The 57,054-nt window shown below is 72.5% G+C and carries 47 protein-coding genes and 1 pseudogene (2 of these 48 only partly in view); 24 read left to right on the top strand and 24 right to left on the bottom strand.

All coding sequences use genetic code 11. The annotated features are described in order from the left end of the window. Positions 1 to 1,117: the 3' portion of an aldehyde dehydrogenase family protein gene (locus ABS735_RS22660; protein WP_373900753.1), read on the top strand. The gene continues 614 nt to the left of window position 1, outside the view; 1,117 of the gene's 1,731 nt are visible here — the last part of the coding sequence; its start codon lies beyond the left edge, outside the window; its stop codon occupies positions 1,115 to 1,117. A gap of 1,210 nt (positions 1,118 to 2,327) precedes the next feature. Here ABS735_RS22660 and ABS735_RS22655 read toward each other — a convergent pair. Beyond that, a complete protein-coding gene (locus tag ABS735_RS22655; protein ID WP_373901291.1) occupies positions 2,328 to 2,459 on the bottom strand; it encodes a hypothetical protein in 132 nt (43 codons plus the stop codon). 199 nt (positions 2,460 to 2,658) lie between these two features. On the opposite strand from ABS735_RS22655, the gene ABS735_RS22650 reads away from it, so the two are divergent. Continuing rightward, positions 2,659 to 4,722 (top strand): phosphocholine-specific phospholipase C, encoded by a 2,064-nt coding sequence (locus tag ABS735_RS22650; protein WP_373900754.1) that lies wholly within the window; start codon positions 2,659 to 2,661, stop codon positions 4,720 to 4,722. Between the two features lie 20 nt (positions 4,723 to 4,742). Here ABS735_RS22650 and ABS735_RS22645 read toward each other — a convergent pair whose 3' ends face one another. Both ABS735_RS22645 and ABS735_RS22640 read right to left on the bottom strand, forming a co-directional pair. After that, positions 4,743 to 5,729, bottom strand: coding sequence for a DMT family protein (locus tag ABS735_RS22645; RefSeq protein WP_373900755.1), 987 nt, complete (start codon positions 5,727 to 5,729; stop codon positions 4,743 to 4,745). Beyond that, a complete protein-coding gene (locus ABS735_RS22640; protein ID WP_373900756.1) occupies positions 5,726 to 6,532 on the bottom strand; it encodes a phosphatase PAP2 family protein in 807 nt (268 codons plus the stop codon). The genes ABS735_RS22645 and ABS735_RS22640 overlap by 4 nt, the downstream gene beginning before the upstream one ends. A gap of 207 nt (positions 6,533 to 6,739) precedes the next feature. On the opposite strand from ABS735_RS22640, the gene ABS735_RS22635 reads away from it, so the two are divergent. Next, on the top strand, positions 6,740 to 7,354 hold the full coding sequence (locus ABS735_RS22635; protein WP_164381636.1) for a TetR/AcrR family transcriptional regulator: 615 nt from the start codon (positions 6,740 to 6,742) through the stop codon (positions 7,352 to 7,354). A 194-nt stretch (positions 7,355 to 7,548) separates the two neighbouring features. Here the strand turns inward: ABS735_RS22635 and ABS735_RS22630 are convergent, their stop codons facing one another. After that, complete coding sequence (locus tag ABS735_RS22630; protein ID WP_373900757.1) at positions 7,549 to 8,583, bottom strand: DUF2510 domain-containing protein; 1,035 nt, start codon at positions 8,581 to 8,583, stop codon at positions 7,549 to 7,551. Positions 8,584 to 8,846: 263 nt separating this feature from the next. On the opposite strand from ABS735_RS22630, the gene ABS735_RS22625 reads away from it, so the two are divergent. Next, the gene (locus ABS735_RS22625) at positions 8,847 to 11,525 is read left to right on the top strand and encodes an ATP-binding protein (RefSeq protein ID WP_373900758.1); all 2,679 of its coding nucleotides are present in this window, start codon (positions 8,847 to 8,849) and stop codon (positions 11,523 to 11,525) included. A gap of 27 nt (positions 11,526 to 11,552) precedes the next feature. Here ABS735_RS22625 and pcaDC read toward each other — a convergent pair whose 3' ends face one another. The 7 genes from pcaDC to ABS735_RS22590 are packed head-to-tail and all read right to left on the bottom strand — an operon-like array spanning position 11,553 to position 18,040. Beyond that, positions 11,553 to 12,671 carry a bifunctional 3-oxoadipate enol-lactonase/4-carboxymuconolactone decarboxylase PcaDC gene (pcaDC, locus tag ABS735_RS22620; protein ID WP_373900759.1) on the bottom strand — a complete coding sequence of 373 codons (1,119 nt, stop codon included), beginning with the start codon at positions 12,669 to 12,671 and terminating at the stop codon, positions 11,553 to 11,555. A 5-nt stretch (positions 12,672 to 12,676) separates the two neighbouring features. Beyond that, positions 12,677 to 14,041, bottom strand: coding sequence for a 3-carboxy-cis,cis-muconate cycloisomerase (gene pcaB / locus ABS735_RS22615; protein WP_373900761.1), 1,365 nt, complete (start codon positions 14,039 to 14,041; stop codon positions 12,677 to 12,679). Beyond that, positions 14,038 to 14,643: a protocatechuate 3,4-dioxygenase subunit alpha gene (gene pcaG / locus ABS735_RS22610; protein ID WP_373900762.1), complete on the bottom strand. Its 606-nt coding sequence runs from the start codon at positions 14,641 to 14,643 to the stop codon at positions 14,038 to 14,040. Before pcaG ends, pcaB begins: the two co-directional genes overlap by 4 nt. A gap of 6 nt (positions 14,644 to 14,649) precedes the next feature. Continuing rightward, positions 14,650 to 15,423, bottom strand: coding sequence for a protocatechuate 3,4-dioxygenase subunit beta (gene pcaH / locus ABS735_RS22605; protein ID WP_373900763.1), 774 nt, complete (start codon positions 15,421 to 15,423; stop codon positions 14,650 to 14,652). 18 nt (positions 15,424 to 15,441) lie between these two features. Beyond that, positions 15,442 to 16,644 (bottom strand): thiolase family protein, encoded by a 1,203-nt coding sequence (locus ABS735_RS22600; RefSeq protein ID WP_373900764.1) that lies wholly within the window; start codon positions 16,642 to 16,644, stop codon positions 15,442 to 15,444. Next, a complete protein-coding gene (locus ABS735_RS22595; RefSeq protein ID WP_373900765.1) occupies positions 16,641 to 17,285 on the bottom strand; it encodes a CoA transferase subunit B in 645 nt (214 codons plus the stop codon). The genes ABS735_RS22600 and ABS735_RS22595 overlap by 4 nt, the downstream gene beginning before the upstream one ends. After that, positions 17,285 to 18,040, bottom strand: coding sequence for a CoA transferase subunit A (locus tag ABS735_RS22590; RefSeq protein WP_373900766.1), 756 nt, complete (start codon positions 18,038 to 18,040; stop codon positions 17,285 to 17,287). Before ABS735_RS22590 ends, ABS735_RS22595 begins: the two co-directional genes overlap by 1 nt. Positions 18,041 to 18,289: 249 nt before the next feature. Between ABS735_RS22590 and ABS735_RS22585 the strand changes: the two genes are divergently transcribed. Then, complete coding sequence (locus tag ABS735_RS22585; protein ID WP_373900767.1) at positions 18,290 to 18,754, top strand: MarR family winged helix-turn-helix transcriptional regulator; 465 nt, start codon at positions 18,290 to 18,292, stop codon at positions 18,752 to 18,754. A gap of 62 nt (positions 18,755 to 18,816) precedes the next feature. Here ABS735_RS22585 and ABS735_RS22580 read toward each other — a convergent pair whose 3' ends face one another. Next, positions 18,817 to 19,782, bottom strand: a complete 966-nt coding sequence (locus ABS735_RS22580) for a DUF3048 domain-containing protein (RefSeq protein ID WP_373900768.1) — start codon at positions 19,780 to 19,782, stop codon at positions 18,817 to 18,819. Between the two features lie 212 nt (positions 19,783 to 19,994). Between ABS735_RS22580 and ABS735_RS22575 the strand changes: the two genes are divergently transcribed. After that, positions 19,995 to 21,185 (top strand): zinc-dependent alcohol dehydrogenase, encoded by a 1,191-nt coding sequence (locus ABS735_RS22575; protein ID WP_373900769.1) that lies wholly within the window; start codon positions 19,995 to 19,997, stop codon positions 21,183 to 21,185. A gap of 47 nt (positions 21,186 to 21,232) precedes the next feature. On the opposite strand, the gene ABS735_RS22570 is transcribed toward ABS735_RS22575, so the two are convergent. After that, complete coding sequence (locus tag ABS735_RS22570) at positions 21,233 to 22,300, bottom strand: ATP-dependent DNA ligase (RefSeq protein WP_373900771.1); 1,068 nt, start codon at positions 22,298 to 22,300, stop codon at positions 21,233 to 21,235. Positions 22,301 to 22,374: 74 nt separating this feature from the next. On the opposite strand from ABS735_RS22570, the gene ligD reads away from it, so the two are divergent. After that, on the top strand, positions 22,375 to 23,400 hold the full coding sequence (gene ligD, locus ABS735_RS22565; protein WP_373900773.1) for a non-homologous end-joining DNA ligase: 1,026 nt from the start codon (positions 22,375 to 22,377) through the stop codon (positions 23,398 to 23,400). Between the two features lie 18 nt (positions 23,401 to 23,418). Here ligD and ABS735_RS22560 read toward each other — a convergent pair whose 3' ends face one another. Next, positions 23,419 to 25,608 (bottom strand): OmpL47-type beta-barrel domain-containing protein, encoded by a 2,190-nt coding sequence (locus tag ABS735_RS22560; RefSeq protein ID WP_373900774.1) that lies wholly within the window; start codon positions 25,606 to 25,608, stop codon positions 23,419 to 23,421. A 14-nt stretch (positions 25,609 to 25,622) separates the two neighbouring features. Beyond that, positions 25,623 to 28,100, bottom strand: coding sequence for a ThuA domain-containing protein (locus ABS735_RS22555; RefSeq protein ID WP_373900775.1), 2,478 nt, complete (start codon positions 28,098 to 28,100; stop codon positions 25,623 to 25,625). A gap of 200 nt (positions 28,101 to 28,300) precedes the next feature. On the opposite strand from ABS735_RS22555, the gene ABS735_RS22550 reads away from it, so the two are divergent. Both ABS735_RS22550 and ABS735_RS22545 read left to right on the top strand, forming a co-directional pair. Further along, complete coding sequence (locus ABS735_RS22550) at positions 28,301 to 29,338, top strand: multicopper oxidase domain-containing protein (RefSeq protein WP_373900776.1); 1,038 nt, start codon at positions 28,301 to 28,303, stop codon at positions 29,336 to 29,338. A 209-nt stretch (positions 29,339 to 29,547) separates the two neighbouring features. Beyond that, positions 29,548 to 30,600, top strand: a complete 1,053-nt coding sequence (locus ABS735_RS22545) for a LacI family DNA-binding transcriptional regulator (protein WP_373900778.1) — start codon at positions 29,548 to 29,550, stop codon at positions 30,598 to 30,600. Positions 30,601 to 30,938: 338 nt separating this feature from the next. Here the strand turns inward: ABS735_RS22545 and ABS735_RS22540 are convergent, their stop codons facing one another. Next, the gene (locus ABS735_RS22540) at positions 30,939 to 31,724 is read right to left on the bottom strand and encodes a VOC family protein (RefSeq protein ID WP_373900779.1); all 786 of its coding nucleotides are present in this window, start codon (positions 31,722 to 31,724) and stop codon (positions 30,939 to 30,941) included. A 191-nt stretch (positions 31,725 to 31,915) separates the two neighbouring features. Here ABS735_RS22540 and ABS735_RS22535 point away from each other — a divergent pair, with 191 nt between their 5' ends. Beyond that, positions 31,916 to 32,161 carry a WhiB family transcriptional regulator gene (locus ABS735_RS22535; RefSeq protein WP_125635199.1) on the top strand — a complete coding sequence of 82 codons (246 nt, stop codon included), beginning with the start codon at positions 31,916 to 31,918 and terminating at the stop codon, positions 32,159 to 32,161. Between the two features lie 140 nt (positions 32,162 to 32,301). Continuing rightward, positions 32,302 to 32,748 (top strand): hypothetical protein, encoded by a 447-nt coding sequence (locus tag ABS735_RS22530; RefSeq protein WP_373900780.1) that lies wholly within the window; start codon positions 32,302 to 32,304, stop codon positions 32,746 to 32,748. 379 nt (positions 32,749 to 33,127) lie between these two features. Here the strand turns inward: ABS735_RS22530 and ABS735_RS22525 are convergent, their stop codons facing one another. From ABS735_RS22525 to ABS735_RS22515, 3 genes are all read right to left on the bottom strand, one after another. After that, positions 33,128 to 34,102 (bottom strand): acyl-ACP desaturase, encoded by a 975-nt coding sequence (locus ABS735_RS22525; RefSeq protein WP_373900781.1) that lies wholly within the window; start codon positions 34,100 to 34,102, stop codon positions 33,128 to 33,130. A gap of 207 nt (positions 34,103 to 34,309) precedes the next feature. Continuing rightward, on the bottom strand, positions 34,310 to 35,086 hold the full coding sequence (gene ddaH / locus ABS735_RS22520) for a dimethylargininase (RefSeq protein ID WP_373900782.1): 777 nt from the start codon (positions 35,084 to 35,086) through the stop codon (positions 34,310 to 34,312). A 215-nt stretch (positions 35,087 to 35,301) separates the two neighbouring features. After that, the gene (locus ABS735_RS22515; RefSeq protein WP_373900783.1) at positions 35,302 to 36,936 is read right to left on the bottom strand and encodes an ABC-F family ATP-binding cassette domain-containing protein; all 1,635 of its coding nucleotides are present in this window, start codon (positions 36,934 to 36,936) and stop codon (positions 35,302 to 35,304) included. A gap of 301 nt (positions 36,937 to 37,237) precedes the next feature. Here ABS735_RS22515 and ABS735_RS22510 point away from each other — a divergent pair, with 301 nt between their 5' ends. Next, positions 37,238 to 37,921, top strand: a complete 684-nt coding sequence (locus ABS735_RS22510) for a GOLPH3/VPS74 family protein (RefSeq protein WP_373900784.1) — start codon at positions 37,238 to 37,240, stop codon at positions 37,919 to 37,921. Positions 37,922 to 38,000: 79 nt separating this feature from the next. Here the strand turns inward: ABS735_RS22510 and ssgD are convergent, their stop codons facing one another. Next, entirely contained in the window at positions 38,001 to 38,417 is a 417-nt protein-coding gene (ssgD, locus tag ABS735_RS22505; protein WP_373900785.1) for a spore wall synthesis regulator SsgD, read from the bottom strand. A gap of 275 nt (positions 38,418 to 38,692) precedes the next feature. Between ssgD and ABS735_RS22500 the strand changes: the two genes are divergently transcribed. Further along, positions 38,693 to 39,790, top strand: coding sequence for a WD40/YVTN/BNR-like repeat-containing protein (locus ABS735_RS22500; protein ID WP_373900786.1), 1,098 nt, complete (start codon positions 38,693 to 38,695; stop codon positions 39,788 to 39,790). A 72-nt stretch (positions 39,791 to 39,862) separates the two neighbouring features. Beyond that, complete coding sequence (locus ABS735_RS22495; protein ID WP_373900787.1) at positions 39,863 to 40,192, top strand: plasmid stabilization protein; 330 nt, start codon at positions 39,863 to 39,865, stop codon at positions 40,190 to 40,192. 7 nt (positions 40,193 to 40,199) lie between these two features. Here ABS735_RS22495 and ABS735_RS22490 read toward each other — a convergent pair. Further along, positions 40,200 to 40,475, bottom strand: a pseudogene (locus tag ABS735_RS22490) (YciI family protein); the annotation flags it as partial. Between the two features lie 65 nt (positions 40,476 to 40,540). Here ABS735_RS22490 and ABS735_RS22485 point away from each other — a divergent pair. After that, positions 40,541 to 41,299, top strand: coding sequence for an endonuclease V (locus ABS735_RS22485; RefSeq protein ID WP_373900788.1), 759 nt, complete (start codon positions 40,541 to 40,543; stop codon positions 41,297 to 41,299). A gap of 48 nt (positions 41,300 to 41,347) precedes the next feature. Further along, positions 41,348 to 41,494 (top strand): morphogenic membrane protein MmpA, encoded by a 147-nt coding sequence (gene mmpA / locus ABS735_RS22480; RefSeq protein WP_373900789.1) that lies wholly within the window; start codon positions 41,348 to 41,350, stop codon positions 41,492 to 41,494. 115 nt (positions 41,495 to 41,609) lie between these two features. Here the strand turns inward: mmpA and ABS735_RS22475 are convergent, their stop codons facing one another. Next, the gene (locus ABS735_RS22475; RefSeq protein WP_373900790.1) at positions 41,610 to 42,788 is read right to left on the bottom strand and encodes a saccharopine dehydrogenase family protein; all 1,179 of its coding nucleotides are present in this window, start codon (positions 42,786 to 42,788) and stop codon (positions 41,610 to 41,612) included. 207 nt (positions 42,789 to 42,995) lie between these two features. On the opposite strand from ABS735_RS22475, the gene ABS735_RS22470 reads away from it, so the two are divergent. The 3 genes from ABS735_RS22470 to ABS735_RS22460 are packed head-to-tail and all read left to right on the top strand — an operon-like array spanning position 42,996 to position 47,645. Then, the gene (locus tag ABS735_RS22470) at positions 42,996 to 44,195 is read left to right on the top strand and encodes a CaiB/BaiF CoA transferase family protein (RefSeq protein ID WP_373900791.1); all 1,200 of its coding nucleotides are present in this window, start codon (positions 42,996 to 42,998) and stop codon (positions 44,193 to 44,195) included. An 11-nt stretch (positions 44,196 to 44,206) separates the two neighbouring features. Next, the gene (locus tag ABS735_RS22465) at positions 44,207 to 45,421 is read left to right on the top strand and encodes an acetyl-CoA C-acetyltransferase (protein ID WP_373900792.1); all 1,215 of its coding nucleotides are present in this window, start codon (positions 44,207 to 44,209) and stop codon (positions 45,419 to 45,421) included. Between the two features lie 43 nt (positions 45,422 to 45,464). Continuing rightward, complete coding sequence (locus tag ABS735_RS22460; protein WP_373900793.1) at positions 45,465 to 47,645, top strand: 3-hydroxyacyl-CoA dehydrogenase NAD-binding domain-containing protein; 2,181 nt, start codon at positions 45,465 to 45,467, stop codon at positions 47,643 to 47,645. 34 nt (positions 47,646 to 47,679) lie between these two features. On the opposite strand, the gene ABS735_RS22455 is transcribed toward ABS735_RS22460, so the two are convergent. Then, on the bottom strand, positions 47,680 to 48,402 hold the full coding sequence (locus tag ABS735_RS22455) for a MerR family transcriptional regulator (protein WP_373900794.1): 723 nt from the start codon (positions 48,400 to 48,402) through the stop codon (positions 47,680 to 47,682). A gap of 259 nt (positions 48,403 to 48,661) precedes the next feature. On the opposite strand from ABS735_RS22455, the gene ABS735_RS22450 reads away from it, so the two are divergent. From ABS735_RS22450 to ABS735_RS22435, 4 genes are all read left to right on the top strand, one after another. Further along, a complete protein-coding gene (locus ABS735_RS22450; RefSeq protein ID WP_373900795.1) occupies positions 48,662 to 50,128 on the top strand; it encodes an amino acid permease in 1,467 nt (488 codons plus the stop codon). 57 nt (positions 50,129 to 50,185) lie between these two features. Further along, positions 50,186 to 50,671: a macro domain-containing protein gene (locus tag ABS735_RS22445; protein ID WP_373900796.1), complete on the top strand. Its 486-nt coding sequence runs from the start codon at positions 50,186 to 50,188 to the stop codon at positions 50,669 to 50,671. 407 nt (positions 50,672 to 51,078) lie between these two features. Further along, positions 51,079 to 52,377 carry a M14 family metallopeptidase gene (locus ABS735_RS22440; protein WP_373900797.1) on the top strand — a complete coding sequence of 433 codons (1,299 nt, stop codon included), beginning with the start codon at positions 51,079 to 51,081 and terminating at the stop codon, positions 52,375 to 52,377. A gap of 80 nt (positions 52,378 to 52,457) precedes the next feature. Next, positions 52,458 to 54,194, top strand: a complete 1,737-nt coding sequence (locus ABS735_RS22435) for a BCCT family transporter (protein ID WP_373900798.1) — start codon at positions 52,458 to 52,460, stop codon at positions 54,192 to 54,194. A gap of 32 nt (positions 54,195 to 54,226) precedes the next feature. Here the strand turns inward: ABS735_RS22435 and ABS735_RS22430 are convergent, their stop codons facing one another. Continuing rightward, on the bottom strand, positions 54,227 to 55,189 hold the full coding sequence (locus tag ABS735_RS22430; RefSeq protein WP_373900799.1) for an FAD-dependent oxidoreductase: 963 nt from the start codon (positions 55,187 to 55,189) through the stop codon (positions 54,227 to 54,229). A gap of 294 nt (positions 55,190 to 55,483) precedes the next feature. On the opposite strand from ABS735_RS22430, the gene ABS735_RS22425 reads away from it, so the two are divergent. Further along, positions 55,484 to 57,054: the 5' portion of an ABC-F family ATP-binding cassette domain-containing protein gene (locus tag ABS735_RS22425; protein ID WP_373900800.1), read on the top strand. It continues 76 nt past the right edge of the window; only the first 1,571 of its 1,647 coding nucleotides appear in the window; the start codon lies at positions 55,484 to 55,486; the stop codon falls past the right edge of the window.

The following is a 57,054-nucleotide window of genomic DNA, read 5'->3' as shown; positions in this document are numbered from 1 at the left end:
CCCGCTGGCCGGCGTCTACCGGGCGGTCTTCAAGCCGCTCATCGACAGGGGCCTGGTCGATGTCGTTACCGGCGGCCCCGAGGTGGGAGGGGAGCTCGCGGAGCACCCCGGCATCGCGGCCGTCCACATGACCGGCAGCGAAGCCACCCACGACGCGGTGGTCTGGGGCACCGGAGAGGCCGCGACCGCCGCCAAGGCCGCCGGCACCCCCAAGTTGGCCAAGTCCATGACCAGTGAACTCGGCGGCGTCTCGCCGATCATCGTCCTGCCCGGCTCATGGTCCGACGCGGACCTGCGCTACCAGGCCGAACACGTCGCCACCATGCGCCTGCACAACAGTGGCTGCAACTGCGTCGCCGGCCAGATCCTCATCCTCAGCTCCGACTGGCCGCAGAAGAACGCCTTCCTCACCGCGCTCCGCCGGGCCCTCGCCACCACACCGGCCCGCCCCGCCTGGTACCCCGGCTGCGAAGCCCGCGTCCAGGACGCCCGAACCCTCCACCCGGGCGCGGAGAAGCCCGGAGGCACCCCGGAGCGCACGCTTCTCACCGGCCTGGACCTCTCGAACCCCAACGAGTCCGCCTTCACGACCGAGTACTTCGGGCCGGTCCTCGGGGTGGCCGAACTCCCCGGTACCGGTACGCAGTTCTTGAACGCCGCGGTCGCCGCTGCCAACGAGCAGCTCCACGGCACCCTCGGCGCCAACCTCATAGCCCACCCCGACACCCTCAAAGCCCTCGGCCGCCACCTCCACAGCGCCATCGCCGACCTGCGCTACGGCACCGTTGCCGTCAACGCCTGGACCGGCGTCGGCTACGCCACCTCCCGCGCTACCTGGGGCGCCTACCCCGGCCACACCCTGGACGACGTCCAGAGCGGCATCGGTACCGTTCACAATGCCCTCCTCCTGGACCACACCGAACGCACCGTCGTCACCGGTCCCTTCCGCCCCGCACCACACTTCGTGCTTCTCGGCAAGACGATCATCTCCCCGAGGCCCCCGTGGTTCGTCAGCAACACCAACGCCGCCAGCACCGGCCGCCGCCTCACCGAGTTCGCCGCACACCCCCGATGGCAGGATCTGCCCGCTCTCTTCGCCTCCGCCCTCCGCAGTTGACTTCCATGCCCTGGGGGGGGCATCGCCGAGCTCGCCCGAACCGAGCGACCGCCTCAGCCACAGCGGTCGCGATGCCCGATGAAGGGAGGTGGCCACCTGCCCCCTCTCGTGGCCGTCCCGCAGCCGCGAGTCGGCCACCCGGTCGAGCAGCAGAGCGGCCTTCGCGGTCCCGGCCCTGCCATGATCTACCTGACCGGCTGCCCTGTGGTCGGTGAAGCGCTGCCGGCGAACGGGTTCGAGCCGTGCCCGCGATGCCGACCCGACAGAGAACAGCATCGAACGTCGCTTGGAGCGCGTGCGGCGGTTGTCGGGCCTCGACAAGCACGTCGGACTGCGCACGAAATCGGTATCGGCCGCTCCAGCAGCGCAATCAGGTGGTCACTCGGAGCCGCGTGGAGACGCGCTCCGGTGGACGGCCGGTGGACAGACGCCTTCGGACGAACCAGCACGAGGCCGCACGGGAAGACCTGCCTCACATGGTCTGATCAGGGGAAACGTCACCAGGCAACATCACGCGACACCACCCGACATGAACGCTTTCGGTCTCGTAATGCGTAGGTTTCGCTACCTGGCTGTGCCCACTGCACTCATACCCTCAGACGGCAAGAGCGCTGGCTCGGTCCTGATGTCGGCCGTACCCAACCGCAAGCAGCGAAGTCCCCCGGGGACATCCCAGGGACTTTTCAGGGACTTTCACGTCTGGCCCAGGGAGGTTCCAGGGACTTTCCGCCGCGTAAACAGGGAAGGCCCTGACAGCGCCGAAAGATACGAACGCGCTGGTCAGGGCCCATCCGCCTAGCACTCGATGATGTTCACCGCGAGCCCGCCCCGCGCCGTCTCCTTGTACTTCACCAACAAGTGCTTGGGGGGATCCGAACACCCCACGTCCGCAAGGGCGTTCCGATCTCTTGGGTACTCGCTCACCTCTGAGGCCGTGCTGGTCCGGGATGTTCCAGGGGAGGGGGTGGGTAACTGCGTCGGCTCCTGTTGCACTTGGTGTCACTTCAGCGATCCAGGTCGCATCGCTGTGTTGGGTGGGCGGGGAGTCGCGCGGATCTTTCGCGCGAGGTGGAGTGACGGGTCGTCAGTAAAGTCAGCAACGGGTCAGCATGAATGTGGCCGACGAGGGCGAAAGCCTGCGACACCTGCACATGCGGCATCGCTCCCGCGGTCATCCTCACCTGGCTCTTTGCAGGTCAGGCCCAGTCTCCTAGACTGACGGTGTGCCCGTGTAAACGAACCAGTCGTACCACTCCACGGCGTTGCCCACCGAGGCGGCGAGGAGCTGGCGTACGGGCCGTCGGGCCGGAGGTGCTGGTGCGTCCGTGTCCATGCCTGTCATGATCGCGACCATCCCCGGACGGCGGGCCCGCCACACCTCGCGTACCGGTGACTTTCACACGAGCGCCACCGGACCCTTCCCTGACGTTTGCTGCTCCTGGAACACTCCTTTCGCGCGCATTCCGTCATCATCCGGCACCGTCATCATCCGGCACCGTCCGGCCGGTTGAATCCCCCCAAGGCGAGAGGTCCCTCACCCCATGGCCGAAGTCAACCGGCGCAGATTCCTCCAACTCGCGGGCGCCACCACGGCGTTCAGCGCCCTGTCCGCGAGCATCGACCGGGCGGCCGCGCTCCCGGCGAACCACCGCTCGGGGTCGGTCGAGGACGTCGAGCACATCGTCGTCCTGATGCAGGAGAACCGTTCGTTCGACCACTACTTCGGCAGCCTGCGCGGTGTCCGCGGCTTCGGCGACCCGCACCCGGTGACGCTGGACGGCGGCAGGTCGGTGTGGCACCAGCGCAAGGCCGACGGTACGGAGGTGCTGCCGTTCCGCCCGGAGGCCGACGACCTCGGCATGCAGTTCCTCGAAGGGCTCCCGCACGGCTGGTCCGACGGACAGGACGCCTACCACAACGCCAAGTACGACCGCTGGCTGCCCGCCAAGGGCACCACGACCATGGCGTACCTGACCCGCGAGGACATCCCCTTCCACTACGCGCTCGCCGACACCTTCACCGTCTGCGACGCCTACCACTGCTCCTTCATCGGCTCCACCGACCCCAACCGCTACTACCTGTGGTCGGGTCACACGGGCAACGACGGCGCAGGCGGCGGCCCGGTCCTCGGCAACGACGAACGCGGCTACGACTGGACGACGTACCCCGAGCGTCTCGAGGCGGCCGGGATCTCCTGGAAGATCTACCAGGACACCGGCGACGGCCTCGACGCGGCCGGCGGCTGGGGCTGGATCGACGACCCCTACCGCGGCAACTACGGCGACAACTCCCTGCTGTACTTCAACAAGTACCGGAACGCGAAGCCCGGCGACCCCCTGTACGACAAGGCCCGCACCGGCACCGACGCCAAGAGCGGCGAGGGCTACTTCGACCGGCTGCGCGCCGACGTCAAGGCGGACCGGCTGCCGAAGATCTCCTGGATAGCCTCCCCCGAGGCGTTCTCCGAGCACTCCAACTGGCCCTCGAACTACGGCGCCTGGTACATCTCCCAGGTTCTGGACGCGCTCACCTCCAACCCGGCGGTGTGGGCGAAGACGGCCCTGTTCATCACGTACGACGAGAACGACGGCTTCTTCGACCACGTGGTACCGCCGCTGCCGCCGAAGTCCGCCGCGCAGGGCCGGTCCACCGTCGACGTCTCCCTGGACGTCTTCGAGGGCAGCGGCACCCACCGCGAGGGCTTCTACGGGCTGGGTCCGCGCGTGCCCATGCTGGTCGTCTCGCCGTGGAGCAAGGGCGGCTTCGTCTGCTCCGAGACCTTCGACCACACCTCGGTCATCCGCTTCATGGAGCGCCGTTTCGGCGTCCGCGAACCGAACATCTCACCGTGGCGCCGTGCCATCTGCGGCGATCTGACCTCCGCCTTCGACTTCTCCCGCAAGGACAGCCGCCCGGCCCGCCTGCCGGACACCGACGCCTACGAGCCGCCGGACCGCGAACGCCACCCGGACTACCGGCCGACGCCGCCCGCGGACCCCGGCATGCCCCGGCAGGAACGCGGGACGCGTCCCTCCCGCCCGCTCCGGTACGACCCCTACGTGGACGGTGCCGTGGACGCGGCGGCCGGGAAGTTCACGCTGGCCTTCGCCTCCGGGGCCCGGGCCGGCGCCGCCTTCCTCGTCACCTCGGGCAACCGCACCGACGGCCCCTGGACGTACACCACCGAGGCAGGCAAGCACATCGCGGACACCTGGAACTCGGCGTACTCCGGCGGTTCCTACGACCTGACCGTGCACGGCCCGGCCGGCTTCCTGCGGGTCTTCCGGGGCCCCAACCAGGCCGCCGGACCCGTCGGACCCGAGGTCACCGCACGGCACCACGGCGACGACCTCCGGCTCACCCTCACCCACACCGGAACCGGCACGGTCCGGCTCCGGATCGCGAACGCCCACGACGGCCGCTCCCGGACCCTCGCCGTCCGCCCCGGCGCCACCGTGCACCACACCGTCGACCTCGCGCGCAGCCGGCGCTGGTACGACGTGACGGTGACCTCCGAGGCCGACCCCGCCTTCCTGCGGCGCTTCGCCGGTCATGTGGAGAACGGCCGGCCGGGGATCAGCGACCCGGCGATCATCACGGACTGAGGCGGGGGCCGGGCCCGGGGCTAGAGCCGCGTAAGGTGCCCCGGCCCCGGCCCCGGCTGCCGGGGCACCAGCACCGCCCCGACCTGCTTCGGCCCCTCCGGCTCCGGTTCGGGCGCCGGCACCCCGGGCGCCGGACGGACCGGCACCGATCCGGCGCGCACCGCGCCGGCGGGCTCGGGCCGTCCCGGGGCCGGGGTCGCCCGGCTGAGCTGGAGCACCCCCCAGGCGGCCAGCGCCGCACCGGTCAGCGCGAGGAGCACGCCGCCCGCGCCGCCCCTGAGCCGTTCCCCGAGCAGGGACAGCCCGATCACGGCGGCGGCCACGGGATTGGCCAGGGTCACCACCGCGAGCGGGGCGCCGAGACCGCCCCGGTACGCCGTCTGGGACAGCAGCAGCCCGCCCGCCGCGAAGGCGGCCACCAGCACGGCCACGCCGATCACCTGGACGCTCAGCAGCGGGCCCGACCGGTCGGTGACGGCGACCGTCACGGTCTGGGTGAGCGCCGAGGCGACGCCGGACGCGATGCCGGACGCCGTCGCGTGCCGCAGTCCCGGCCGGGCGCCGGGCCACGACAGCATGCCGATCAGTGCCGCCGTCGCGCCGGACACCGTCAGCGCCTCCGGCACGCTCAGTACGTCGTCCGGTACGGGACCGGACGCGGTGAGCAGCAGCGCGCCGAGACCCAGCAGCGTCAGCCCGGTGCCCCGCCATTCGATCGCGCTCACCCGGCGCCCCGCCAGCCGCGCCCCCAGGGGCACCGCCGCGACCAGGGTGAGGGCGCCGAGCGGCTGGACCACGGTCAGGGGACCGTACTTGAGCGCCACGACGTGCAGCAGCGCGGCCGAGGCGTTGAGCGCGACCGCCCACCACCAGGCGCCGGAGGCCAGCATCCGCAGCGGACCGGCGCCGGAGGCGCGCGAGGCCAGCCGCTCCTGGGCGACGGCCGCGGCGGCGTAGGCGCAGGCGGAGACGAGGGACAGCAGTACGGCGACGAGGGCGGCGTTCACCGGGCCGCCCCGACCAGCTCGGGACGCTCCGCCGACGACCGGCGCCGGACCTCGGGCCGCCGGTGGGGCAGGGTGCACCGCGGCCGGTGCGGCAGCCGCAGCACCGCGAGCGCGAGGCCGAGCAGGGCCCCGGCCACGACGACGTCGAGCCAGTAGTGGTTCGCGGTGCCCACGATCACCAGCAGCGTCACCAGCGGGTGCAGCAGCCACAGCCACCGCCGGCGCGACCGCGTCGCGACGATCAGACCGATCGCCAGCATCAGGGCCCAGCCGAAGTGCAGGGAGGGCATCGCCGCGAACTGGTTCGACAACGAGTCGGTGCGCGGCGGGCCGTAGACCGAGGGGCCGAAGACCCGGGCCGTGTCCATCAGGCCGGTGGCCCCCAGCATGCGCGGCGGGGCGAGCGGAAAGAGGAGGTGCAGCGCCAGCGCGGCGCCGGTCACGGCGGCCAGGACACGGCGGGCCCAGACGTAGTGCGCGGGCCGTCGCAGGTAGAGCCAGACCAGGAAGGCCAGGGTGGCCGGGAAGTGGACGGCGGCGTAGTACGTGTTCGCCACGTGGATCAGCGTGTCGCCGTGCAGGAGCAGCGACTGCACCGTGCCCTCGTCGGGCAGCCGGAGCCCGCGCTCCCAGTCCCACACGTGGTGGGCGTTGCGGAAGGCCTCGGCGGTGTGTCCCGTCGCCAGTCGGCGGCCGAACTTGTACACGAGGAAGAGTCCGGCCACGAGCAGGAGCTCGCGGACGAGTGGTGGGCGCGCGGGCGCGTCCGGCCCCGCTTGTGCAGGCTCGCTGCGGGCATTCATCCCCCGGCCCCTTCGCTGACGGTGGTGCGTGTGGCTCATCGGGTACGGGGCGTGTGACGGTTCTCATCGATACGGCCTCGTTCCGATACGCCAGTGTACCGATACGGTGGTGTACCGGTACACTGGCGTATCGATAGACATACGACACACTGGGTGCGGGGCCGGGCACGGCTTCCGTGTGCGAGCGAGCGAGAAGGAGCAGGGCCGATGACGTCGCAGGACGCGGACCGACCGGAAACGGTCGGCACCTCGCGCCGCTCCAAGATCACGCCGGAGCGTGAGCAGGAGTTCTTCGACGCCGTGCTCGACCAGCTCCGCTCCTGCGGCTACGACGCCGTGACCATGGAGGGCATCGCCGCCAGCACCCGGTGCAGCAAGTCGACGCTCTACCGGCAGTGGAAGACCAAGCCCCAGTTCGTGGCCGCCGCGCTGCGCTCCAACAGCCGGGTGCGGTTCGCCGACATCGACACCGGGTCGCTCGCCGAGGACCTGCGCCGGGCGGCCGCCGCCGCGGGCGAGGGGGCGGGCAAGGACACCGGGCTGCTCCAGGCGCTCGGCCACGCCGTCATGGAGGACCCGGAACTCAAGTGCGCGCTGCGCGAGGCGCTCGTCGAGCCGGAGATCGCCGCGCTCCGGGCGATCCTCGCGCGCGGCGTGGCACGGGGAGAGGTCCCGGCCGGCCATCCGGCGCTGGAGTACGTGCCCGCACAGCTCTTCGGCATGCTGCGGATGCGTCCCGTCCTGGAGGGCGAGCAGGCCGACGCGGCGTACCTCGTCCGGTTCGTGGAGGCCGTCGTGCTGCCGGCGCTCGGCCTCCCCTGAAGACCCAGGTCGCCGTCCACGGGATGACTGGACGGTGGCCTGCCCGCGCCGCACCGTGGGGACGGGGGCGGCGCGCACCCCCGGCCGGGTGGGGCACCCTTTGAGCGGAAGGGCGCCCCACCCGGCCGACCGTTTTCCGGCCGGGTCGGCCGGACCGTTTTCCGGCCGTACCTCCCGAGGTACGGCCGGGCCGGTCAGACGTCCTGGCCGCTGCCGCCGCCGGCGGTGTCCACCTCGATGCCCTTGGTGATCTCGTCGATGACCGTCTGCTTCTGGTCGACGTCGACACCGAAGCGGACGACGACGATCTGCGAGGCATCGGCGGGCGAGGGGAACGCCAGCGACTCGACGAAGCCGTCGGAGCCCTTTGCGGTGACCACCTTCCAGCGGACCAGGTAGCCCTTCTGCCCGGCGACCGTGACCGCCTTGGAGGCCAGTTCGTCGTGCGAGGTGATCTTGCCGTAGGACTCCTGGCCGTAGGACTCCTCGGCGTTCGCCGCGATGTCGGCCTTCGCGACCTCCTCCGCGGTGTTGCCCTCGGTCTCCAGCAGCATCGCCGGGGCCGAGTAGGCACCGCCCTTCGTGCAGGACTTGGAGGTGTCGCCGGGACACTTGTAGGCGTCGTCCGACGTCACCTGCGCGCCGACCTGCAACTCCTGCCCCGACCAGCCGTCCGGGACGGGCAGGCTGATCCCGCTCAACGCGTCCGTCACCGAACCGCTGTCGATCGTGGGCGGCTCCGACGGGTCCGGGGAGTCCGGCGAGGGCCACGGGCTGTCCTCGCCGCCGCCGTTGTCCCCGTTGTCGCCGCCCGAGTCGCCGAAGGGATCGTTGCGGTCGCCGGGGCCCGGCCGGTCCTGCTGCGAGCCGGCCGCCCTGTTGCCGCCCGAGCCGTCGTCGGTGAGCGCGTACACGCCGACCCCGATGCCGGCCAGCACCGCCACGGCCGCCGCGACGGCTATGCCGGTACGCAGCCGCCGCCGTCGCGCCGACGGCGGCTGGACCGGAAAGCCCGGATACCCCGGGTGCACGGGATACGGCCCGGGCGCGGTGTTCTGCACCGGTGGCTGAACAACCGGCGGTTGCGCGGGCGGGGCCCATGCGGCGGCCGCTCCCGCCGGGCGCACCTGGCCGGTCCACGCCGTGCCGTCCCACCAGCGCTCGGTGGCGGGACCGTCATTCTTCTGTCCGGGGTCCGGGTACCACCCGGGAGGAGTCGCCTGCGTCATGTGCCCACCGTATGAGGCGTCGGTGAAAGCCGGATGAGAGGGCCGGTCGTACCCCCGGTTCCGGCCGGTACGGCACCCCGCGCCGCGAGAGGTTGACGGGCGCCCGACCGCACCGCCGCTGATGACGGGCCCGGGGCGTCGTTCACGCTTTACCGCATGTCACCCGTCACGGCAACTGGTCGGCGGAGGGCCCACCACTTGCGCGATCGGAGGGCTAGGCTCAGGCTCTGTACGTCATTCGGGCGACTCGGGGAGGTAGCGGGATGACGGAGGTACGGCGGGCGGGCACCGCCTCGGCCTCCCTCTGGGAGCGCGACGAGGAAGTCGCCACCATCACGCGTGCGGTCGACACCCTGTGCGCGGACCGCTCGTCCCCCGGCACCCTGCTGGAGGCCCGCGGCGAGGCCGGGGTCGGCAAGACGGCACTGCTCGCGGAGACCCGCCGCATCGCCGAGGCCCGGGGCTGCACCGTCTGGTCGGCACGCGGCGGCGAGACCCTCAGGTCCGTCCCCTTCAACGTGGTGCGCCAACTGCTCCAGCCCGCCCTGGTGTCCATGCTCCCCGAGGAGGCCCGCGAGTACCTCGGCGACTGGTACGACATCGCGGGCCCCGCCCTCGGCATAGCGGACCCCGGTGAGCGGCAGGCCGACCCGCAGGGCGTCTGCGACGGCCTCGTCGCCGCCGTACGCCGGCTCGCCCGCCGGGAGTGGCCGCTGGTGCTGATGATCGACGACGCCCACTGGGTCGACCAGGAGACCCTGCGCTGGCTCGCCGCCCTCGCCGAACGGCTCGACGAGACCTCCGTCCTGGTCGTGATCGCCCGACGCCCCGGCGACGTCAGCGGTGACAGCGCCCGTCACCTGGAGGCGGCCAGCGCCATGGGCCGGCCCCTCGCCCCGCTGAACGCCCTCACCCCCGACGCGACGGCCGGACTCACCCGCGCCACCCTGGGCGGCCACGCCGAGGCCGCGTTCTGCCGCGAGGTGTGGGCCGTCACCGGCGGCAACCCCTACGAGACCGTCGAACTCCTCGCCAAGGTCCAGGACAGCGAACTGCAACCCATCGAGGCGGAAGCCGCCGAACTGCGTGCCCTGAACCGCTCCGCCCGCGGCGGCGGCCTCGTCGCCCGACTGGAGCAACTCGGCGTCGACTCCACCCGGTTCGCCTGGGCCGCGGCCATCCTCGGCGGCGGCATCACCGTCGACATGGTGGCCAGACTCGCCACCCTCGACCGCGCCGACGCCGCCCGCTGCGCGGAACTGCTCCGGGGCGCCCGGATCCTGTCCGTGCCGGAGACCGCCGCCGGGCAACCGGGAGCGGACGAGCTGGAGTTCGTCCACCCGCTGATCGCCACCGCCGTCTACAACTCCATCCCCGACGCCCTGCGCACCGCGATGCACGGCATAGCGGCCCAGCTGGTCACCGACTCCGGACTCGGCGCCGCGGCCGCCTCCCGTCATCTGCTCCAGGTGTATCCCGACGACGACCAGGAAGTCGTGGCCCAACTGCGCGAGGCAGCTCGCGAACACCTCGCTGTCGGAGCCCCCGACGCGGCCCGCCGCTGCCTCGAACGCGCGCTGCAGGAACCGCCGTTGCCCGAGTCCCACGCGCGCGTACTGTTCGAACTGGGCTGCGCCACGCTCCTCACCGCGCCCGCCACCACCATCGGCCACCTGCGCACCGCGCTCGCCATGCCCGGGCTGGACGGCGAGCAGCGCGTCGACGCCGTCTTCCGGCTCTCCCAGGCCCTGCTCCACAACGACCAGCTGGAGGAGGCCGTCCGCACCGTCGAGGCGGAGGCCGCACGCAACCCCGACCCCTCCGCGCGGCTGCGGCTTCAAGCCGCCCAGTACATGTGGGAGGGCATCCACGCGGGCGAGACCTCCTCACCCCACCGCTCCGCCCGCCTGGCCGAACTCGCCGCCACCTGCACCGGCCGCGACAACGCCGAGCGCGCCCTGCTCATCCTGCGCGGCTTCGACGCCATGACCCACGGAGAGAGCGCCGAAGAGGTCGTCGAACTGTGCGACCGCGCCCTCGTCAACGGCCGCCTCGCCCCCGGACTCGGCTGGACCGACACCGAGTGGGGCCTGGAACTGCCCATGATGCTGGCCAGTTCCTACGCCTACGCCGACCGGCTGGACCGCGCCGAGGCACTGTTCACGGAGGCCCTGCGCGCCTACGAGAGCGCAGGCTGGAGCGGCGGCCACCTCGCCCTCGCGCACGCCTACGTCGACCTCGGCCACCGCAGGAGGGGCCGCCTCAGGGAGGCCGAGCAGTCCCTGCGCGAGTCACTGCGCATCGCCGAACGCGTGGGCCGCGGGCTGCCGCTGTACTGGTCGGCCACCTGCAACCTGGTCGACACCCTGCTCGCCCGCGGCCATGTCGAGGAGGCCCGGACCGTCGCCGAACAGTACGGCTTCGCACCGCCGTACCCGTCGACGATCGTGCTGCCCGACCCCCGCCCGGTGCGCGGGCGCCTGCTGCTCGCCACCGGCCGCACCAAGGAGGGCATCAACGAACTGGAGGCCGCCGAGAAGGTGGCGGCCGCGCGTGGCCGGCACAACCCGGTGGTGGTCCCCTGGGCGACCGAACTGGCCCGGGCGCTGGCCGGCGAGGACCCCGGCCGCGCCGCCCGGCTGGCCACCGACGCCCGCCGCCAGGCCGAGCGCTTCGGCACGGACACGGCCATAGGAGAGGCCCTGCGCTGCGCCGCCGCACTGGAGACCGGCCAGCGCGCGGTCCGGCTCGCCGCCCAGGCCGTCACCTACCTGGAGGCCTCGCCCTGCCAGTACGAGCACGCCGCCGCCCGTGTGGAGTACGGCATCGCGGCCCGCTCGTCGGCCGAGCTGAACCGGGGTCTGGCGCTGGCCGATTCGTGCGGCGCCGACGGACTCGTGGCCCGCGCCCGCGAGGCCCTGGCAGTGGGGCACGCGGGCTGAGGGCCCGTCAGGGCGGGCCGAGGCGTTTCACTCCGCCGCGCCGTCCGCTTCCTCGGCCAGTACCCGCTGGGCCGTCGCGAACGCCGAGTTCGCGGCCGGCACCCCGCAGTACACGGCCGTCTGGAGCAGTACCGCGCCGATCTCGTCGGCCGTCAGCCCGTTGCGCCGCGCCGCCCGCACATGCATGGCCAGCTCCTCGTAGTGGCCGTGCGCGACCAGCGCCGTCAGCGTGACCATGCTGCGCTCGCGGCGCGACAGCGTCTCGTCGGTCCAGATCTCGCCCCACGCGTAGCGCGAGATGAAGTCCTGGAAGCGGGCGGTGAACGGCGTCTGCCGTCCCTGCGCCCGGTCCACGTGGGCGTCGCCCAGCACCTCGCGCCGCACCGCCATGCCCCGCTCGGCGCCGCCGTCGAAGTGCGCCCGCAGCGCCGTCAGCACCGCCTCAGGACGCTCGGCCGGCGCCAGGTGCGAGGCGCCCGGGATCTCGGTCAGCGTCGCGCCCGGCACCGCGTCGGCCAGCTCCCGCAGATGCGCGGGCGGCGTGGCCGGGTCCTCGCGCCCCGCGATCAGCAGCGTCGGCACGGAGATCTCCCCGACCCGGTCCCGCAGGTCGAGGGCGGCCAGGGCGTCGCAACAGGCCGCGTACGCGCCCGGGTCGGCGTCCCGGTGGTCCCGGACCAGCCGCGGCACGGTGAACCCCCGGGTGAACCACCGCGCGTCCGCGCTCTCAGCGAGCCGTGCCAAGCCCTCCTCGCGTACCTGCGCGGCCCGCTCCTCCCACGGCTTCGCGCCGTCGAAGTGCGCCGACGAGCAGACGACCGCCAGCGACGACACCCGCTCCGGACGGTGCACGGCCAGGTGCAGGCCCACCGCGCCGCCCAGGGACACCCCGGCGTAGGCGAAGCGCTCCACCCCGAGGGAGTCGGCGAGCGCGAGCACCAGATCGGCCAGGTCCGCGACCGTGGCGCCGGGCCCGATCAGGTCGGCCGGCGAGCCTCCGTGCCCCGGCAGGTCCCAGCGGATCACCCGGTGCCCGATGGACAGTTCGGGCGCCACCGCGTCCCACAGCGCGTACGAGGTGCCCAGCGAGGGTCCGAGCAGCAGCGGGGGAGCGGAGGCGGGGCCTTCGGACAGGTGGTTGAGCATGGTCGTCAACGTCGCTCCAGAGCACGGTCGGTGAGGGCGGCAGCGGCGCCCGTACAGCGGGCGGGATCGGTCAGGGCACCGAGGTCGAGATCCCGCAACTCCCCGACCTCTGCGAGGAGTTCGCCCAGGTCCCGGTCCTCGGCATACGTACGCGCCGCCAGCTCGGTGAGCAGCTCCTTGGCGCGGGCCCGTCCGAGCACCGGCGCCAGTTCGGCCGAGAGCCGCTCCGACACGATCAGCCCGTGCGTGAGGCCGAGGTGCGCGCGCATCACGTCCGGGCGCACCCGCAGCCCCTCGGCCAGCTCGGCGGCGTCACGCGCGGCGCCGCCGGTCAGCCGCAGCAGGTCCCGCAGCGGCTCCCACTCGGCGTGCCAGGCCCCGGCCGGCCGCTCGTCCTCCGCGGCCAGCGAGCCGTACAGCGTGGCGGCGAGCTGCGGCGCGCGCCGGGCGGCCGCCGCGATCAGCGTGGACCGCACCGGGTTGGCCTTGTGCGGCATCGCCGACGAGCCGCCGCCGCTGCCCTCGGCGACCTCGCCGATCTCGGTGCGGGACAGCGTCAGCACGTCCACGGCGATCTTCCCGAGCGCCCCGGCGGTGAAGGCGAGGGCGCCGGCCAGGTCGGCGACCGGAGCACGCAGGGTGTGCCACGGCAACGCGGGTGCCCGCAGCCCGAGTTCACGGGCGTACGCCGTCGGCAGCGCGGTCGGATCAGTCGCACCGTACGCCTCGAAGGCGGCCAGGGTGCCCGCCGCGCCGCCGAGTTGGGCGGGCAGCGCGTCACGCACCGCCGTGATCCGGTCCCGCGCGTCCAGCACCAGCGAGCGCCATCCGGCCGCCTTCAGCCCGAAGGCCGTCGGCACGGCGTGCTGCGTGAGGGTCCGGCCCGGCATCGGCGTGTCCCGGTGCTCGGCGGCCAGCCGGGCGAGCGCCCGTTCCGTACGGGCGAGGTCGGGCAGCAGCAGGTCCAGGGTGCGGGCGGCGACCAGCATCGTCGCCGTGTCCAGGATGTCCTGGCTGGTCGCGCCCCGGTGCACGTACGGCCCGTACGGCTCGCCGACCGCCTGGGTCAGGTCGGCCACCAGGGGGATGACCGGGTTGCCGCCGCCCCGGGCGCGCTCGGCCAGGGAACGTACGTCGAAGGCGGCCGGGTCGGCGGCGGCCGCGCTCACCGCTTCCGCCGCCTCGGCCGGGGCGAGCCCCAGCGCGGCCTGGGCACGGGTCAGCGCCGCCTCGGCGTCGAGCAGGGCCCGCAGATACGCGCGGTCCCCGGTCGCGGCGGCGGCCGGCGAGCCCGCCCACCCGGGGGCGAGCAGGCTCGGGTCGGCGTCGGTATCGGTGGGACGTTCGGCGGGTTCGGCAGGTGATGTCACTGGAACTCCAGGAAGACCGTCTCGCCCTCGCCCTGAAGGCGGATGTCGAAACGGTACGTCCCGCGGCCCTCGTCCGCCGCGATCAGCGTGTCGCGGCGCCCGGCCGGCACCCGGGACAGCAGCGGGTCGGCGGCGAGCACCGCCTCGTCGCCCGGCAGGTAGATCCGGGTGAACAGGTGCACGAGCAGCCCGCGCGCGAACACGCACACGCTGACGTACGGCGCACTGTGCCCCCGAGCCCCCGGCCGCAGCGTCCGCGCGTACCAGTGGCCGTTCGCGTCGGTCTGTATGCGCCCGAACCCGGTGAACTCCACGCCGTTGCGGCCCAGGAAGCCGCCGGAGGCCGGGTCGCGCCGCATCGAGCCGTCGGCGGTCGGCACGTTGCCCTCACTGTCCGGCCCCCACAGCTCCAGCAGGGCGTCCGGCAGCGGGTTGCCCTCGCCGTCGTACACGTACCCGTGCACGGTGACCGTGTCCGGGTGCCCGGCGGGCGCGATGTCCTCGCCGCCGCGGAAGGGCAGCGCGTACCCGTAGAAGGGGCCGACCGTGTGCGACGGCGTGGGCAGCACCTGCTCCGGGATGCTGGTGTCGATCTTCGTCATGGCGGGTCAGCGTCCTTCTTCGATCCAGGTGGCGTTCGGGCCGTCGAGCACGATGTCCCAGTGGTAGCCGAGCGAGAACTCCGGCACCGACAGGCTGTGGTCGTACGTCGCGATCAGCCGCTGCCGCGCGGCGTCGTCCGTCACCGACTGCAGGATCGGGTCGTACGGGAACAGCGGGTCGTTCGGGAAGTACATCTGCGTGACCAGGCGCTGCGTGAACGCCGAGCCGAACACGGAGAAGTGGATGTGCGCCGGGCGCCAGGCGTTCACGTGGTTGCGCCACGGGTAGGGGCCGGGCTGCACGGTGGTGAAGCGGTAGAAGCCGTCGTCGTCGGAGAGGGTGCGGCCCACGCCGGTGAAGTTCGGGTCCAGCGGCGCGTCGTGCTGCTCGCGCTGGTGCGCGTAGCGCCCGGCCGAGTTGGCCTGCCAGATCTCCACGAGCTGCCCGCGAACGGGCTTGCCGTCGCGGTCGAGGAGGCGACCGGAGACGGTGATGCGCTCGCCGACCGGCTCCCCGGTGTGCTGCCGGGTCAGGTCGTTGTCGATCTCGGTGATGTCCCGCTCCCCGAAGGCGGGGGAGGCCAGCTCCACCAGCTCCGGGTCCTTGGTGACGTCGATGGCGATCGGCGGCTGCTTCGGGTGGCGCAGCACCGAGGAGCGGTACGGGGCGTAGTCGCGGCGCGGGTGGTGCTCGACGGGCCCGCCGTCGGCGACCCGCTTCTCGTAGGCGGCGTGCTCGGCCGCGATCTCCGCGTCGATGTCGTGCTGGGTGAGAGTCATGGGAGTTCCCGTGGGTGACTAGCGGTCGAGGACCAGGGCGAGACCCTGGCCGACACCGATGCAGAGGGTGGCGATGCCGGTACCGCTCCCCTTGCGGGCGAGCTGGTGGGCGACGGTGCCGGCGAGGCGGGCGCCCGAGGCGCCGAGGGGGTGACCGAGGGCGATGGCACCGCCCTGCGGGTTGAGGACCGCGGGGTCGAACTCGGGCCACTCGGCGACGCAGCCCAGCACCTGGGCGGCGAAGGCCTCGTTGAGTTCGAGCACGTCCAGGTCGGCGAAGCTCCGGCCGGCCCTGGTGAGCGCGCGGTTCACGGCCTCGACGGGGGCGAGGCCGAAGTACTGCGGGTCGGTCGCCGAGACGCCGGTGGCCGAGACCCGGGCGAGCGGCTCGCGTCCGGTGGCCCGCAGGCCCTCCTCGTCGACCAGGAGCAGCGCCGCGGCACCGTCGTTCAGCGGAGAGGCGTTCCCGGCGGTCACGGTCCCGTCGCTCTTGCGGAAGGACGGCCGGAGCTTCGCCATCGCCTCCAGGGACGCGTCCGGGCGCACGCACTCGTCGGTGGCGAAGTCGACCGGGTCGCCCTTGCGCCGGGGCACCGGGACGGCGGCCAGTTCGGCGTCGAACAGGCCGTCGGCCTGGGCGCGGGCGGCCTTCCGGTGGGAGGCGAGGGCGAACTCGTCCTGCTGTTCGCGGTCGATCTTGTGCTTGTCGGCGATGAGTTCCGCCGACTCGCCGAGCGGGATCGTCCACTGCGGGTCCATCGCCGGGTTGACCATGCGCCAGCCCAGGGTGGTCGAGTACATCTCGGTGTGCCCGGCGGGGAAGGGCCGGTCCGACTTGGGCAGCACGTACGGTGCCCGGGTCATCGACTCCACGCCGCCCGCCAGCGCGACCGAGGCGTCGCCGACGGCGATGGCGCGGGCGGCCTGGATCACCGCCTCCAGGCCGGAGGCGCACAGCCGGTTCACCGTGACGCCGGGGACGGTGGTGGGCAGGCCGGCCAGGAGGGCGGCCATGCGGGCGACGTTGCGGTTCTCCTCGCCGGCGCCGTTCGCGTTGCCGAAGTACACGTCGTCGATCCGGGACGGGGCCAGGCCGGGTGTACGGCCGAGGAGTTCACGGATCGCGTGCGCGGCCAGGTCGTCCGGGCGCACGCCCGCCAGGCCGCCGTTGTACTTGCCGAACGGGGTGCGCACCGCGTCGACGATGTAGACGTCCCTCACTTCAGTCCCTCCGCTACGACGAGCTTGGCGTCGGTCCTGGCGACGACGTCGTCGGCGCTCACGCCCGGGGCGGTCTCCACCAGGACCAGGCCGTCCCCGGTGACGTCGAGGACGCCGAGGTCGGTGATGACGCGGTTGACGCACGCCTTGCCGGTGAGCGGCAGCGCGCACTCCTCGAGGATCTTGGGGGAGCCGTCCTTGGCGGTGTGCGTCATGACCACGATGACGGTGCGGGCGCCGTGGACGAGGTCCATCGCGCCGCCGATTCCGGTGATCATCTTCCCCGGGATCGCCCAGTTCGCGAGGTCGCCGGTGGCGGAGACCTGCATCGCGCCGAGCACCGCCACGTCGATGTGCCCGCCCCGGATCATGCCGAAGGACAGGGCCGAGTCGAAGAAGGCGGCGCCCGGCCGGACCGTGACCGTCTCCTTGCCCGCGTTGATCAGGTCGGGGTCCACCTCGGCCTCGGTGGGGTACCGGCCGGTGCCCAGGATGCCGTTCTCCGACTCCAGGGTGACCTCGACGCCCTCGGGGAGGTAGTTCGGGATCAGGGTGGGCAGGCCGATGCCGAGGTTGACGTACTGGCCGTCCCGCAGCTCCAGCGCGGCCCGCGCGGCCATCTGTTCACGCGTCCAGGCCATCAGGAACTCACCGTCCGCTTCTCGATCTTCTTGTCGGCGGCCTGCTCGGCCGTCAGGGCCACCACACGCTGGACGAAGATGCCGGGCAGGTGGACCGCGTCCGGGTCGATCTCGCCCGGCTCGACCAGTTCCTCGACCTCGGCGATCGTCACCCGCCCGGCCATCGCGGCCAGCGGGTTGAAGTTGCGGGACGACTTCGCGAAGACCAGGTTGCCGTGCCGGTCGCCCTTCGCGGCGCGGACCAGCGCGAAGTCGGTGCGGATGCCGCGCTCCAGCACGTACTCCGTGCCGTCGAACTCGCGGACCTCCTTCGGCGGTGAGGCCAGCGCCACGCCGCCGGAGCCGTCGTACCGCCACGGCAGCCCGCCGTCGGCGACCTGGGTGCCGACCCCGGCGGGGGTGTAGAAGGCGGGGATCCCCGCGCCGCCGGCCCGCAGCCGCTCGGCCAGGGTGCCCTGGGGGATCATCTCCACCTCCAGCTCCCCGCCGAGGTACTGGCGTGCGAACTCCTTGTTCGCGCCGATGTAGGACCCGGTCACCCGGGCGATGCGCCCGGCGGCCAGCAGGACGGCCAGCCCGGAGTCCATCGCTCCGCAGTTGTTGGAGACCACCGACAGCCCGCCGGTCCCGCGCTCGTACAGCGCCTGGATCAGCACGTTCGGCACACCGCTCAGCCCGAAACCGCCCACCGCGAGCGACGCGCCGTCGGGCACGTCGGCCACCGCCGCACCGGCCGTGGCCACCACCTTGTCCATCCGAGAAGCCCCATCTCTTCCGCGCGCCCCGGAGTGCGAACCGGTCGCCGGACGGTTTCAGCCGGACGGATTCACAGGGTAGTCAGGGCACTGAGTATTTCAGCGAGGTTTCCCACACGCTGCCATCGGACGGCCGGGGCGTCAAGACCCGCAAAATGCGAGGTAGATCGTATGCGGCGTTCCCGGATGTCCGCTGTCCGTGCCATGTATCGTCAGTGCACCGATGAAACTGACCACAGGAGTGCGCGCATGGCAGCGGTCGATCTGACCACCCACCCCGGCCACCTGGCCAGGCGGCTGCAGCAGGCGCACTACCTGCTGTGGAACACGATGGTCTCCGAGGAGACCACTTCGCCGCAGTACGCCGTCCTGAACGCGCTGGTCGACGAGCCGGGCCTGGACCAGCGCACGGTGGGGGAGCGGGTGGGCCTGGACCGGTCCACCATCGCGGAGGTGGTCAGCCGGCTCGGCCGCCGCGCGCTGCTCGACAAGGTCCGCGACCCCCAGGACGGCCGCCGGTCCCTGCTCCGGCTCACCGACGAGGGCCTGCGCGTCCACCGCAGGCTGGGCGTGCGCATCGCCCGTATGAACCAGGTGTTCCTCGCCCCGCTCGCCCCCGACGAGCAGGCGGTCTTCATCGACCTCATGCGCCGGGTCGCGGACGCCGCGGAGGGGCTGCGCAACCCGGCCGAGCCGACGACGGCAACGGGCTGACCGGCAACGGGCTGACCGGTACCGTCGTCGGCCCGGTACCGGTCAGCCCGGGTGCGGACTGCTCAGGAGGCGCCCGCGAAGACCACCCACACCTGGCCCCGGGCGAAGTTCAGCGGGTCGCCGTCCTCGGTGGTGAAGGTCGTGCCGTCCTCGGCCGCCCCGCGCTTCCAGGTCGCGTCGTAGGCGCGTCCGTCGCGCAGTACCTCCGCCCGACCGGAGCCCACCGACTCGACGTAGGGCGAGTTGCTGCCGCGGAAGTCGCGGAAGTCCGACTCGCGCACCTTCACGTGCTGCACGACCACCGTGGCCGGGGCCAGCCGCCCGCCGTCGGCCGTGCCGGCCGGGCTGCCGTCCATGGAGACCAGCCACCGGTCCCGGCTGTCGGACCAGGTGAAGGTGAAGCTCGCCGAGGGATAGCGCACCGTGTGCGAGGACTCCGCCCGGCCGCCCGTGGGGGCCTTGCCGTAGGTGAACCCGGTCGTGAGGGCCGTGGCACCCGACGGTTCCTGGAGCAGCTCGCCCGGTCGCAGGTAGAGGTTGTGCGGGGCCTGCCGGTCCTCGGCGCGGACGTAGGTGTCGGAGTCCTCGCCCGGCGGCTCCGCGCGCAGGGGGGCCTTGTCGATGAGCGGCAGCAGCTTGCTCTGCGCGCCGGAGAACGCCAGCACCGGCCGGTCGAACTGGCCGAGCAGCTCCAGGTCGGACTCGCGGGCGCTGCGCACCGGCCCCACCGACTCGGGCAGCTCGGTGGCGTAGATCGCCATCAGCCGGCTCAGCCCGGCCTCCACCGGCTCGGCGTAGACGACGTCCGCGTCCTCCAGGCCCGTCTGGGGGCGGGCCGCGCGCACGTTGTCGACCTTCACGGCGAGCACCGGTCCGGACGCGGGGGCCGCGCTGTGCGACCGCTCCGGTTCCTGTGCCCGTCCGTCGTCCTTCGTACCGGGCCCCGCCGTGCAGCCCGCCGCCAGTGATACCGCCACCGCCGCCGTCAGCAGCGCGGCACACCGCCCCCTGCGCGTCCCTCTTCGCATTCCGGCCATCCGTCCACCCATCCCGTGTCATTGATTGTGCGCTTCTTGAAGCATTTAGTGCCATAGCTGACTGAATCCGATACGGCACACGGAACGGGGCAGATAATCCGCTGTTCGGCCTAAACGACCGCCGGGTTCGGCCGCGGGGGCCCCGGGGTACCCGGCCGCCACGCGGAAATCGACGCGCACGGCGACGGAGGGAGCGCGGGGCGATGAAGGCAGTGACATGGCAGGGCAAGCGGGACGTGCGGGTCGAGGACGTGCCCGACCCGAGGATCGAGAAGCCGACCGACGCGGTCATCCGCGTCACCTCCTCCGGGCTGTGCGGCTCCGACCTGCACCTTTACGAGGTGCTGACGCCGTTCATGACACCGGGCGACATCCTCGGCCACGAGCCGATGGGCATCGTCGAGGAGGTGGGCCCGGAGGTGACCAACCTGAAGCCCGGCGACCGGGTCGTGGTGCCGTTCCAGATCGCGTGCGGACACTGCTACATGTGCGACACCGGGCTGCCGACCCAGTGCGAGACCACCCAGGTCACCGGCGAGAGCATGGGCGCCCCGCTGTTCGGCTACACCCGCCTGTACGGCGCGATCCCCGGCGGCCAGGCCGAGTACCTGCGCGTGCCGCAGGCCCAGTACGGGCCGATCAAGGTGCCCGAGGGCCCGGCCGACGACCGGTTCGTCTACCTCTCCGACGTGCTGCCCACCGCCTGGCAGGCGGTCGAGTACGCCGCCGTACCGCAGGGCGGCAGCCTTGCCGTGCTGGGCCTCGGCCCGATCGGCGACATGGCCTGCCGGATCGCCCGGCTCAAGGGGGTCGACAAGGTGTTCGGCGTCGACCTCGTGCCGGAGCGGCTGGAGCGGGCCCGCGCACGGGGCGTGGAGACGTTCGACCTGCGGTCCTTCGACAACGAGAAGGAACTCGTCGCCGCGATCCAGGACCGGACGGACGGCCGCGGCCCCGACGCCGTGATCGACGCGGTCGGCACCGAGGCGCACGGCGGCGCCGTGGCCAAGCTGGTCCAGCAGACCGCCGCGGTGATGCCCCGGGCCATCGGCGGGCCGCTGGCGGAACGGTTCAGCGTCGACCGGCTCGCCGCCCTCTACACCGCGATCGACCTGGTGCGCCGTGGCGGCACCATCTCGCTGTCCGGTGTGTACGGCGGCATGGCCGACCCGATGCCGATGCTGACCATGTTCGACAAGCAGATCCAGCTGAGCATGGGCCAGGCCAACGTACGCCGCTGGAGCGACGAGATCGTCCCGTACCTGACCGACGACGACCCGCTCGGCGTGGACGGCTTCGCCACCCACCGGGTGCCGCTGGCGGATGCGCCGCACGCGTACGAGATGTTCCAGAAGAAGCAGGACGGCGCGGTCAAGGTGCTGATGAAGCCGTAGGGTCTGACGAAGCCGTAGGGCCTGAGCACGCCGTAGGGCCCACCGCGTCAGGGCCCGCCGAGGATCTCCGCCAGGTCGTACCGGACCGGCTCCTCCAGCTGCGCGTAGGTGCAGCTCTCGGGGGTCCGGTCCGGGCGCCAGCGGCGGAAGCGGGCCGTGTGCCGGAAGCGCGCCCCGTTCTCCATGTGGTCGTACGCCACCTCGACGACCCGCTCAGGACGCAGCGGCACCCAGGACAGGTCCTTCTTGCCGGACCACCTGCTCGGGGCGCCGGGCAGCCGCGCCGACTCGTGCGCCGCCTCCTCGGCCCACGCCGCCCACGGATGGTCCCGGGCGTCGTCCATGCGCAGCGGCTCCAGTTCCTCCACCAGCTCGGCCCGGCGCTTCATGGTGAAGGCCGCGCTCACCCCCACGTGCTGGAGGACGCCCCGGTCGTCGTACAGCCCGAGCAGCAGCGAGCCGACCACTGGCCCGCTCCTGTGGAGGCGGTACCCGGCGACGACCACGTCCGCCGTCCGCTCGTGCTTGATCTTGTACATGGCCCGCTCGTCCTGCCGGTAGCGCAGACCGAGCGGCTTGGCGACCACCCCGTCCAGACCGGCCCCCTCGTACTGCTCGAACCACTGCCGGGCCACCTCGATGTCGTCCGTCGCCGGCGCCACGTGCACCGGCGGCGTCACCCCGGACAGCGCCCGCACCAGCAGCGCCCGCCGGTCGGCCAGCCCCACGTCGAGCAGGGACTCGTCGTCCAGGGCCAGCAGGTCGAAGGCCACCAGCGAGGCCGGCGTACGCTCCGCCAGCATCCGCACCCGGGAGTCGGCCGGATGGATCCGCTCGGTGAGCGCGTCGAAGTCCAGATGCCCGTCCCGCGCGATCACGATCTCCCCGTCCACCACACACCGCTCGGGCAACCGCTCCCGCAACGCCGCCACCAGCTCCGGGAAATACCTGGTCAACGGCTTGCCCGTACGACTGCCCAGCTCCACCTCGGCCCCGTCGCGAAACACGATCGCGCGAAACCCGTCCCACTTCGCCTCGTAGTGCATCCCCGGCGGGATCTTCGCCACGGACTTGGCGAGCATCGGCTTCATGGGCGGCATGACGGGGAGATCCATGGTCCGATTCTGTACGCCCCCGCTCCGGAATGCCTGATATGCGAAGCTCCCGTGCTGCGCCTACCGTGGCTCGCATGGCGGAAGCGGTGGAACTGGAGGTGGGTGGGCGGAGCGTGCGGCTGTCCAGCCCGGGGAAGGTGTTCTTCCCGGAGTACGGCTACACCAAGCTCGACGTGGCCCGGTACTACCAGGCCGTCGCTCCCGGCATCCTGCGTGCCCTGCGCAACCGGCCCACCACGCTCCAGCGCTACCCGGACGGGGTGACCGGCGAGTGGTTCTACCAGAAGCGCGCGCCCAAGGGGATGCCCGACTGGATCCCGACCGCGCACATCACCTTCCCCAGCGGACGCAGCGCCGACGAGATGTGCCCCACCGAGGAGGCCGCCGTGCTGTGGGCCGCCCAGTACGGCACCCTCACCTTCCACCCCTGGCCGGTGCGCCGCGACGACGTCGACCACCCCGACGAGCTGCGCATCGACCTCGACCCGCAGCCCGGCACCGACTACGACGACGCCGCCCGCGCCGCCCACGAACTGCGCGCGGTGCTGGAGGAGTTCGGCGGACTGCGCGGCTGGCCCAAGACGTCCGGCGGGCGTGGCATCCACGTCTTCGTGCCGATCGAGCCGCGCTGGACCTTCACCCAGGTGCGGCGCGCCGCCATCGCCGTCGGCCGCGAGATGGAACGGCGGATGCCCGAGCGGGTCACCATCAAGTGGTGGAAGGAGGAGCGCGGCGAGCGCATCTTCATCGACTACAACCAGACCGCCCGCGACCGCACCATCGCCTCCGCCTACTCCGTGCGCCCCCGCCCGAACGCCCCGGTCTCCGCCCCGCTGACCTGGGACGAGGTGGGCGTCGCGCACCCGCAGGACTTCGACATCACGACGATGCCCGCGCGCTTCGCCGAACTCGGCGACGTGCACGCGGGCATGGACGAACGGTCGTACTCCCTCGACGCCCTGCTGGAACTGGCGACGAAGGACGAGCACGACCACGGGCTCGGTGATCTGCCGTACCCGCCCGAGTATCCGAAGATGCCGGGCGAGCCGAGCCGGGTACAGCCCAGCCGGGCCAGGAAGCAGGCTCCCGGCCCGGACTGAACCACGACTACCGGATGTCTACAGCTCCTTGATCCGGATGTCCCGGTACGAGATCACGTCCGAGGTGCTGTGCACCTGGAGCCCGACGTAGCCGGAGGCGAACCGCCGCCCGTCCGTGCCCGGGTCGTCCGAGCGCTCGGGGTAGAAGGTCTGGCCGCCGAAGTTGTCGAACTCGTTGATCAGCACACCGTTGCGGAAGACCGAGTAGTGCTGGTCCTCCACCCGGATCTCGTAGTCGTTCCAGGTGCCCTTCTCCGTCACACCCGCGCCGGCCAGGCCGACCCGGTCGAAGCCGTACACGGAGCCGGACTTGTACATGTCGCCGGTCGGGCTGTCGAACGCCTGGATCTCGTGCCCGTACTTGATGGCGACCCACTCCGGACGCGACTCCTCCGGGTGGTCGTGCACCTGCGGGAAGCGCACGAAGACGCCGCCGTTGGTGTTCGCGGTGCCCGGAGCGTCGTCACGCCACTGGAGCTTCAGCGAGAAGTTCCCGTACTTGCGCTCAGGGAACCACAGCATCCCGAGGCCGTCCTTCGAGGTGCCCGAGGTGATCGACCCGTCCGGGTTCAGCCCGAACGAACCGCCGCCCACCTGCTCCCACTTGGCGAAGGACTCCTGGCTGCCGTCCAGGATCGTGCGGTAGCCCTCGGTCTGGCCGGGCTTGCCGATCCCGGACTGCCTGGCGGCCTTGTTGATCGCCTGGAACTCCCGCTTGTCGATGACGCCCTCGGCCCGCAGCGCGTTCCCGACCTCACGGACGTGCTTGAGGAACAGGGCCTGGGACGTCCACTCCTTCTCGTCCTCGATCATCTCGTTGATCCGGCACCGGTTGTTGGTGACCCGGTTCGGCACCCCCGTGTCCACCGTGCCGACGAACACCGTCCGGCGCTCGTCGTACTCCGGGCAGGGCGGCGCCGGCACCCCGCCGGCCACCACCGAGAAGCTCACGGTCAGCGGCTCGGAGGTGTTGCCCGCCTTGTCGCTCGCCCGGTACGCCACGGTGTGCCGGCCCACGCGGTCGACGACCACCGGGTCGGTGTACGCCAGGTAGGGCCCGGCGTCCAGCGAGTACTCCACACCGGCGACGCCGGAACCGCCCTCGTCCGCGGCGTTCACGGTCACCTTCGCGCTGCCGACGTAGGCGCCGTCGGAGTTCTTGGTGCCGTCCACGGTCGCGCCGGTCACCGGCGGGGTGGTGTCCTGCGGGGGAGCGGCGACCACGGTGAAGCCGACGCTCTTCTCCGCCGCGACGTTGCCCGCCTTGTCGGTGGCCCGGTAGCGCACGGTGTGCTCGCCGACCTCGTGCACCATGACCGGCGCCGTGTACGCCGTCCAGGCGCCGTCGCCGACCGCGTACTCGATGGTGTTGACGCCGGAACCGGTGTCGGAGGCGGTGACGGTCACCGTCGCCATGTCGATGTACGCCCCGTCCGGGTTCTTCTCACCGCTGACCGTCGCCGAGGTCTCCGGCGCGGTCGTGTCGTCGGTGTCCGGCGCGGCCACGGCGAACGTGACGCTCTTCTCCTCCGCGGCGTTGCCCGCCTTGTCGAACGCCCGGTAGCGCACCGTGTGTTGGCCCACCTGGTCGACGACGACCGGCGTGGTGTACGGCTGCCAGGCACCGTCGGCACCGATCGCGTACTCGATCCGCTCGACGCCGGAGCCGCCCTCGTCCGTGGCGGCGAGCGTCACGGTCGCGGAACCGACGTAGGCGCCGTCGGCGTTCTGCGTGCCGCCCACCTCGGCCGAGGTCGCGGGAGCCGTGGTGTCCTCGCCACCGCCGCCCTCGGTCACCACGAGCACGCCCTTCATCTCCCCGTGGCCGGGGATCGTGCAGTGGTACATGTACCGGCCGGGGGTGAGGGTGACCTCGGCGGTGTGCTTGCCGCCCTGGTCGTCGTTCGGGTTGGCCAGGATGTTGAGCTGGACGTCCTGGTTGTACTCGGGATCGCTGGTCATGAACGTCAGCGTGTGCGGCATGCCGGTGGTGTTGCCGGTGGCCTCACTGTTCTCGAAGACGATCGTGGCCGGACCGGCCACCGCCGTCTCGGGCGCCGACGCGTACTCGGTGATGTCGTCGCCCGCCGTCCAGGTCAGCACCTGGTCGGCGGCGGCCGCGGTGGGCGCCGCCGCGGGCTGTCCGGAGGCGGACGTCGCCTGCAGACCGAGCACCATCAGCAGACCGGACAACAGCGCGGCCCACATTCTTCGTTGGCGTATCACTTGGACCCCCTCGCCAGCTGTCCGGCGGCCGGCGTCGGCCCACCGCCCTCGTAGGTGACCCGCCACAGGGCCGACTTGGCGTCCGAGGTGAAGAAGCCGCGGCCGTAGTCCAGGACGTACAGCGCGCCGTCCGGACCGAACTTCCAGCCCATCAGGTTCTTGATGCCGTCGTTGCCGACCGGCACGATCTTCTTCAGGGACTCAGAGTGCACCGGCAGACCGCCGTCGCCCTGCGTCTTCGGATCCATCAGCACCGCGTTGCGCGGCTGGTCGGCGTCGTAGAAGTCACCGACGAACCACTTGCCGTCCCAGTACGCCGGCCACTTGGTCTCGCTGGCGTTGTCGGCGTCGTAGCGGTAGACCGGGCCGTTCATCGCGGCCTGGCCGCCGCCCTTGAGCCAGGGCAGCCGGTAGACGGCCTCGTCCTCGTCGTACGAGGGGATCCCGTTCTCGTCGCGCGGGAAGTCGGGGCCGCCGCCCTGCGGCGAGTACCAGATGTTGTTGCCGGTCACCGGCGGCAGGTTGACCAGGCCGTCGTTGTTCGGCGACTCGTTCTTCGGGTGGTCGCAGTCGTACCAGCCCAGCGGCTTGGTCGGGTCCGGCAGGTTCCGGTCCCGGTACGGCTGCTTGTTGCCCATGCAGTACGGCCAGCCGCGGTTGCTCGCCTTGGTGATGGTGGCGAACGTGTCGTACTTGGCCGGACCCCACGTCGGCGACGGAGCGCCGGCGTCCGGGCCGACCCAGCCCGCGTACAGGGTGTCGGTCTTCTTGTCGACGGAGATGCGCGCCGGGTTGCGGACGCCCATCACGTAGATCTCGCCGCGCGTCTTGCCGCCGCCCTCGGCGGTCTCCTTGCCGGTGAAGAGGTTGCCCTCGGGGAGCGTGTACGTCCCGTCCGCCTCCGGGTGGATGCGCAGGATCTTGCCGTTGAGGTTGTTGGTGTTGCCGGCGGTGCGGCGGGCGTCGGCGAAGGACACGCCCTTGAAGTTGGGCTCCGGGTTGTTGCCGGAGTAACCGTCACTGAACTGGCTGGAGTTGTTGTCACCGGTGGCGATGTACAGGTTCCCCTTGGAGTCCCAGGCCATCCCGCCGCCCGCGTGGCAGCAGCTGTGGATCTGCACCGGCCACTTCAGCAGCACCTTCTCGCTGCCCAGGTCCAGCTTGTTGGTCGCCAGGTCCAGGGTGAAGCGGGAGACGCGCCGCTCGGCCATGTGCGTGTCGCGGTTGATCTCGGAGTGCGGGGTGTAGTGCAGGTACACCCACCCGTTCTCCTCGAACTTCGGGTCCAGCTCGATGCCGAGCAGGCCCTCCTCGACCTTGACCAGCTCGTCGCCGCCGCCCTTGTTGCCGAAGACGGTCAGTTCACCGGCGAGGGTGACCTTGTCGGTCTTGGGGTCCCAGACGTGGATCTGGCCCGTGCCCTTGCCGATGTCCGGGTCGTTCCAGTCGGTCACCACCGGCTGGGAGGAGTCCGCGCCGCCGCGGCCGATGTAGAAGACGCGGCCGTCGGGGGCGGTGACCAGGCCGTGGGGTTCGCCGATCTGGTCGTTCTGGCCGGGCTGATTGGGCTCGGTGAGCCGCTCGGCCTTGTAGTTGGCGTCGATGGTCGCCTTGCAGTCGGCCTGCGAGAGCCGGGTCGTCCACAGCAGGGCGCCGCGCAGATGCGTGCGGAAGTCGGTCTCGTCGTACGACGACACCGTGCCGCCCATGCCGGTGTAGAAGGACCGGCCGCCGTCGTAGTCCCGGCACCAGCTGACCGGGTGGTCCGCCCCGTTGGCGCTCGCGCCGGGCGCGTACGTCGACTCGCGCACCCGGGCCACGGTGTGCACGTCGCCGGACGGGTTCTCCTTCCAGTTCAGCCACTGGTCGGGGCGCTTCCACTCCATCGGCAGGTCCTTGGTGGCCGGATGCCGCCGGTCACCTACCTCCACCGTGGCCCGCTGGACCTTCGTCGGACTGTCGGCGGCCGGGCGGGCGCCGACCAGACCGGTGAACCAGTCCGAGTACGGCTCCGCGCGGGCCGCGTCGTGGAGGCCGACGAACCCGCCGCCGGCCTCCATGTACGCCTCGAGACCCGCTTCCTGAGCGGGCGTCAGGACGTCGCCGCCGCCGGTCAGGAACACGACCGCGTTGAAGCGGCCGAGCTTCTTCTCGTTGGTGAAGACATTGGCGTTGTCCGTGGCCTCGACCTTGAACTGCTCCTTGGCCGGGCCGGAAAGGCCGATCCGCTCGATGGCCGCGATCCCGGCGTTCACGACCGGCGACTCGTCCCCGTCCGCGGCGGAGCCGTAGAAGATCAGCACCCGTACGTTGGCGCCGCCCGGCGGCGACTTGATCGACATCGTTGTCAGAGATGGATCCGGCGCCGGACGTGCGCTGGCGGCAGGGCCGGCCAGCAGTCCCGCGGCGACGAAAGCGGCGGTGGCGCACGCCGCCCAGCCTTTTCTTCTCGCGCTCAACCCGCTTAAGGGCATGGGCACCTCCTCGGTCACGGCAGCAGCGCCAAGGAAGCTAGACCTCTTTGCGCGGTACGCCAATAGGTATGACCGGGATCCAACGAACTTTGTCCTGAGTGTGGATAAACACGGCGGCAACCGGTACGGTCCCACAGGTTCGTCACAGCCAATCAGGTCCTGGGTCTGCGCACATTCCGTATCGGCGTGGGGAGTTCGGCATGGACAGGCGAGGCTTCAACCGACGGGTACTGCTGGGCGGCGCGGCCGCCGCGACATCGTTGTCCATCGCCCCGGAGGCCGCGGGCGCGGCACCCGCGGCCAAGGGAATCACCGCGAGGACGGCGCCGGCCGGAGGCGAGGTGAGACACCTCAAGATGTACGCCGAGAAGCTGCCCGACGGGCGGATGGGCTACGGCTTCGAGAAGGGCAAGGCCTCCGTCCCGGGCCCGCTGATCGAGCTCAACGAGGGCGACACGCTGCACATCGAGTTCACCAACACGATGGACGTACGGGCCAGTCTGCACGTCCACGGCCTGGACTACGAGATCTCCAGCGACGGCACCGCGATGAACAAGAGCGACGTCGAGCCCGGCGGTACCCGCACCTACACCTGGCGCACCCACAAGCCCGGACGCCGCGACGACGGCACCTGGCGGTCGGGCAGCGCGGGCTACTGGCACTACCACGACCACGTCGTCGGCACCGAACACGGCACCGGGGGCATCCGCAAGGGCCTCTACGGTCCCGTTGTCGTGCGCCGCAAGGGTGACGTGCTGCCGGACGCCACGCACACGATCGTCTTCAACGACATGACCATCAACAACCGTGAGCCGCACACCGGGCCCGACTTCGAGGCCACGGTGGGCGACCGCGTCGAGATCGTCATGATCACGCACGGCGAGTACTACCACACCTTCCACATGCACGGTCACCGCTGGGCGGACAACCGCACCGGCCTGCTCACCGGCCCCGACGACCCGACCCGCGTCATCGACAACAAGATCACCGGACCCGCCGACTCCTTCGGTTTCCAGATCGTCGCGGGGGAGGGAGTGGGCGCCGGGGCGTGGATGTACCACTGCCATGTGCAGAGCCACTCCGACATGGGGATGGTGGGCCTGTTCCTGGTGAAGAAGCCGGACGGCACGATCCCCGGGTACGACCCGCACGCCCACGGCGGGACGACCGTGAAGAGCGCGGGGCCGGCCGGAGAGGCACCGGCGCAGGAACACGAGCACGAAGCGCACGAGCACTGAGCCGGCGCCGGCCGGACGGCCTCGCCCGGGACCGCGCGCGGCGCCGACCGGCTCCGCCGCCGACGAGCCGAACGGCTGCCGCTCGCCGTCCGTCGGCACACACACCCGTCCTGACCACCGAACAAGCACGTTTCCCGCCCCGAGAGCGCTCCCTCCCGCGCCCCGGCCTGCCGCTATCCTGAGCCGCAGCCGCCGAGGAGGAGCCGCCCGTGACCGAGACCGCGCCGCGCCCGACGCTCGAGGCCGTGGCCGAGCGCGCCGGGGTCTCGCGGGCCACCGTGTCCCGCGTGGTCAACGGCGCCCACGGGGTGCGGGACGAGCTGGCCGAGCGGGTCAGGCGCGCCGTGGAGGAACTCGGATACGTGCCCAACCAGGCCGCCCGCTCCCTGGTGACCCGGCGGCACCAGGCCATCGCCGTCGTCGCCGCGGAGCCGGAGACACGGGTCTTCGCCGACCCCTACTTCGCCCAGCAACTGCGCGGCATCAGCAAGGAACTGACGGCCCACGACAACCAGCTCGTGCTGCTGCTCACCGAGGGCCGCGAGGACCACGCCCGCGTCGGCCGCTACCTGGCCGGCGGGCACGTCGACGGCGCCCTCGTCTTCTCCCTGCACCTCGACGACCCGCTGCCCGGCCTGGTCCGCGGCGCCGGCCTGCCGGCCGTCTTCGGCGGGCGCCCCGACTGGGACGACGGACGGGGCGACGTGGTCTACGTGGACAGCGACAATCGCGGCGGCGCCCGTTCGGCCGTCCAGCACCTGGCCGGGCTCGGCCGCACCCGCGTCGCGCACATCACCGGCCCGCTCGACCAGACCTCCGCGGCCGACCGGCTCGAGGGCTTCCGCGAGGTCCGGGCCGACGCCGACCCGGGGCTGATCGCGCGGGGGGACTTCACCTCGGGCGGCGGGGAACGGGCGATGCGGGAACTGCTCGACCGGTGCCCCGACCTGGACGCCGTGTTCGCGGCCAACGACCTCACCGCGGCGGGCGCCCTGCGGGTACTGCGCGAGCGCGGGCGGCGGGTGCCGGACGACGTGGCGGTCGTGGGCTTCGACGACATGCTGCCCGTCGCCGAAGAGACCGACCCGCCGCTGACCACCGTCCGCCAGGACATCGAGGGCATGGGCCGGCTGATGGCCCGCCTGCTGCTGCGCGGCCTGGACGGCGGGGCGGCCGACGACGCCGACGACCCCCAGGCGCCGACGGCCACCCCGCCCGGCGTGATCCTGCCGACCACCCTCGTGCACCGCGCCACGGCGTGAACCGGTCGCGCCCCCGCGTTGCCCGGACCGCGCTCCTGGCTCGGACGCGGGGCACGCCCGCGCGCGAACCGGGGGCCGGGGGGCCGGGCGCCATCGCGTGAGCGCGGGCACCGGACCGGGCACGGATACGGGACGCACCGGTGCGCGAACTTGGCGGCAGGACGTGTCTCGGCGACCGGGGTCAGCCGGAGGTCCCCGGCGCCTGCGGCAGCCGCGTGGTCGGCCGGGCCGCTCCGGTCGGTCGGCCACGTCGCCGGGAGGGGGAAATGCCGGGAGCCAGTGCGAACCCGGGTGCCGGGCATCGACGTGAGTGCGAGCGCCGGACGCGCCCTCGGGCCCTACCCCTGGCGCGGCGCCGGCCTGAGTACCGCGAACCGGGCGCCGTACGGGTCCGCGAGCCGTGCCACGCGGCCGACACCCTCGATGTCCGCCGCGGGCATCCGCACCGAGCCGCCCAGCTCCGTGGTCCGGGCGACCGTGGCGTCCGCGTCGTCGACCGCGAAGTACGGCAGCCACCCGGCATCCGTGTCCGCCGGGTCCTCGGCGAGCGGGACGACGCCGCCGAACATGGCCTCCTCGCCCTCTCCGGCCGGGTTGACGCAGGTGTAGGAACCGCCGGGGAAGGAGACGGCGGAGGTCTCCAGGCCGAGCACCGCACGGTAGTACGCGGCGGCCGCCGCGATGTCCGCCGTGTGCAGCTCGACCCAGCACAGGGCACCGGTCTCGCCGGCCACCTCCAGGCCGCCGCGCTGCCCCGGCTGCCAGATGCCGAACGGCACCCCGGCCCGGTCGGCGAGGATCGCCAGGGTGCCCTGCTCCATGACGTCCGTCGGCTGCACGAGGACACCGCCGCGGGCCTGCTCGGAGGCCTTGGCGGCGGCCCGGGCGTCCGGGGCCTGGAAGTACACGGTCCAGGACGGCGGGCCCTGCTCCTCGGTCGTACCCATGCCGCCGGCCACGATCCGGCCGTCCCGTTCGAAGAAGCCGTAGCCGCCGGCCTCCGGCCCCGCCGACCGGAACCGCCAGCCGAAGAGGCCGCCGTAGAAGGACGTTGCGCCGTCGAGGTCGGAGGTGCCGACGTCGAGCCAGTTCGGAGCGCCGGTGACGAAACGGGTGGTGAGCATGATCGCCCTCCTCGGAAGGGTCCCGTTGCCTGCACTGACGAGTCTTCCACCGACCACTGACAATCGCTTCCGCGCGCCGCCGTGCGCCGCCGTGCGGGGCGGAGGACCATCTGATCGGCTGCGGGTGCCGGACGCGCGGCGTTGATTACGCGTTGATCGAACGTTTTTCGTCTCCCGGCACGCTGCTGCCCATGCACATCGAGACGACCGCGACGCCCGACCTCAGCTGGCAGGAGCAGGCGTTGTGCGCGCAGACCGGGGGAGACTTCTTCTTCCCCGAGCCCGGCAGCTCCGTACGGGACGCGAAGCGGATCTGCGCCCTGTGCCCGATCCGCTCGACCTGCCTGGAGTTCGCCATGAGCAACGACGAGCGCTTCGGCGTCTGGGGCGGACTGTCGGAGAAGGAGCGGCTGGCTCTGCGCCGCACCACCCCCTGACCCGGACCGCGCGCACCCACCCCGAGCGCGGACCACACCCACACCCGAGCGCGGACCGCACCCACCTCCAGCGCGGACGCCGGTGGGCGGGCCGCGGGTGAATCGCTGTGCCGCCCCGCCCCGCCGGGCCGACTTCCCGCATGCCCCCAGGCGCCGCCCAGCACGAGGCCGAGAGCCTGCTGCACGCCCTCGACCCGCTCGCCCACCCGCAGCGCATCCGGGAACTCGTGGCGCGCGCACGGGAGTCGGCCGACCCGCGGCCCCTGCCCGCCGAGAAGGAAGCGGTCCGGCTCGCCGCGGTCCGCTTCCCCGCGCCGGACGCGGCCGCACTGATCACCGAGGCCTGCACGGAAGCCGACGAGGACGACGACGCGGGGGAGCGGCGGGGCCGGCCGCCCGGCAACGCGTCGAGTACCTGGTCGGCGGCTTCGGGGCGACCGTCTTCCGCTCCGGGACGGCGTTCCGCCCGGCCGCCCTCGCCGCCGCCGAACTGCTCGCCGGGTACGACGCCCACGTGGTGCAGGCCACCGTGCTCGCGGCCGTCCACGTCGACCTGGACGCCGTACCGCCGCGCCTCGACCGGGTGACCGCTCTGCCGGAGCCCGACCGCCCGGCGCTCGCCGCGCGGATCGCCGGTGACGTCGGCGAACGCCTGCAGGGCTGGGAGCCGCAGGGCGACGCCGCGGTGCTGCTCGCCGAGGCCAGGGCGCCGGCCGGGCACGGCGGCCATGCCGAGGGACTCATGGCCGTCGCCGTCACCGGCGCGCTCGGCGGACGCGAGGACTGGCCCCGCTCCTTGGCGCGAACTGCTGCGCACCCTGCGCCGCCACCCGGTCCCCGACGTACGCGACGCGGCACCGCAGGAGACGACGGTCCACGAGTGACGCCGGTCCGCGCGCGGAAGCGGCGCGGGGGCGGGCGCGGAAGCCGTAGCGGCGTGGGGCGGGGGCGCGGGGGCGGCTGCGGTCAGCCCGCCGCCCGGGCCGCCATCCGGGCCTTGCGCGCCGCCAGCTTCTCGTCGAACTTGGCGGCCTCGGCGTCCAGCCCGCCCATGTACAGCCCGAGCTCCTCCTGAGCCGCCTGCCCCTCGGGACCGAGGCCGTCGATCTCCATGATCTTCAGGAAGCGCAGCACCGGCTGGATCACGTCGTCGTGGTGGATGCGCAGGTTGTAGACCTCGCCGATCGCCATCTGCGCGGCGGCCCGCTCGAAGCCGGGCATGCCGTGCCCCGGCATCCGGAAGTTGACCACGACGTCCCGGACCGCCTGCATCGTCAGGTCGGGCGCCAGCTCGAAGGCCGCCTTGAGCAGGTTCCGGTAGAAGACCATGTGCAGGTTCTCGTCGGTCGCGATGCGGGCCAGCATGCGGTCGCAGACCGGGTCGCCGGACTGGTGGCCCGTGTTGCGGTGCGAGATGCGGGTGGCCAGCTCCTGGAAGGCCACGTACGCCACCGAGTGCAGCATCGAGTGCCGGTTGTCCGACTCGAAGCCCTCGCTCATGTGGGCCATGCGGAACTGCTCCAGCTGGTCCGGGTCGACCGCGCGCGAGGCGAGCAGGTAGTCGCGCATCACGATGCCGTGCCGGCCCTCCTCGGCGGTCCAGCGGTGCACCCAGGTGCCCCAGGCGCCGTCGCGGCCGAAGAGGCTGGCGATCTCGTGGTGGTAGCTGGGGAGGTTGTCCTCCGTCAGCAGGTTCACCACCAGGGCGATCCGGCCGATCTCGGTGACCTTGGACTGCCCCTTCTCCCAGGCCTCGCCGTCCTCGAAGATCCCCGGGAAGTTCCGGCCGTCGGTCCACGGCACGTACTCGTGCGGCATCCAGTCCTTGGCGACCTTCAGATGCCGGTTGAGTTCCTGCTCGACCACTTCCTCCAGCGCGTACAGCAGCCGGGCGTCGGTCCATTCTGCGGAAGTGCCGAGGTGCGGGGAGACGATCGTCACGGAGAACTCCAGGGGGACGTGCGACAGAGCGAAGCAGCCGGCGAGCGGTGCCGGGAACCTACGGGATCGTAGGCTACGAAACCGTAGGTTACGAGAGCGTAGGTTAAACGCACTGTAAAGGTCGCTGATCAGCCACCATTCGGCGGGGTGCGACGAGGCCCCCGAGACCCGCAGGTCGGGGCCGGACGGGCACCATCCGCACCGCGCTCAGGCGTACAGCTCCCGCAGCCGGACCGAGAGGCACGTCACACAGCCCTCCAGCTTCTCGAACTCCCCGATGTCGACGAGCACCGGCTCGTGACCGAGGTCGGCGAGCAGCTCCGCCGTCTTCGGCGCGCTCGCCGCCATCAGCAGCTTGGCGCCGCCGAGCAGCACCACGTGCGCCCCCGACTCCTCCGGCACCGGCAGGAAACGGGGGAACAGCGAGGGCACGTCCGTCATCGGGATGTGCCCGAGCACCGTCCCGTCCGGCAGCGCGGTGACCGCCGACTTCAGGTGCAGCACCTTGCTGACGGGCACGGCGACGACCCGGGCACCCAGCGGCTCGAACGCCGCCCGCAGCTGCTGGACGCCTGCCGCGTTGGTGCGCCCGCCGCGTCCCACGTAGATCGTGTCGCCGATCTTCAGCACGTCGCCGCCGTCCAGGGTGCCCGGCTCCCACACCCAGTTGACCGAGCAGCCGAGCCGGGCCACGGCCTCCTCGACGCCGGCCGTCTCCGCGCGCCGCGACTCGGCGCCGGGCCGCGTGATCAGCGCGACGTTGCGGTACATGACGACCGTGTCCTCGACGAAGACCGAGTCCGGGCAGTCGTCGGCCGGGTCCACCTCCAGCGTCTCCCAGCCGTGTGCTCCGAGGGTCTCGACGTAGGCGTCCCACTGCTCGACGGCAAGGCCGTGATCGACCTTCTCCCGCTCGATGTGCGTCACCAGCCCTTCGGCGAGCCGGGGACCGGGGCGGCGGACGAGGGCCTTCTTGCTGGGCACGCGGGGCCTTTCGTATCGGCGCGCGGCAGCGCGGATCGTGGCTGGGGGGCCGGCGCCCCTGACACGGCGCCGGTCCGCCATCATGCAGCGGGGACCTGGGCCGGCGGAACCCCCGCCGGCCCCTCGTAGCCCTCCTGAGATGCTCAGCGGTGCCGGAGCCGCGGGCCGCGGGGAACTCCCGCGGGGTCGAACACGGCCGACGGCTTCCCCCGACGCTAGGCGGGATACCCGACGGACTCCGGCGCGGTTTCCCTCAGTTCTCCCTCCTCGAACAGCAGCCAGCGCGTGATGCCGAGCGACCCCAGGAACGGCATGTCGTGGCTGGCCACGATCAGCGCGCCCTCGTAGGACTCCAGCGCCGTGGTGAGCTGCCGCACGCTCGCCATGTCCAGGTTGTTCGTCGGCTCGTCCAGCATCAGCAGCTGCGGCGCGGGCTCGGCCAGCATCAGCGCCGCCAGCGCCGCCCGGAAGCGTTCGCCGCCGGACAGCGTGGCCGCCTGCTGGTCGGCGCGGGCGCCCCGGAACAGGAAGCGCGCCAGCCGCGCCCTGATCCGGTTGCCGGTGGCGCCCGGCGCGAACCGGGCCACGTTCTCCGCCACACTCAGCTCGCCGTCGAGGACGTCCAACCGCTGCGGCAGGAACCGGAGCGGCACGTGCGCCCTCGCCTCGCCCGCCACCGGCTCCAGTTCGCCGGCGACGGTGCGCAGCAGCGTGGTCTTGCCCGCTCCGTTGCGCCCGATCAGCGCGATCCGCTCGGGACCGTACAGATCGAAGCCACCCTCCACACGGGCGCCGTAGGCCAGCTCCAGGTCCCGCAGGGTGAGCACGGTCCGGCCCGGCGGCACGGCCGTGTACGGCAGGTCGACGCGGATCTCGTCGTCGTCCCGCACGGCCTCCACCGCGTCGTCGAGCCGCTCCTTCGCCTCGGCGAGCTTCTCCTCGTGCATGATGCGGTACTTGCCGGCCGACTGCTGCGCCGTGCGGGCACGCAGCTTCATGACCGCCCGGGGCTCGCGCTTGGTGTCGTACATCTTCTGGCCGTAGCGCCGGCGCCGGGCCAGGGCGACCTGGGCGTCGGCGAGTTCGCGCTTCTGCTTGCGCAGGTCCGACTCGGCGACCCGCACCATCCGCTCGGCCGCCTCCTGCTCCACGGCCAGCGCCTCCTCGTACGCCGAGAGGTTCCCGCCGTACCAGGTGACCGAACCGGAACGCAGGTCGGCGATCTGGTCGACCAGTTCCAGCAGCTCGCGGTCGTGGCTCACCACGACCAGCACGCCCGGCCAGGTCCGGACGGCCGCGTACAGCCGCCGGCGCGCGTACACGTCGAGGTTGTTGGTGGGCTCGTCCAGGAGCAGGACGTCCGGCCGGCGCAGCAGCAGCGCGGCCAGGCGCAGCAGCACCGACTCGCCGCCCGAGACCTCGCCGACGGTGCGGTCGAGCCCCACGTGGCCCAGCCCCAGCTCGCCGAGCGTGGCGAGGGCGCGTTCCTCGACGTCCCAGTCGTCGCCGACGGTCTCGAAGTGCTCCTCGCTCGCGTCACCCGCCTCGATGGCGTGCAGCGCGGCCCGCCGCCCGGAGATGCCGAGCGCCTCGTCGACCCGCAGCGCGGTGTCGAGCGTGACGTGCTGCGGCAGGCAGCCCACCTCGCCGACGACCCGGACGGTGCCCTCGGCCGGGGTGAGCTGTCCGGCGATCAGCTTCAACAGGGTTGATTTGCCTGCTCCGTTGACGCCGACGAGGCCGGTCCTGCCGGGTCGGAAGGCGACGTCGAGTCCGTCGAAGACGGTGGTGCCGTCGGGCCAGGAGAAGGACAGGGACGTACAGGTGAGGGAAGCAGGGGAAGTAGACATACGGGGTCTCCGCGGTTGCTCGAAGCGGTCAGGGGCAAACGCGTATCGAGACACCGGAAGCGGGCGGCCGCCGTCGGACGAGGGGAGCGCACAGAAAAAAGCCCTGCTCCGCAAGGAGGCTCGGACGGCTCGAACGCCGAGGTCGCACGCGGCGCACACACGTGAGATACGTGTGGCGCGGTGTCTCAGGACCTCAGACGAGCAACGTCCTTCTCCGATCGGCGGCAACAGAAGCGATAACGAACCTAAGAGAGACCGGTTGGCCTGTCAACGCATTTACGCGGACCCCGAGGAGGCCCCCGTGCCCAACGGCTCGCTCTCACTGCCGGCCCGGCTCTGCCTGCTGGCCTGGGACCCGGCGCGGTCCACGGCCGCAGACACCGCCCGGGTCCACCACCTGGTGCGCGCCGGCGCGCTCACCGAACTGGCCCGGCGCGGTCTGCTCACCGACGACGAGGGCATCGCCACGCCCGCCGACCTGGACTCCCGCACCGGGGACGCCGTCCTCGACGGCCTGCTGGAGCTCGTCCGCGAGTCGATGCCGCGCCGGTGGCGCACGTGGGTGCGGCTGCACGCCCGGGTCACCTACGACGCCGTGCGGGAGCAGCTCGTGGCCGAGGGGTACGTGCGTGCCGAGAAGAAGCGCGTGCTCGGGGTGTTCCCGTCGGTGGACTACGTGCTCGCGCGCGTCGCCGTGGCGCGGGCGCTGCGCGAGGAGGCGCGGCACGTCCTGGAGGGGGCGCTGCCGGCCGGGGAGGTCTCCGAGCGGGACGCGGCCATGGCCGCGCTGGCGGCCGCCGCCGAACTGGGTGTCCCGGAGGGCGCGGGGAGCGGAGCGCGCGGCCGGGAACGGATCGCGGAGCTGACCGGGCGGTGCGGGAGTGCGGCACCCGGCATGCGGAAGATCGTGGGCGAGGTGTGGGGCGCGGTGCGCGACGAGACCGCACAGGCGCAGGCACAGGCGCCGGCGTCGGCGGGCGGCTGAGCGGCGGCCCGTCGCTGCGGAGCCCGGAAACGGGAGACCCGGGGACGGGAGGCCCGGGGACGGCGGGCCGCGGGGACGGTCAGCAGCTCCCGCGCATCAGCTCCGCGAGTTCGTGGTCCAGGTCCAGCTGGAGGTGCTCCAGACCCACCGGCACCAGCTCGCCGGCGGCCTGCAGGAACCGGCGCAGCTCGCCCGAGCGCACATGGATCACGGCGGTGCCCTCGGGCGCGTGGAACTCCAGGACGGTGCGGTCGTACCCGTACGGGCGCACCCGGACGTCGCCGTGCCCGTTCGGCTCCCGCATCCCGGCGATGAGCAGCTCGCGGGAGAAGGTCCAGCAGACCTCCACGCCCTCGAGCGTGGCCGGGGCGGGGAAGGTCATGCGGACGGCGAACGGGTCACGGCGGTCGTAGTGCAGGGTGGCGGGGATGCTCGGCATACGCGGCGCGGCGGCGACGAGACGCGCCTCGACGGGCTGCTCGATGACGGTGTACAACGCCTTGCTCCCTCGTGACGGCTGGACGGGCTTCGGGGGTGGTGCGGGCCGGGCACTGGAAGAGACGTCGGAATCAGCCCATCCGTGCACACGACGAGCGAGTGACCTCTGTCACCGCGTTCATGCCCGGGAGTGACAGGGCTCTCCTCCCGTGCCCCGAAGGGCACTTGCGGCCCTCGTGCGCCACGCGTGCGTGGGGGAGGCACCGGCCGACGCCCTCTGGACGGCGCCCGGGTGGTGGGCTAGCTTCGCCCGCCATGAGGCGCTTGGGAAGCATGCGACGCACGGTACGTTCCGTCCGAGCCGGCGGCAGGCGTACGGGGCGGGTGGCGCTCGCGGGGGCGGTCTGCGCGGCGGCGCTGGCCGCGCTGACGGCCGTGCCCGCCCAGGCGCACCAGCGGCCGCAGTGGGACGTGAAGGACACCGGGGCCGCCGACGTCCGGTTCCGGGGGCTCGCCGCCGTCAGCCGCCACACCGCCTGGGTGGCCGGCACCCGGGGCACCGTGCTGCGCACCACCGACGGCGGTGACACCTGGCGCGACGTCTCCCCACCCGGCGCCGGTGAACTGGAGTTCCGGGACATCGAGGCATTCGACGCCCGCCGGGCCGTGGCTCTGTCCATCGGTGAGGGCGAGGCGTCCCGGGTCTACCGCACCGAGGACGGCGGGGCGACCTGGACCGAGTCCTTCCGCAACACCGACGCCCGGGCGTTCTACGACTGCCTCACCTTCTTCGACCGCCGTCACGGCCTCGCCATGAGCGACCCGGTGGACGGGAGGTTCCGCATCCTGTCGACCAGTGACGGCGGCCGCTCGTGGAAGGTGCTGCCGGACGCGGGGATGCCGGCCGCGCAGGCAGGGGAGGCCGGGTTCGCGGCCAGTGGCCAGTGCCTGGTCTCCGCCGGGCCGAGGGACGTGTGGCTGGCCACCGGCGGGGCCGCACGCGCGCGCGTACTGCACTCCGCCGACCGCGGGCTCACCTGGACGGCCGCCGACGCCCCGGTCCCGGCCGGTGACCCCGCCCGTGGCGTCTTCGCCCTCGCCTTCCGCGACCGCGCCCACGGCCTCGCCGTCGGCGGCGACTACCGCCCCGAGCAGGCCTCCCCGCGGGCCGCCGCCCGGACGGGCGACGCCGGCCGCACCTGGCGCCCCGCCGATCGGCCGCCGCCCGCCTACCGCTCCGGCGTCGCCTGGCTCCCGCACAGCCGCACCGCCGCCCTCGCCGTCGGACCGACCGGCACCGACCTCACCACGGACGGCGGCCACACCTGGCGCACGGTCGACACCGGGTCCTACGACACCGTGGACTGCACCCCGGACCTGGGCTGTTGGGCCGCGGGTGAGCAGGGCCGGGTCGCCCGGCTGGAGCGCTGACGCCGGGCGGACCGGGGTGTTTGTCCGTAACGTGGGTAACCGTTCGCTGAACGTGAGAGGAAGTGAGCGGACATGCCGAGCGGTTCGAACTCCAAACGGGAGCGGCAGTACGAGCACATCAGGAAGAGCGCGAAGGACCGCGGCGAGAGCACCGGCCGCGCCAAGGAGATCGCGGCGCGGACGGTGAACAAGGAGCGCGCGCAGTCCGGCGAGTCGAAGACCGCCAGCCGTACGTCGACGCAGGACAAGTCGCCGAGCAAGCGCGGCGGCCAGCGGTCCGGGAACCGTCAGGGACCCCAGGGGCCCACCTACGACCAGCTGTACCAGGAGGCCAAGCGCCGTGACGTCCACGGCCGTTCGAGCATGAACAAGGGCGAGCTGCGCCAGGCACTGGGCAAGTGAGCCGCGGCTACTGGCCGAGCGTCTCCCGGTAGCGCGCCGGCGCGGGCGCCGCCTTCGCGGCGACGAACTCGGTGACGCGGTACGCGTGCACGCCGGCTCCGACGAACGGGCCGCCCGCGGTGATCGCCTCGGTCCGCGCACGGTCCCCCGCGACGGCGAGGATCACCCCGCCGTCGCGGGGCTCCTTGCGCCCGGACGCCAGGAGGACGCCCTGCTCGTACAGTCCGTCGAGCCAGGCCCCGTGGTCCTCCAGCACGGCGTCGACGGCTTCGAGCGGGGCGGTGCAGGACCGGCCGGTACGAAAACGATCGCGAGCCTGCTCCGGGCTCCCGTAGGCTTGCGGCCACCATGACGCCCGTGACCGTGCAGATCCCCGCCGACTGGCCCGCGACCGAGGAGCGGGCCCGCGCCGTCCAGGACGAACTGCGCGCACACGTGGTGCTCGACGAGCCCGGACCGCCGCCCGGCACCGGCCGGGTGACCGGCGTGGACGTCGCCTACGACGACGAACGCGACGTCGTCGCGGCGGCGGCCGTCGTGCTGGACGCGGAGAGCCTCGCCGTCGTCGCCGAGGCCACGGCCGTCGGGCGGATCTCCTTCCCCTACGTGCCCGGTCTGCTGGCGTTCCGGGAGATCCCGACCGTGCTCGCCGCCCTGGAGGCGCTGCCCTGCCCGCCCGGCCTGGTCGTGTGCGACGGGTACGGCCTGGCCCACCCGCGCCGCTTCGGCCTCGCGAGCCACTTGGGCGTGCTCACCGGCCTGCCCACGCTCGGCGTGGCCAAGAACCCGTTCACCTTCACGTACGACGACCCGGACGCCCCGCGCGGCAGCACGTCCCCGCTGCTCGCCGGCGCGGAGGAGGTCGGGCGTGCGGTGCGTACCCGCGACGCCGTGAAGCCGGTCTTCGTCTCCGTCGGGCACCGGATGAGCCTCGGCAACGCCTGCGCCCACACACTGGCCCTGGCGCCCGCCTACCGGTTGCCCGAGACCACCCGCAGGGCCGACGCGCTGTGCCGCGCGGCCCTGCGGACGGCCGCCCGCGGGGTCCCCGGCGAGCGCGCCCCCGGGGATGTACCGGGCCCCGGTGCGAGCACTCGGACGATCTGAGTATCCGTACGGATGTGCCGGCATCCGCCCCACCGCCAGGCTGAGGGCATGACGACACGCCGCGCACCCACGAAATCGGGCCGGACCGGCCGGCCCGTCGAGCGCACCGTGGTCGCGGGGCTCGTGCTGGCGCTGGGCGCGGGGCTGGCCTGGATCGGCGGAATGATCTACACCATCGCCGGGTGGGCCGGGTAGGCCCCGGACCACCGCGCCACCGCGCCACCGCGTCACCGCGTCACCGCGTCACCGCGTCACCGCGTCACCGCGTCACCGCGTCACCGCGTCACCGCGTCACCGCGTCACCGCGGCCTCAGCGGGTCGCGGCCACCCGGAAGCCGATACCCGCCGCCCGCAGCCGCTCGGTCAGCGCGTCGCCCATCGCCACCGCCGTCGTGACCTGCCCGGCCGTCGGCGGCAGGGTGTCGAGGGCGAGACACAGCGCCGCCTCGGCGAACATCTTGGCCGTCTCGTCGTACCCGGGGTCGCCGCCCGCGACCTCGGTGAACACCTTCCGGCCGCCGCCCTCGCCCACGAAGCGGACCGAGAACCAGCTCTTCGCCCGCCGCTCGGCGCTCGGCCCGTCACCGGGTTCGAGCCGACCGGACAGCCAGCGCCGCGCGGGCGGCACCTGGGCCGCCGCCACCAGCGCGCCCACGGCCGCCACCCCGCCCACCGCGACGGGCAGCCGCCGCACGGCCGCGTAGTGGCGGTAGCGGAAGTCCGGGCCGTAGCGGTCCAGGGCCTTGGCGGACCGGCGCACGATCTGCGCGTCGACGGTCGGCAGCGGCAGCGCCCAGGCGCCCACCTCCCCGGCGAACCGCGGCGCCCCCGTCGGCGTCGCCACGCGGCGGCCCACCAGCCGGGGCTCGTGCCGCCGGCGTTCCAGCGCGGCTGCCCGCAGTTGGCGGCCGCGCGCAAACTGGCCCAGCGCGGAGGCGAACGTACCGCCCGAGAACGCGGCCCCGGCGGTCACGAAGCCGTCCACGCTCAGCGGCACGCCCTCCGGCAGCTGCCGCACGGTGAAGTACACGCCGAGGTCGTGCGGGACGGAGTCGAAACCGCAGGCGTGCACCAGCCGGGCGCCGGTCTCCCGCGCGCGGGCGTCGTGGCGGACATACGTCAGGTCCACGAACTCGGGCTCCCCGGTGAGGTCGAGGTAATCCGTGCCGGCGTCCGCGCAGGCGGCGACCAGCGCGTCGCCGTACCGGACGTAGGGACCGACGGTGGTGGCCACCACGCGCGCGTGCTCGGCGAGTTCCCGCAGCGAGTCCGGATCGGACACGTCCGCGCGCAGCACGCCGACGTCCGCCGCGCCGGGCAGCCGGTCGCGCAGCCGGCGCAGCTTCTCCTCGTTGCGGCCCCCGATCGCCCAGCGCAGCCCCTGTGGCGTGTGCGCGGCGAGGTACTTCGCCGTCAGTTCGCCGACGAACCCCGTCGCCCCGAACAGCACGATGTCGTACGGCCGGTCGGCCGCCTTCAGCCTGCTCATGACATCCCTCCGTCACCCGTCGGCAACCCCTGGGTCCGCAGCACGCGCCGTTGCCGGTGGCTGAGGCTAGCGTGAGGATCGCGCGGCCCGGAGAGGAGCCTGCACCATAATTGGCTAAGCGCTTGCTCGCCCGGGTCTTGTGCCCGGTGGAACACGTTCTTAGCATCACTGGTGTTACATCGGTTGTGTCACAGAGCTGGGGGCTGGATGTCGGAAGCGAAGACGCCTGCGCGGACGTCGATGCGTACACCGGGCACCGAGGGCCCGCTCGCCGGTGTGCGCGTGGTCGAGCTGGCCGGTATCGGTCCCGGGCCCTTCGCCGCCATGCTCCTGGCCGACCTGGGCGCCGACGTCGTCCGCGTCGACCGCCCCGGCGGACCGGGCCTCGGCATCGACCCCGCCCACGACGTCACCAACCGCAACAAGCGCTCCGTGGTCGTCGACCTCAAGGCACCGGACGGCCCGGCCCGCGTCCTCGACCTCGCCGAACGCGCCGACGTCCTGATCGAGGGCTACCGCCCCGGCGTCGCCGAACGGCTCGGCGTCGGCCCCGGGGACTGCCACGCCCGCAACCCGGCGCTCGTCTACGGCCGCATGACCGGCTGGGGCCAGGAAGGGCCGCTCGCCCAGCGCGCCGGGCACGACATCGGGTACATCGCGCTCACCGGCGCCCTCGGCATGATCGGCGCCCCCGGCGAGCCGCCGCCCGCCCCCGCCAACCTCCTCGGCGACTACGCGGGCGGCTCCCTCTACCTGGTCGTCGGCGTCCTCGCCGCCCTGCACCACGCGCGCGCGAGCGGCACCGGGCAGGTCGTGGACGCCGCCATCGTCGACGGCACCGCCCACCTCTCCTCGATGATCCACGGCATGCTCGCCGCCGGCGGCTGGCAGGACCGGCGCGGCGCCAACCTCCTCGACGGCGGCTGCCCCTTCTACGGCACTTACGAGACCGCCGACGGCCGGTACATGGCGGTCGGCGCGCTCGAGCCGCAGTTCTACGCCGAGTTCATGCGGCTCCTCGGCCTCCCCGACATGGCACCGGCCCGCGACGACATGGCCCGCTGGCCCGAGCTGCGCGAGGCCGTCGCCGCACGGTTCAAGTCCCGCACCCGCGACGAGTGGACGGCCGTCTTCGCCGACTCCGACGCCTGCACGGCACCCGTCCTGTCGCTGCGCGAGGCCCCGCACCACCCGCACCTCGCAGCCCGCGGCACCTTCACCGACCACGGCGGCACCACCCAGCCGGCCCCCGCGCCCCGCTTCTCCGCGACCCCCACCGCCGTACGCGGCGGGCCCGCCCTGCCCGGCGCCGACGCCGAGTCCGTGACCCGCGACTGGGACCTGCCCCGCGAGCCGGGCCCGCCCCCGGCGTCCCTCCCGAACCCCGCAGTGCACAACCCTCAGTGAAAGGCCTGCCAGTGAGCACCGAAGCGTACGTGTACGACGCGATCCGCACCCCGCGCGGACGCGGCAAGGCGAACGGCGCCCTGCACGGCACGAAGCCCGTCGACCTGGTCGTCGGCCTCATCCACGAGATCCGCGCCCGTTTCCCGGGCCTGGACCCGGCGGCCGTCGACGACATCGTGCTCGGCGTCGTCGGCCCGGTCGGCGACCAGGGTTCCGACATCGCCCGCATCGCCGCGATCGCCGCCGGACTGCCCGACACCGTGGCCGGCGTCCAGGAGAACCGCTTCTGCGCCTCGGGCCTGGAAGCCGTCAACATGGCCGCCATGAAGGTGCGCTCCGGCTGGGAGGACCTGGTGCTCGCGGGCGGCGTCGAGTCCATGTCCCGGGTGCCGATGGCCTCCGACGGCGGCGCCTGGTTCAACGACCCGATGACCAACCTCGCCACCGACTTCGTCCCGCAGGGCATCGGCGCCGACCTGATCGCCACCATCGAGGGCTTCTCGCGCCGCGACGTCGACGAGTACGCCGCGCTGTCCCAGGAGCGCGCGGCGACCGCCTGGAAGGAGGGCCGTTTCGAGCGCTCCGTCGTCCCGGTGAAGGACCGCGCCGGTCTCACCGTCCTGGACCACGACGAGCACCCGCGCCCCGGCACCACCGCGGACTCGCTGGGGAAGCTGAAGCTCTCCTTCGCCGACATCGGCGAGCTGGGCGGTTTCGACGCGGTGGCGCTGCAGAAGTACCACTGGGTGGAGAAGATCGACCACGTCCACCACGCGGGCAACTCCTCCGGCATCGTGGACGGCGCCTCCCTGGTCGCCATCGGCTCCAAGGAGGTCGGTGACCGCCACGGGCTCACCCCGCGCGCCCGGATCGTCTCCGCGGCCGTCTCCGGTTCCGAGCCCACCATCATGCTCACCGGCCCCGCCCCGGCCACCCGCAAGGCCCTCGCCAAGGCCGGGCTGACCATCGACGACATCGACCTGGTCGAGATCAACGAGGCCTTCGCGGCGGTCGTCCTGCGCTTCGTCAAGGACATGGGCCTGTCGCTGGACAAGGTCAACGTCAACGGCGGCGCGATCGCGCTCGGTCACCCGCTCGGCGCCACCGGCGCGATGATCCTCGGCACCCTCGTCGACGAACTGGAGCGCCAGGACAAGCGCTACGGCCTCGCCACCCTGTGCGTGGGCGGCGGCATGGGCATCGCCACCATCGTCGAGCGCATCTGACCCCCTCCCGACGGATACGACGGATCACCTGGAGCACACCCTCATGAGCACCGAGCCCACCACCATCCGCTGGGAACAGGACGACACCGGCGTCGTCACCCTCGTCCTCGACGACCCCGACCAGTCCGCGAACACCATGAACCAGGCGTTCCGCGACTCCCTGGCGGCGATCACCGACCGCCTGGAGGCCGAGAAGGACTCCGTCCGCGGCGTCATCGTCACCTCCGCCAAGAAGACCTTCTTCGCGGGCGGCGACCTGCGCGACCTCATCCGCGTCACCCCCGAGACGGCCCAGGACCTCTTCGACGGCGGCATGGCCATCAAGCGCAACCTGCGCCGCATCGAGACCCTCGGCAAACCCGTCGTCGCCGCCATGAACGGCGCGGCCCTCGGCGGCGGCTACGAGATCGCCCTGGCCTGCCACCACCGCGTCGCCCTCGACGCCCCCGGCTCCAAGATCGGCTGCCCCGAAGTCACCCTCGGCCTGCTCCCCGGAGGCGGCGGCGTCGTCCGCACCGTCCGGATGCTCGGCATCACCGACGCCCTGCTGAAGGTCCTCCTCCAGGGCACCCAGTACAACCCGCGCCGCGCCCAGGAGAACGGCCTGGTCGACGAGGTCGCCGACAGCCGCGAGGACATGCTCGCCAAGGCCCGCGCCTTCATCGACGCCCACCCGGAGTCCGCCCAGCCCTGGGACAGGCCCGGCTACCGCATCCCCGGCGGGACCCCCGCCCACCCGAAGTTCGCGGCCAACCTGCCCGCCTTCCCGGCCAACCTGCGCAAGCAGACGAACGGCGCCCCCTACCCGGCGCCGCGCAACATCATGGCCGCCGCGGTCGAGGGCTCCCAGGTCGACTTCGAGACGGCCCAGGTCATCGAGGCCCGCTACTTCGTCGAACTGGCCGCCGGACAGACCTCGAAGAACATGATCCAGGCGTTCTTCTTCGACCTGCAGGCGGTCAACTCGGGTGCCAATCGCCCGCAGGGCGTCGAGCCGAGGAAGGTCACCAAGGTGGCCGTCCTGGGCGCCGGGATGATGGGCGCGGGCATCGCCTACTCGTGCGCCCGCGCGGGCATCGACGTGGTGCTGAAGGACGTCGCGCTGGAGTCGGCGCTCAAGGGAAAGGCGTACTCCGAGAAGCTGTGCGCGAAGGCCGTCGCGAAGGGCCGTACGAGTCAGGAGAAGGCCGACGCGCTGCTGGCCCGGATCACGCCGACCGCCGAGGTCGCCGACCTGGCGGGCTGTGACGCGGTGATCGAGGCGGTCTTCGAGGACACCTCGCTCAAGCACAAGGTGTTCCAGGAGATCGAGCACGTCGTCGCCCCGGGCGCGCTGCTGTGCTCCAACACCTCCACCCTCCCCATCACGGCGCTGGCCGAGGGTGTCGAGCGGCAGGGCGACTTCATCGGGCTGCACTTCTTCTCGCCGGTGGACAAGATGCCGCTGGTGGAGATCATCAAGGGCGAGCGGACCGGGGACGAGGCGCTGGCGCGGGCCTTCGACCTGGTCCGGCAGATCAACAAGACGCCGATCGTCGTCAACGACTCGCGGGGCTTCTTCACCTCCCGGGTCATCGGCCACTTCATCAACGAGGGTGTCGCCATGGTGGGGGAGGGCATCGAGCCCGCTTCAGTGGAGCAGGCGGCGGCCCAGGCGGGCTACCCGGCCAAGGTGCTGTCCCTGATGGACGAGCTGACCCTGACCCTCCCGCGGAAGATCCGCAACGAGACGAAGCGGGCGGTGGAGGAGGCGGGCGGCACCTGGAGCGCGCACCCCGCCGAGGCCGTCATCGACCGTATGGTCGACGAGTTCGGCCGCCCGGGACGCTCCGGCGGTGCGGGCTTCTACGAGTACGGCGAGGACGGCAAGCGCGCCGGGCTGTGGCCGGGCCTGCGCGAGCACTTCACCAAGCCGGGACACGAGATCCCCTTCGCCGACATGCAGGAGCGGATGCTCTTCTCGGAGGCGCTCGACACCGTCAAGCTGCTGGAGGAAGGCGTCCTGACCTCCGTCGCCGACGCCAACATCGGCTCGATCTTCGGCATCGGCTTCCCGGGCTGGACCGGCGGCATCCTTCAGTACATCAACGGTTACGAGGGCGGCCTGCCCGGCTTCGTGGCCCGCGCGCGCGAGCTGGCCGACCGCTACGGCGAGCGCTTCACGCCGCCCGCGCTGCTGGTGGAGAAGGCGGACAAGGGGGAGGTCTTCACGGACGGCCGCTGAAGGCGGTGCCCGCGGCGGGGACGGGGGTCGCGCCTCAGTCCTCGCCGCCTCCGTCGAGCCACTCCCGCAGCTCCTCGCGCAGCGACCGCTGGAACGTGGTCAGCAGCGCCTGCACCACGAGCGGGTGCATGTGCGCCGACAGGGACCGCACCTCCGGCGCGTCGCGCTCGGCGACCGCGTCGCGCAGCAGCCGCGACAGGTCGCGCGCGGCGGCGCGGGAGTGCTCCAGGAGGGCCGTGCGGGCGGCGAGGACCGTCTCGGGGGAGAAGGGCACGTCGAGCAGCTCGACGCCGAGCCGCAGCAGCCCGGCGTCGACCCGGTAGACGCCGCCGTCCTCCGCGTCGGCGTCCCGGACGACGATGTCCATCGCCGTCAGACGGTCCACCTCCTCGTCGGTCAGCGGGCGGCCCGCCCGCCGGCCCAGTTCGTCCCGCGTGACGCGCTCCACGCTCTGAGGCGCCCAGGAGGCCACCACCGCGCGGTGCAGTGCCAGGTCGTGCGGGCTCAGGTCCTCCGGCAGCCGTTTCAGGTACCGCTCGATGGCGGCCAGCGTCATGCCCTGGTGCTGCAGCTCCTCGATCAGCGCGAGCCGGGCCAGGTGCTCCCGGCCGTAGTGCCCCACTCGGCGCGGGCCGAGCACCGGTGGCGGCAGGAGGCCTCTGGTGCCGTAGAAGCGGACCGTGCGCACCGTGACGCCGGCCCGCGCGGCCAGCTCGTCGATCGTGAGGGTCGGCTCCTCGGTGTCGGTCGTCGTCATGTGCAGCAGTATCGCTGTCTCACCAGTGCTGTGAAACCTCTCGCGCACCTGTCGCACGCCTCTTGCCCGCCCCGTGCGGACCACCGGTGGATCTTGTGAGAAGTCACGCTGTGTGACATGAACCACCGCATGCCCACGCAGCGTCGTGGGAAGGTGCCGTGTTGGTCTGTGCCGCGTCAATGGGTGGTGCGGGCCCGAGACACACGTACGGACGACTCGGGCGTACCCCGCCCGAGCGCACCAGAGAGTGGAACCACCCGTGAGCAAGGACGCCGTCGACACGGCACAGGCCGCCCATCCCCAGGCGGCCGGAACCATCCCCGCGGACGCGGGCGACGCCGGTTACAGCAAGGACCTCAAGGCCCGCCACATCAACATGATCGCCATCGGCGGCGCGATCGGCACCGGCCTCTTCCTCGGCGCCGGCGGGCGTCTGCGCGACGCGGGACCGGCCCTCGCGATCGCCTACCTCGTCTGCGGCGTCTTCGCCTTCTTCGTCGTCAGGGCCCTCGGAGAGCTGGTGCTCTACCGTCCCTCCTCCGGATCCTTCGTGTCGTACGCGCGCGAGTTCCTCGGCGAGAAGGGCGCCTACGTCGCCGGCTGGATGTACTTCCTGAACTGGTCGACGACCGGCATCGCCGACATCACCGCGATCGCGCTGTACACGCACTACTGGAGTATGTTCACGAGCATCCCGCAATGGGTGCTCGCGCTGATCGCCCTCGCGGTGGTCCTGGCCGTGAACCTCATCTCCGTGAAGATCTTCGGCGAGATGGAGTTCTGGTTCGCGATCGTCAAGGTCGCCACCCTCGTCGGCTTCATGCTGATCGGCATCTTCCTGCTCGCCACCCAGCACGACGTGGGCGGGCACACGCCGGGCCTGAGCATGATCACCGACCACGGCGGTCTCTTCCCGCAGGGCATGATGCCCGTGATCGTGGTCATGCAGGGCGTGATCTTCTCCTACGCCGCCCTGGAGCTGGTCGGCGTCGCCGCCGGTGAGACCGCCGAGCCGGAGAAGGTCGTCCCGCGCGCGGTCAACTCCATCATGTGGCGCGTCGCCCTGTTCTACGTCGGCTCGGTCGTCCTGCTGGCGCTGTTGCTGCCGGGCTCGCTCTACTCCGGCGACGAGAGCCCGTTCGTCACCGTCCTGTCGAAGATCGGCGTCCCGGCGGCCGGTGACGTGATGAACCTCGTCGTCCTCACGGCGGCGATGTCCTCCCTGAACTCGGGCCTGTACTCCACCGGCCGCATCCTGCGCTCCATGGCGACGGCCGGTTCCGCGCCGAAGTTCACCTCCGTCATGAGCCGCAGCCAGGTCCCCTACGGCGGCATCCTGCTGACCTGCGGGGTCTGCGTGCTCGGCGTCGGGCTGAACTTCCTGGTGCCGAGCAAGGCCTTCGAGATCGTGCTGAACGTCGCCTCGCTCGGCATCATCAGCACCTGGGTGATCATCATGGTCTGCCACCTGGTCTTCGTCCGCCGGGCGCGGTCCGGGCTCGTCAGCCGCCCGCACTTCCGGCTGCCCGGCAGCCCGGTCACGGAGATCGTCACGATCGGCTTCCTGCTGGCCGTGCTCGTCCTGATGTGGAACGACGCGGAGGTCGGCCGCAAGACCCTCTTCCTGGTCCCCGTGATCGCCCTGATGCTGGTGGCGGGCTGGTTCGGCGTCCGGCGCCGGGTGACGGAGAACGCCGCGCGGGAGCTGTCCCGGACGACGGAGTAGCACGCGTCAGGAGTGCGGGCCGGGGCCACTGTCAGTGGTGGCCCGTACGGTGGCGTCATGTCGGAGATCAGCTATGTCCGGGGTGACGCCACCGCGCCGTCCGTCAAGGGCGTCAAGGTGATCGCCCACGTGTGCAACGACCTCGGCGGCTGGGGCAAGGGCTTCGTCCTGGCCGTCTCCCGCCGCTGGCCCGAGCCGGAGGCGGCGTACCGCGCCTGGCACCGCGACCGCGCGTCCAACGACTTCGGTCTCGGCGCGGTCCGGTTCGTCCAGGTCGAGCCGTTCGTGTGGGTGGCCAACATGATCGGCCAGCGCGGCATACGGGCCGGCAGCAAGGGCGTCCCCGTGCGCTACGAGGCCATCGACACGGCCCTCGGCAGCCTCGCCGACAAGGCGGCCGAGCTGGGCGCGTCCGTGCACATGCCCCGCATAGGGTGCGGCCTGGCCGGGGGCAAGTGGTCGCGCGTGGAGCCGCTCATCATCGATCGCCTCGCCCGGCGCGGCATCCCCGTGACCGTCTACGACCACGGGGACGCCGCCTAGGACGGTCCGTCCTTCCAGCGCGCGCGCCCGCCCGCCGCCCGGCCCTGTTACACGATCGCCATCCGGCCATCATGGGCCACCCCCGGCCCTCTTATGCGGGGGAGTGGACCGATGTACCGTCCGCGCATGCCGATACGCATGCGCCTCACCTCTCGGAGACCGCTCGCGACGGCGGCCCCGGCCCACCTGTCCGCCCCGCGCGTCGACGAGGGCCGCTCCGGCCCGTGCGCCGACACGCCGACGCTCACCTTGGACCGCTCCCGCACGTCGGCCCGCGTACCGTTCGTCGGCGGCACCGCCGCGTCCACCAGGGCCACCGCCGGTACGCGGACCGTCGCCCCGGCACCCGCGCCGGCCCCCGGCGCGACCCCGCCGCACCCCACGCACCGCGTCCCGAAGGGAGCCCGATGCACCGCCTGGGCACCCTCACCGCGACCACCGCGTCCCTTGCCGCGTCCCTCCTCGTCCCCTCCCTCCTCACCGCACCCGCCCACGCCGACGGTTCCGCACACCACCCGCCCCGCACCGGCTTCGAGCGGACGCACGGCGCCCGCTGGACCACCCAGCCCGAGGAACAGGCGCTCCTCGCGGCAGCCGACCGGGCCGGCGGCAGGGTCACCCTCGACCGCATCGGCACCACGAAGCAGCACCGTCCGCTCCAACTCGTGACGATCGGCCGGCCCTCCGCCCCCAACAAGGTGCTCCTGGTGTGCAGCCAGCACGGCGACGAACCCTCCGGCCGCGAGGCCTGCCTGACCACCGTGCGGGACCTCGCCTACGCCACCGACCGCGCGACCCGGCGCTTCCTGGACCGCACCGCCGTGCTGGTCGTGCCCACCGCCAACCCCGACGGCCGGGCCGCCGACACCCGCGGCAACAGCGACGGCGTCGACGTCAACCGCGACCACCTCGCCCTGGAGACGGCCGAGGCCCGCGCCCTGGCCGCCGTCGTCCGCGACGAGCGTCCCGACGTCATCTACGACCTGCACGAGTACGGCGCCACACCCCCGTACTACGACAAGGACCTCTTCGACCTCTGGCCCCGCAACCTCAACACGGCTGCGCCGGTCCACGACGAGGCCCGCACCCTGTCCGGGGCGTATGTCCGACCCGCCGCCGAACGAGCCGGCTACTCCACCGGCACGTACGGCATCTGGACCGATCCCGAAACCGGCGACCCCGTCAAGCAGACCGCCGGCGACGGCCAGGAACGCATCCTGCGCAACATGTCCGGCGTGAAGCACGCGGCCGGCCTGCTCATCGAGAGCCGCGTCGACGCCCTCACGGACGCCGAGCGCGAGGACCCGGCCCTGAACCACCGGCGCCGGGTGGACTCCCAGCTCGCCGCCCTCGACGGAATGTTCCGCTACGCGGACGTGCGGCGCGCACGCGTCGAGGCGGCCACCGGGGCCGCCCGCCGGGCAGGCCTGGCCGATTCCGGACCCGTGTACCTGGGCGGCGCCGACAACGACCCGGCCGAGGCCACGGAGGTGATCCAGGACCCGCCCTGCGGCTACCGGCTGACCTCCGCGCAGTACACGGACATCGGGGACGAACTCGCTCTGCACGGTGTACAGGTGCGCCGGACCGGGGAGAAGGGCGCCTACGTACCGCTGCGCCAGTCGCAGCGTGCCCTGGTGCCGCTGCTCCTGGACGAGCGCGCGGCGTACCACGTGACGGTGGGTGAACCCGATACCCACTGCTGAGGAGGTGAGTTCCGCGTCATACGTGGTAAGGGCGTAGCGGACGGGTATTTTCGGCCTCATCGACTTGAAAGGTGCCGCCTGTGACGCAGGACCGACCAAGCGACAAGGAAGAGCACGAAAGAGGCACCCTTCCCGGTTCGGAAGCGGGCCTGCCGGGGCAGGAGCACAGGCCCCGGACCGACCGCGTCGTCTTCGGCGTCACGGCCGTCCTGACCCTGGCGTTCGTCATCTGGGGCGCCGCCGCCACCGACTCGCTGGAGGACGCCTCCAGCACCATGCTCGGTGGCCTGATGCACAACGGCGGCTGGGGGTTCACGCTTGCCGCGTCCGGGTTCGTGGTCTTCGCCCTCTGGCTCGCGGCCAGCCGCTACGGCCGCATCCACCTGGGAGCCGAGGGCGAGGAACCCGAGTTCCGCACCGTGTCCTGGGTCGCCATGATGTTCAGCGCGGGCATGGGCATCGGTCTGATGTTCTGGGGCGTGAGCGAGCCGCTGGCGCACTACACGACCGCCCCGCCCGGCACGAACCCGGCCGACTCCGGCGCCAGCATGGAGACGGCCATGGCCACCACCCTGTTCCACTGGACGCTCCATCCGTGGGCGATCTACGCGGTGGTCGGTCTCGGCATCGCCTACAGCACCTTCCGCAGGCGCCGCAGGCAGACCATAAGTGCCGTGTTCACCCCGCTCATCGGCGAGAAGCACGCCAACGGCGCCGGCGGCCGGGTCATCGACATCCTGGCCATCATCGCGACGATCTTCGGCTCCGCGGCCTCCCTGGGCCTCGGCGCGCTGCAGATCGGCTCAGGCGTGGAGAAGCTCGACTGGATGGACAAGGTCAGCACCGGGCTGCTGGTCGGCATCATCGCGGTGCTCACGGTGGCGTTCGTGGCCTCCGCGATCTCCGGCGTCGAGAAGGGCATCCAGTGGCTGTCCAACACCAACATGGTGCTGGCCCTGCTGCTCGCCGTGTTCGTGTTCGTCGCGGGCCCGACCATCCTCATCCTCGACCTGCTGCCCACGTCGATCTTCGGCTACCTCGGCGACCTGCCCGAACTGGCCGGCCGCACGGAGATCAGCGGTGGCAAGGGCGTCGCGGACTGGCTGAGCAGCTGGACGATCTTCTACTGGGCATGGTGGATCTCCTGGACGCCGTTCGTCGGCATGTTCATCGCCCGCATCAGCCGGGGCCGGACCATCCGTCAGTTCATCGGCGGCGTCATCCTCGTCCCGAGCGTGGTCAGCCTGATCTGGTTCGCGATCTTCGGCGGCTCGGCGATGCGGCTGCAGGAGCAGAACCGGCTGGGCGACGACACGACCCCCGAGGGCCGGCTCTTCGCCGTGCTGCAGGAGTACCCCATCGCCACCGCCACCAGCCTGCTGGTGATGATCCTCGTCGGCATCTTCTTCGTTTCGGGAGCCGACGCGGCCTCCATCGTGATGGGCACCCTCTCGCAGAAGGGCGCGCTCGAACCGAGCCGCTGGGTGGTGGTCTTCTGGGGCGTGGTGACCGGCGCGGTCGCCGCGATCATGCTCCTGATCGGCAGCGGGGAGGGGGACGCGCTCACCGGTCTGCAGAACCTCACGATCCTCGCGGCGGCGCCCTTCGTCATCGTGATGATCTTCATGTGCGTGGCCCTCATGCGCGACCTGCGCCGCGACCCGCTCATCGTGCGCGGCGAGATGGCCTCCGAAGCCGTCGGCCTGGCCGTCATCGAGGGTCACAAGCAGTACGAGGGCGACTTCGAGATCCGGATCGGTCCCGGCCCCGGCACGGACGTGGAGGGCGACCCGATCGGCAAGCACCACGGGGACTGACCCCCGCGGGCCGGCCGACCGGAACACCTGCCTCAGGAGGCGAGCCGGGCCGCCTCCTGAGCGCAGCCCCAGGCCACGGTGACGCCCGCGCCGCCGTGACCGTAGTTGTGCACCAGCACCCGCCCGTCCGGCAGCGTCCCGCGCTCCAGCCGGACGGCGTCCCGCGCCGGCCGCAGCCCCACCAGGTGCGCGAGCACCCGCGCCCCGGCGATCTCGGGCCGCAGGGCCGCGCACCGCCGCACGATGGCCTCCGCGACCGCCGGGTCCGGCTCGGCCGACCAGGCGTCCTCCTCGGCCGTCCCGCCCAGCAGGAGCCGGCCGGGCTGCGGAAGGAAGTACGTCGTCTCCCCGGAGTCCGCGTCGGCCGAGACCAGCCAGTTGTGGACGCCGGGGTTCTCCACGACGACCAGTTGCCCGCGCACCGGCCGCACGGCCGGGTCCGGCACCAGGTCCCGGGCGCCCAGGCCGGTGCAGTTGACCACGACCGGCGCGTCCGCCTCGGCCAGGTCGGTCACCGCACGGCTCTCCACCGTGCCGCCCGCGGCCACCAGCCGCTCCCGCAGCCACGGCAGATGAGTCGACATGTCGATGAGCGGCAGGCGGGCCCACAGTCCCGAACCGCCGTACTCCGCGGCCGTCGCCGCACGCAGCCCCGGCAGCCGGGCCGAGGCCCACGCACCCACCTCGTCCGGACCGGTCTCGCCGAGCACCCCTGCGACCATGCGTACGCCGGTCTCCTCGGGCCGCGCCGCCAGCTCCTCGTACACGTCCAGGGAACGCAGCGCCCACGCCTGCGCCAGCGCGACCGGCTCGATCCGGTACGGCCACCACAGTCCGCCCGCGACCACCGATGTGGTCCGCTCGACGGGCTCCCGCGTCCACAGCCGCACCCGCCTGCCCCGCTCGGCGAGGACGACGGCCGTCGTCAGCCCGATCACCCCGCCGCCGACCACGACGACTTCGCCGGTCAGTTCGCCATCCAGTCCGGTTTCCACACCAGGACGTTAACCGAACGCCCCATGCCGTGCCCGGAGCGGCCCCGCCCCGGGAACACTCACCGTGTACCGCCTCGACCGCACCCACGCCCACGAGGTCGTCGACGGCGCGATCGAACCGCGAGGCCATCGCGTCGCCCCGGACACGGGCGCGTGGAAGCGGCGCGCCTTTGGGGCGGCGTACACGCCGGGAAGTGGGCTGGTCACGGCGGTGAGGCGGGACGGGCCGGGCGGACCGGCGCCGGGGAAACCCGGCTGAGCGGACGCCCGGGCGCGGCTAGGATCGACGGTCTGATGACTGCCACCCTCGTCGCCAAGAACCTCGCCGCCGGCCACGGCGACCGCTCCCTGTTCACCGGGCTCGACCTCGTCGTCGCACCTGGAGACGTGATCGGTCTCGTCGGGGCCAACGGCGCGGGCAAGTCCACCCTCCTGCGGATGCTCGCCGGGCTGACCACGCCGGAAGAGGGGGAGCTGCGCCTGTCCCCGCCCACCGCCACCGTCGGCCACCTCCCGCAGGAGCCGGAGCGCCGCCCCGGCGAGAGCGTCCGGGAGTTCCTGGCCCGCCGCACCGGAGTCACCGTCGCCCAGCGCACCATGGACGAGGCCACCCAGGCCCTGGTCGACGGAGCCCCCGGAGCCGACGACGCCTACGCGACCGCCCTGGAGCGCTGGCTGGCCCTGGGCGGCGCCGACCTCGACGAGCGGGCCGGGGAGACCGCCGAGGCGCTGGGCCTGACCGTCGACCTGGACCAGCCGATGACCTCCCTGTCCGGCGGCCAGGCCGCACGCGCCGGCCTCGCCTCCCTCCTCCTCTCCCGCTACGACGTCTTCCTCCTCGACGAGCCGACCAACGACCTCGACCTGGACGGCCTGGAGCGGCTCGAACGCTTCGTGTCCGGACTGCGGGCCGGCACCGTCGTCGTCAGCCACGACCGCGAGTTCCTCACCCGCACCGTCACCAAGGTCCTGGAACTCGACCTCGCCCAGCGGCAGATCAACCTCTACGGCGGCGGCTACGAGGCGTATCTGGAGGAACGCGAGGTGGCCCGGCGGCACGCCCGCGACGAGTACGAGGAGTACGCCGACAAGCGTGCCTCCCTCCAGGACCGGGCGCAGACGCAGCGCGCCTGGATGGACAAGGGCGTCAAGAACGCCCGGCGCAAGGCGGGCAACGACAACGACAAGATCGGCCGCAAGTTCCGCAGCGAGGCCAGCGAGAAGCAGGCCGCCAAGGCCCGTCAGACGCAGCGCATGATCGAACGCCTGGAGGTCGTCGAGGAACCGCGCAAGGAATGGGACCTGCGCATGGAGATCGCCTCGGCGCCCCGCTCGGGCGCGGTCGTCGCCACCCTGCGCGACGCCGAGGTCCGGCGCGGCGACTTCGTGCTCGGCCCGGTCTCCCTCCAGATCGACTGGGCGGACCGGGTGGCGGTGACGGGAGCCAACGGCGCGGGCAAGTCCACGCTCCTCGGCGCTCTCCTGGGCCGCGTCCCGCTCGACGCCGGGCACGCGGCGCTCGGCTCCGGGGTCCTGCTCGGCGAGGTCGACCAGGCCCGCAAGCTGTTCCACGGCCCCGAGATCCTGCTCGACGCCTTCCGCGCCGCCGTCCCCGACATGGAACCGGCGGAGATCCGCACCCTGCTGGCCAAGTTCGCCCTCAAGGCCGACCACGTCAAGCGCCCGGCGTCGACCCTCTCACCCGGCGAACGCACCAGGGCGGCCCTCGCCCTCCTCCAGGGCCGGGGCGTCAACCTCCTGGTCCTGGACGAGCCGACCAACCACCTCGACCTGCCGGCCATCGAACAACTCGAATCGGCCCTGGACGCCTACGAGGGCACGCTCCTCCTGATCACCCACGACCG

The sequence above is a fragment of the Streptomyces sp. MMCC 100 genome (assembly GCF_041538145.2).
Lineage (GTDB): Bacteria > Actinomycetota > Actinomycetes > Streptomycetales > Streptomycetaceae > Streptomyces.
Note: the sequence above shows the minus strand (reverse complement) of the source record. Positions and strands in the feature narration are given on the sequence as shown.

What these genes read in the sequence shown, in the direction of transcription:
- pcaDC (WP_373900759.1), bottom strand. Translation starts at nt 12,671, where the DNA reads ATGCTCAACCACCTGTCCGAAGGCCCCGCCTCCGCTCCCCCGCTGCTG.
- ABS735_RS22530 (WP_373900780.1), top strand. Translation starts at nt 32,302, where the DNA reads ATGCCCCCAGGCGCCGCCCAGCACGAGGCCGAGAGCCTGCTGCACGCC.
- ABS735_RS22555 (WP_373900775.1), bottom strand. Translation starts at nt 28,100, where the DNA reads ATGCCCTTAAGCGGGTTGAGCGCGAGAAGAAAAGGCTGGGCGGCGTGC.
- pcaG (WP_373900762.1), bottom strand. Translation starts at nt 14,643, where the DNA reads ATGACGAAGATCGACACCAGCATCCCGGAGCAGGTGCTGCCCACGCCG.
- ABS735_RS22535 (WP_125635199.1), top strand. Translation starts at nt 31,916, where the DNA reads ATGCACATCGAGACGACCGCGACGCCCGACCTCAGCTGGCAGGAGCAG.
- ABS735_RS22455 (WP_373900794.1), bottom strand. Translation starts at nt 48,402, where the DNA reads ATGACGACGACCGACACCGAGGAGCCGACCCTCACGATCGACGAGCTG.
- ABS735_RS22515 (WP_373900783.1), bottom strand. Translation starts at nt 36,936, where the DNA reads ATGTCTACTTCCCCTGCTTCCCTCACCTGTACGTCCCTGTCCTTCTCC.
- ABS735_RS22560 (WP_373900774.1), bottom strand. Translation starts at nt 25,608, where the DNA reads ATGTGGGCCGCGCTGTTGTCCGGTCTGCTGATGGTGCTCGGTCTGCAG.
- ABS735_RS22500 (WP_373900786.1), top strand. Translation starts at nt 38,693, where the DNA reads ATGCGACGCACGGTACGTTCCGTCCGAGCCGGCGGCAGGCGTACGGGG.
- ABS735_RS22475 (WP_373900790.1), bottom strand. Translation starts at nt 42,788, where the DNA reads ATGAGCAGGCTGAAGGCGGCCGACCGGCCGTACGACATCGTGCTGTTC.
- ABS735_RS22630 (WP_373900757.1), bottom strand. Translation starts at nt 8,583, where the DNA reads ATGACGCAGGCGACTCCTCCCGGGTGGTACCCGGACCCCGGACAGAAG.
- ABS735_RS22650 (WP_373900754.1), top strand. Translation starts at nt 2,659, where the DNA reads ATGGCCGAAGTCAACCGGCGCAGATTCCTCCAACTCGCGGGCGCCACC.
- ABS735_RS22550 (WP_373900776.1), top strand. Translation starts at nt 28,301, where the DNA reads ATGGACAGGCGAGGCTTCAACCGACGGGTACTGCTGGGCGGCGCGGCC.
- mmpA (WP_373900789.1), top strand. Translation starts at nt 41,348, where the DNA reads ATGACGACACGCCGCGCACCCACGAAATCGGGCCGGACCGGCCGGCCC.
- ABS735_RS22625 (WP_373900758.1), top strand. Translation starts at nt 8,847, where the DNA reads ATGACGGAGGTACGGCGGGCGGGCACCGCCTCGGCCTCCCTCTGGGAG.
- ABS735_RS22585 (WP_373900767.1), top strand. Translation starts at nt 18,290, where the DNA reads ATGGCAGCGGTCGATCTGACCACCCACCCCGGCCACCTGGCCAGGCGG.
- pcaH (WP_373900763.1), bottom strand. Translation starts at nt 15,423, where the DNA reads ATGACTCTCACCCAGCACGACATCGACGCGGAGATCGCGGCCGAGCAC.
- ABS735_RS22570 (WP_373900771.1), bottom strand. Translation starts at nt 22,300, where the DNA reads ATGGATCTCCCCGTCATGCCGCCCATGAAGCCGATGCTCGCCAAGTCC.
- ABS735_RS22595 (WP_373900765.1), bottom strand. Translation starts at nt 17,285, where the DNA reads ATGGCCTGGACGCGTGAACAGATGGCCGCGCGGGCCGCGCTGGAGCTG.
- ligD (WP_373900773.1), top strand. Translation starts at nt 22,375, where the DNA reads ATGGCGGAAGCGGTGGAACTGGAGGTGGGTGGGCGGAGCGTGCGGCTG.
- ABS735_RS22440 (WP_373900797.1), top strand. Translation starts at nt 51,079, where the DNA reads ATGCACCGCCTGGGCACCCTCACCGCGACCACCGCGTCCCTTGCCGCG.
- ABS735_RS22495 (WP_373900787.1), top strand. Translation starts at nt 39,863, where the DNA reads ATGCCGAGCGGTTCGAACTCCAAACGGGAGCGGCAGTACGAGCACATC.
- ABS735_RS22655 (WP_373901291.1), bottom strand. Translation starts at nt 2,459, where the DNA reads ATGACAGGCATGGACACGGACGCACCAGCACCTCCGGCCCGACGGCCC.
- ABS735_RS22540 (WP_373900779.1), bottom strand. Translation starts at nt 31,724, where the DNA reads ATGCTCACCACCCGTTTCGTCACCGGCGCTCCGAACTGGCTCGACGTC.
- ABS735_RS22460 (WP_373900793.1), top strand. Translation starts at nt 45,465, where the DNA reads ATGAGCACCGAGCCCACCACCATCCGCTGGGAACAGGACGACACCGGC.
- ABS735_RS22580 (WP_373900768.1), bottom strand. Translation starts at nt 19,782, where the DNA reads ATGCGAAGAGGGACGCGCAGGGGGCGGTGTGCCGCGCTGCTGACGGCG.
- ABS735_RS22640 (WP_373900756.1), bottom strand. Translation starts at nt 6,532, where the DNA reads ATGAATGCCCGCAGCGAGCCTGCACAAGCGGGGCCGGACGCGCCCGCG.
- ABS735_RS22445 (WP_373900796.1), top strand. Translation starts at nt 50,186, where the DNA reads ATGTCGGAGATCAGCTATGTCCGGGGTGACGCCACCGCGCCGTCCGTC.
- ABS735_RS22485 (WP_373900788.1), top strand. Translation starts at nt 40,541, where the DNA reads ATGACGCCCGTGACCGTGCAGATCCCCGCCGACTGGCCCGCGACCGAG.
- ABS735_RS22590 (WP_373900766.1), bottom strand. Translation starts at nt 18,040, where the DNA reads ATGGACAAGGTGGTGGCCACGGCCGGTGCGGCGGTGGCCGACGTGCCC.
- ABS735_RS22470 (WP_373900791.1), top strand. Translation starts at nt 42,996, where the DNA reads ATGTCGGAAGCGAAGACGCCTGCGCGGACGTCGATGCGTACACCGGGC.
- ABS735_RS22635 (WP_164381636.1), top strand. Translation starts at nt 6,740, where the DNA reads ATGACGTCGCAGGACGCGGACCGACCGGAAACGGTCGGCACCTCGCGC.
- ABS735_RS22575 (WP_373900769.1), top strand. Translation starts at nt 19,995, where the DNA reads ATGAAGGCAGTGACATGGCAGGGCAAGCGGGACGTGCGGGTCGAGGAC.